At 58.8% G+C, this 56,639-nt stretch carries 51 protein-coding genes and 1 tRNA gene (1 of these 52 running past the window's edge); 22 read left to right on the top strand and 30 right to left on the bottom strand.

The window, feature by feature from the left end; all coding sequences use genetic code 11:
• Positions 1–509 precede the first annotated feature (509 nt).
• A complete protein-coding gene (gene ettA / locus ABJO75_RS22190; protein WP_348126030.1) occupies positions 510–2,159 on the bottom strand; it encodes an energy-dependent translational throttle protein EttA in 1,650 nt (549 codons plus the stop codon).
• A gap of 210 nt (positions 2,160–2,369) precedes the next feature.
• Here ettA and ABJO75_RS22195 point away from each other — a divergent pair, with 210 nt between their 5' ends.
• On the top strand, positions 2,370–2,966 hold the full coding sequence (locus ABJO75_RS22195) for a nicotinate-nucleotide adenylyltransferase (RefSeq protein ID WP_348126031.1): 597 nt from the start codon (positions 2,370–2,372) through the stop codon (positions 2,964–2,966).
• Positions 2,967–3,196: 230 nt separating this feature from the next.
• Positions 3,197–4,699 (top strand): D-alanyl-D-alanine carboxypeptidase/D-alanyl-D-alanine-endopeptidase, encoded by a 1,503-nt coding sequence (gene dacB / locus ABJO75_RS22200; RefSeq protein WP_348126358.1) that lies wholly within the window; start codon positions 3,197–3,199, stop codon positions 4,697–4,699.
• A gap of 40 nt (positions 4,700–4,739) precedes the next feature.
• Here dacB and ABJO75_RS22205 read toward each other — a convergent pair whose 3' ends face one another.
• Complete coding sequence (locus ABJO75_RS22205; protein ID WP_348126360.1) at positions 4,740–5,108, bottom strand: tellurite resistance TerB family protein; 369 nt, start codon at positions 5,106–5,108, stop codon at positions 4,740–4,742.
• Positions 5,109–5,351: 243 nt separating this feature from the next.
• Here ABJO75_RS22205 and ABJO75_RS22210 point away from each other — a divergent pair, with 243 nt between their 5' ends.
• From ABJO75_RS22210 to ABJO75_RS22220, 3 genes are all read left to right on the top strand, one after another.
• Positions 5,352–6,926, top strand: a complete 1,575-nt coding sequence (locus ABJO75_RS22210) for a lysine--tRNA ligase (RefSeq protein ID WP_348126033.1) — start codon at positions 5,352–5,354, stop codon at positions 6,924–6,926.
• Between the two features lie 238 nt (positions 6,927–7,164).
• Positions 7,165–7,566: a DUF4864 domain-containing protein gene (locus tag ABJO75_RS22215; RefSeq protein WP_348126034.1), complete on the top strand. Its 402-nt coding sequence runs from the start codon at positions 7,165–7,167 to the stop codon at positions 7,564–7,566.
• A gap of 158 nt (positions 7,567–7,724) precedes the next feature.
• A complete protein-coding gene (locus ABJO75_RS22220) occupies positions 7,725–10,010 on the top strand; it encodes a glycosyl hydrolase family 28-related protein (RefSeq protein ID WP_348126036.1) in 2,286 nt (761 codons plus the stop codon).
• A gap of 21 nt (positions 10,011–10,031) precedes the next feature.
• On the opposite strand, the gene ABJO75_RS22225 is transcribed toward ABJO75_RS22220, so the two are convergent.
• From ABJO75_RS22225 to ABJO75_RS22265, 9 genes are all read right to left on the bottom strand, one after another.
• Positions 10,032–10,520, bottom strand: a complete 489-nt coding sequence (locus ABJO75_RS22225; RefSeq protein ID WP_348126038.1) for a pyridoxamine 5'-phosphate oxidase family protein — start codon at positions 10,518–10,520, stop codon at positions 10,032–10,034.
• Between the two features lie 49 nt (positions 10,521–10,569).
• Positions 10,570–11,235, bottom strand: a complete 666-nt coding sequence (locus ABJO75_RS22230) for a hypothetical protein (RefSeq protein ID WP_348126040.1) — start codon at positions 11,233–11,235, stop codon at positions 10,570–10,572.
• Between the two features lie 182 nt (positions 11,236–11,417).
• Positions 11,418–12,491 (bottom strand): BMP family ABC transporter substrate-binding protein, encoded by a 1,074-nt coding sequence (locus ABJO75_RS22235; RefSeq protein WP_348126042.1) that lies wholly within the window; start codon positions 12,489–12,491, stop codon positions 11,418–11,420.
• Between the two features lie 31 nt (positions 12,492–12,522).
• Positions 12,523–13,443: an ABC transporter permease gene (locus ABJO75_RS22240; RefSeq protein ID WP_348126043.1), complete on the bottom strand. Its 921-nt coding sequence runs from the start codon at positions 13,441–13,443 to the stop codon at positions 12,523–12,525.
• Between the two features lies 1 nt (position 13,444).
• The gene (locus tag ABJO75_RS22245) at positions 13,445–14,524 is read right to left on the bottom strand and encodes an ABC transporter permease (protein ID WP_348126045.1); all 1,080 of its coding nucleotides are present in this window, start codon (positions 14,522–14,524) and stop codon (positions 13,445–13,447) included.
• A 33-nt stretch (positions 14,525–14,557) separates the two neighbouring features.
• Positions 14,558–16,075 (bottom strand): ABC transporter ATP-binding protein, encoded by a 1,518-nt coding sequence (locus ABJO75_RS22250; RefSeq protein ID WP_348126046.1) that lies wholly within the window; start codon positions 16,073–16,075, stop codon positions 14,558–14,560.
• A complete protein-coding gene (gene xdhC / locus ABJO75_RS22255) occupies positions 16,072–17,007 on the bottom strand; it encodes a xanthine dehydrogenase accessory protein XdhC (protein ID WP_348126048.1) in 936 nt (311 codons plus the stop codon). The genes ABJO75_RS22250 and xdhC overlap by 4 nt, the downstream gene beginning before the upstream one ends.
• A complete protein-coding gene (gene xdhB, locus ABJO75_RS22260; protein WP_348126049.1) occupies positions 16,997–19,291 on the bottom strand; it encodes a xanthine dehydrogenase molybdopterin binding subunit in 2,295 nt (764 codons plus the stop codon). The genes xdhC and xdhB overlap by 11 nt, the downstream gene beginning before the upstream one ends.
• The gene (locus tag ABJO75_RS22265) at positions 19,288–20,649 is read right to left on the bottom strand and encodes a xanthine dehydrogenase small subunit (RefSeq protein ID WP_348126050.1); all 1,362 of its coding nucleotides are present in this window, start codon (positions 20,647–20,649) and stop codon (positions 19,288–19,290) included. The genes xdhB and ABJO75_RS22265 overlap by 4 nt, the downstream gene beginning before the upstream one ends.
• Before the next feature lie 343 nt (positions 20,650–20,992).
• Here ABJO75_RS22265 and dnaE point away from each other — a divergent pair, with 343 nt between their 5' ends.
• Entirely contained in the window at positions 20,993–24,505 is a 3,513-nt protein-coding gene (gene dnaE / locus ABJO75_RS22270) for a DNA polymerase III subunit alpha (RefSeq protein ID WP_348126052.1), read from the top strand.
• Between the two features lie 157 nt (positions 24,506–24,662).
• Here the strand turns inward: dnaE and ABJO75_RS22275 are convergent, their stop codons facing one another.
• The gene (locus ABJO75_RS22275) at positions 24,663–24,857 is read right to left on the bottom strand and encodes a SlyX family protein (protein ID WP_348126053.1); all 195 of its coding nucleotides are present in this window, start codon (positions 24,855–24,857) and stop codon (positions 24,663–24,665) included.
• 136 nt (positions 24,858–24,993) lie between these two features.
• On the opposite strand from ABJO75_RS22275, the gene hisS reads away from it, so the two are divergent.
• Genes hisS through hisG form a run of 3 tightly spaced genes read left to right on the top strand, consistent with a single transcriptional unit; the run spans position 24,994 to position 28,273 of the window.
• The gene (gene hisS / locus ABJO75_RS22280) at positions 24,994–26,499 is read left to right on the top strand and encodes a histidine--tRNA ligase (RefSeq protein ID WP_348126055.1); all 1,506 of its coding nucleotides are present in this window, start codon (positions 24,994–24,996) and stop codon (positions 26,497–26,499) included.
• Positions 26,499–27,587: an ATP phosphoribosyltransferase regulatory subunit gene (locus ABJO75_RS22285; RefSeq protein WP_348126057.1), complete on the top strand. Its 1,089-nt coding sequence runs from the start codon at positions 26,499–26,501 to the stop codon at positions 27,585–27,587. The genes hisS and ABJO75_RS22285 overlap by 1 nt, the downstream gene beginning before the upstream one ends.
• Positions 27,584–28,273, top strand: a complete 690-nt coding sequence (hisG, locus tag ABJO75_RS22290) for an ATP phosphoribosyltransferase (RefSeq protein WP_348126059.1) — start codon at positions 27,584–27,586, stop codon at positions 28,271–28,273. Before ABJO75_RS22285 ends, hisG begins: the two co-directional genes overlap by 4 nt.
• Positions 28,274–28,286: 13 nt before the next feature.
• Here hisG and ABJO75_RS22295 read toward each other — a convergent pair whose 3' ends face one another.
• Positions 28,287–29,081 (bottom strand): GH25 family lysozyme, encoded by a 795-nt coding sequence (locus ABJO75_RS22295; protein WP_348126060.1) that lies wholly within the window; start codon positions 29,079–29,081, stop codon positions 28,287–28,289.
• Positions 29,082–29,190: 109 nt separating this feature from the next.
• Positions 29,191–29,622, bottom strand: a complete 432-nt coding sequence (locus ABJO75_RS22300; protein WP_348126062.1) for a DUF1489 domain-containing protein — start codon at positions 29,620–29,622, stop codon at positions 29,191–29,193.
• Positions 29,623–29,721: 99 nt separating this feature from the next.
• Here ABJO75_RS22300 and ABJO75_RS22305 point away from each other — a divergent pair.
• A tRNA-OTHER gene (locus ABJO75_RS22305) sits at positions 29,722–29,828 on the top strand.
• Between the two features lie 35 nt (positions 29,829–29,863).
• The gene (locus ABJO75_RS22310; protein ID WP_348126063.1) at positions 29,864–32,149 is read left to right on the top strand and encodes an adenosylcobalamin-dependent ribonucleoside-diphosphate reductase; all 2,286 of its coding nucleotides are present in this window, start codon (positions 29,864–29,866) and stop codon (positions 32,147–32,149) included.
• A 142-nt stretch (positions 32,150–32,291) separates the two neighbouring features.
• On the opposite strand, the gene ABJO75_RS22315 is transcribed toward ABJO75_RS22310, so the two are convergent.
• The 4 genes from ABJO75_RS22315 to ABJO75_RS22330 are packed head-to-tail and all read right to left on the bottom strand — an operon-like array spanning position 32,292 to position 34,011.
• Complete coding sequence (locus tag ABJO75_RS22315) at positions 32,292–32,756, bottom strand: FAD-dependent oxidoreductase (protein ID WP_348126065.1); 465 nt, start codon at positions 32,754–32,756, stop codon at positions 32,292–32,294.
• A 3-nt stretch (positions 32,757–32,759) separates the two neighbouring features.
• The gene (locus ABJO75_RS22320; protein WP_348126067.1) at positions 32,760–33,428 is read right to left on the bottom strand and encodes a cupin domain-containing protein; all 669 of its coding nucleotides are present in this window, start codon (positions 33,426–33,428) and stop codon (positions 32,760–32,762) included.
• A 31-nt stretch (positions 33,429–33,459) separates the two neighbouring features.
• Positions 33,460–33,708, bottom strand: coding sequence for a glutathione binding-like protein (locus ABJO75_RS22325; protein ID WP_348126069.1), 249 nt, complete (start codon positions 33,706–33,708; stop codon positions 33,460–33,462).
• Between the two features lie 3 nt (positions 33,709–33,711).
• Positions 33,712–34,011 (bottom strand): hypothetical protein, encoded by a 300-nt coding sequence (locus tag ABJO75_RS22330; protein ID WP_348126071.1) that lies wholly within the window; start codon positions 34,009–34,011, stop codon positions 33,712–33,714.
• Positions 34,012–34,244: 233 nt separating this feature from the next.
• On the opposite strand from ABJO75_RS22330, the gene ABJO75_RS22335 reads away from it, so the two are divergent.
• From ABJO75_RS22335 to ABJO75_RS22365, 7 genes are all read left to right on the top strand, one after another.
• Positions 34,245–35,147 carry a LysR family transcriptional regulator gene (locus ABJO75_RS22335; RefSeq protein WP_348126072.1) on the top strand — a complete coding sequence of 301 codons (903 nt, stop codon included), beginning with the start codon at positions 34,245–34,247 and terminating at the stop codon, positions 35,145–35,147.
• Positions 35,148–35,324: 177 nt separating this feature from the next.
• Positions 35,325–37,406: a hydantoinase/oxoprolinase family protein gene (locus ABJO75_RS22340; RefSeq protein ID WP_348126074.1), complete on the top strand. Its 2,082-nt coding sequence runs from the start codon at positions 35,325–35,327 to the stop codon at positions 37,404–37,406.
• 3 nt (positions 37,407–37,409) lie between these two features.
• On the top strand, positions 37,410–39,119 hold the full coding sequence (locus ABJO75_RS22345) for a hydantoinase B/oxoprolinase family protein (protein WP_348126076.1): 1,710 nt from the start codon (positions 37,410–37,412) through the stop codon (positions 39,117–39,119).
• Positions 39,119–40,336, top strand: coding sequence for an FAD-binding oxidoreductase (locus ABJO75_RS22350; protein WP_348126077.1), 1,218 nt, complete (start codon positions 39,119–39,121; stop codon positions 40,334–40,336). Before ABJO75_RS22345 ends, ABJO75_RS22350 begins: the two co-directional genes overlap by 1 nt.
• A complete protein-coding gene (locus ABJO75_RS22355) occupies positions 40,336–41,109 on the top strand; it encodes an aldolase/citrate lyase family protein (protein WP_348126079.1) in 774 nt (257 codons plus the stop codon). The genes ABJO75_RS22350 and ABJO75_RS22355 overlap by 1 nt, the downstream gene beginning before the upstream one ends.
• A complete protein-coding gene (locus ABJO75_RS22360) occupies positions 41,106–42,335 on the top strand; it encodes a pyridoxal phosphate-dependent aminotransferase (RefSeq protein WP_348126081.1) in 1,230 nt (409 codons plus the stop codon). Before ABJO75_RS22355 ends, ABJO75_RS22360 begins: the two co-directional genes overlap by 4 nt.
• A complete protein-coding gene (locus ABJO75_RS22365) occupies positions 42,332–43,171 on the top strand; it encodes an NAD(P)-dependent oxidoreductase (RefSeq protein ID WP_348126083.1) in 840 nt (279 codons plus the stop codon). The genes ABJO75_RS22360 and ABJO75_RS22365 overlap by 4 nt, the downstream gene beginning before the upstream one ends.
• Before the next feature lie 674 nt (positions 43,172–43,845).
• Here ABJO75_RS22365 and ABJO75_RS22370 read toward each other — a convergent pair.
• Positions 43,846–44,988 (bottom strand): alpha-D-ribose 1-methylphosphonate 5-triphosphate diphosphatase, encoded by a 1,143-nt coding sequence (locus ABJO75_RS22370; protein WP_348126362.1) that lies wholly within the window; start codon positions 44,986–44,988, stop codon positions 43,846–43,848.
• Between the two features lie 49 nt (positions 44,989–45,037).
• Between ABJO75_RS22370 and ABJO75_RS22375 the strand changes: the two genes are divergently transcribed.
• Entirely contained in the window at positions 45,038–45,709 is a 672-nt protein-coding gene (locus ABJO75_RS22375; RefSeq protein WP_348126085.1) for a DUF1045 domain-containing protein, read from the top strand.
• On the opposite strand, the gene phnN is transcribed toward ABJO75_RS22375, so the two are convergent.
• From phnN to phnG, 7 genes are read right to left on the bottom strand one after another with little or no spacing between them, the layout of a single operon-like run.
• Positions 45,691–46,236: a phosphonate metabolism protein/1,5-bisphosphokinase (PRPP-forming) PhnN gene (gene phnN, locus ABJO75_RS22380; protein ID WP_348126087.1), complete on the bottom strand. Its 546-nt coding sequence runs from the start codon at positions 46,234–46,236 to the stop codon at positions 45,691–45,693. The genes ABJO75_RS22375 and phnN overlap by 19 nt on opposite strands.
• On the bottom strand, positions 46,233–46,916 hold the full coding sequence (gene phnL, locus ABJO75_RS22385) for a phosphonate C-P lyase system protein PhnL (RefSeq protein ID WP_348126089.1): 684 nt from the start codon (positions 46,914–46,916) through the stop codon (positions 46,233–46,235). Before phnL ends, phnN begins: the two co-directional genes overlap by 4 nt.
• Before the next feature lie 10 nt (positions 46,917–46,926).
• A complete protein-coding gene (gene phnK, locus ABJO75_RS22390; protein ID WP_348126091.1) occupies positions 46,927–47,697 on the bottom strand; it encodes a phosphonate C-P lyase system protein PhnK in 771 nt (256 codons plus the stop codon).
• On the bottom strand, positions 47,694–48,545 hold the full coding sequence (locus ABJO75_RS22395; RefSeq protein ID WP_348126093.1) for an alpha-D-ribose 1-methylphosphonate 5-phosphate C-P-lyase PhnJ: 852 nt from the start codon (positions 48,543–48,545) through the stop codon (positions 47,694–47,696). The genes phnK and ABJO75_RS22395 overlap by 4 nt, the downstream gene beginning before the upstream one ends.
• Complete coding sequence (locus ABJO75_RS22400) at positions 48,542–49,630, bottom strand: carbon-phosphorus lyase complex subunit PhnI (RefSeq protein WP_348126095.1); 1,089 nt, start codon at positions 49,628–49,630, stop codon at positions 48,542–48,544. The genes ABJO75_RS22395 and ABJO75_RS22400 overlap by 4 nt, the downstream gene beginning before the upstream one ends.
• Before the next feature lies 1 nt (position 49,631).
• Positions 49,632–50,195, bottom strand: coding sequence for a phosphonate C-P lyase system protein PhnH (phnH, locus tag ABJO75_RS22405; RefSeq protein ID WP_348126097.1), 564 nt, complete (start codon positions 50,193–50,195; stop codon positions 49,632–49,634).
• On the bottom strand, positions 50,195–50,635 hold the full coding sequence (phnG, locus tag ABJO75_RS22410) for a phosphonate C-P lyase system protein PhnG (RefSeq protein ID WP_348126099.1): 441 nt from the start codon (positions 50,633–50,635) through the stop codon (positions 50,195–50,197). The genes phnH and phnG overlap by 1 nt, the downstream gene beginning before the upstream one ends.
• 81 nt (positions 50,636–50,716) lie before the next feature.
• On the opposite strand from phnG, the gene phnF reads away from it, so the two are divergent.
• On the top strand, positions 50,717–51,439 hold the full coding sequence (gene phnF, locus ABJO75_RS22415) for a phosphonate metabolism transcriptional regulator PhnF (protein WP_348126101.1): 723 nt from the start codon (positions 50,717–50,719) through the stop codon (positions 51,437–51,439).
• Between the two features lie 114 nt (positions 51,440–51,553).
• Here phnF and phnE (ABJO75_RS22420) read toward each other — a convergent pair whose 3' ends face one another.
• Genes phnE (ABJO75_RS22420) through phnC form a run of 4 tightly spaced genes read right to left on the bottom strand, consistent with a single transcriptional unit; the run spans position 51,554 to position 55,588 of the window.
• Complete coding sequence (gene phnE / locus ABJO75_RS22420; protein WP_348126103.1) at positions 51,554–52,879, bottom strand: phosphonate ABC transporter, permease protein PhnE; 1,326 nt, start codon at positions 52,877–52,879, stop codon at positions 51,554–51,556.
• Positions 52,876–53,754 carry a phosphonate ABC transporter, permease protein PhnE gene (gene phnE, locus ABJO75_RS22425; protein WP_348126105.1) on the bottom strand — a complete coding sequence of 293 codons (879 nt, stop codon included), beginning with the start codon at positions 53,752–53,754 and terminating at the stop codon, positions 52,876–52,878. Before phnE (ABJO75_RS22425) ends, phnE (ABJO75_RS22420) begins: the two co-directional genes overlap by 4 nt.
• 60 nt (positions 53,755–53,814) lie before the next feature.
• Positions 53,815–54,720 carry a phosphonate ABC transporter substrate-binding protein gene (gene phnD / locus ABJO75_RS22430; RefSeq protein ID WP_348126107.1) on the bottom strand — a complete coding sequence of 302 codons (906 nt, stop codon included), beginning with the start codon at positions 54,718–54,720 and terminating at the stop codon, positions 53,815–53,817.
• A gap of 52 nt (positions 54,721–54,772) precedes the next feature.
• A complete protein-coding gene (gene phnC / locus ABJO75_RS22435; protein WP_348126109.1) occupies positions 54,773–55,588 on the bottom strand; it encodes a phosphonate ABC transporter ATP-binding protein in 816 nt (271 codons plus the stop codon).
• Positions 55,589–55,835: 247 nt separating this feature from the next.
• Here phnC and ABJO75_RS22440 point away from each other — a divergent pair, with 247 nt between their 5' ends.
• On the top strand, positions 55,836–56,117 hold the full coding sequence (locus ABJO75_RS22440; protein WP_348126111.1) for a hypothetical protein: 282 nt from the start codon (positions 55,836–55,838) through the stop codon (positions 56,115–56,117).
• Positions 56,118–56,253: 136 nt separating this feature from the next.
• On the top strand, positions 56,254–56,639 hold the 5' portion of the coding sequence (gene mce, locus ABJO75_RS22445; RefSeq protein WP_348126113.1) for a methylmalonyl-CoA epimerase. Its footprint extends 19 nt past the window's final position; the window shows 386 of its 405 coding nt (coding positions 1–386); it begins with the start codon at positions 56,254–56,256; the stop codon falls past the right edge of the window.

Raw genomic sequence — 56,639 nt, forward strand, 5'->3', positions numbered from 1 at the left:
CCGCCCGTCTCTTGGGTGTCGTCGTCGCCTGGCTATGAAGTTGGATCAGCATTGAGCGTTCTCCCGAATGTCACCCAAAACCGATCTTGCCATGAAAAGGGCAGATCGGCGAGGATCTATGTGATCATCCGGGATGGAACAACTAAGCTTATTTGAAATCACCCCAACCATTCCAATCGGGAGTTTTGATAGTTCGTTGCATGCTCGAATTCTCTCGAAATGACTCATCTTGTTCGCGCGAATGAGGCCCTTGTAGTTTACAAGTTCATGCAATGCGCTTTCTATGGATGCTGAGTTCTCATCTCTATAAAAAGTTGCACACTTACAGAAATATTGAGAAGGACCGTTACTCGGGTCAGCACAGACATTCTCTAGCCCAGTGTCACCAGATTCATCTACTATTACAGTATACATCTACCCCACTATAACAAAATTCTCGAAAGTGTGCGCCCGCAATTATTTTGCAAACGCTTTCGCGCATGTGCCGAACCCTCGCAAAGTCACGCGCCTCAGCGCGTGAACTTCTTGAATTTCATGCGCGTCGGCTCGGTGTCTCCAAGTCGCCGCTTCTTGTCTTCTTCGTAATCCTCGAAGTTCCCCTCAAACCATTCCACATGCGCGTCGCCTTCAAAGGCCAAAATATGCGTACAGATGCGGTCGAGGAAAAAGCGGTCGTGGGAGATGACCACGGCGCAGCCGGCGAAGTCGACGAGGGCGTCTTCGAGCGCGCGGAGGGTTTCGACGTCAAGGTCGTTGGTGGGTTCGTCGAGCAGCAGGACGTTGCCGCCTTCTTTCAACAGACGCGCCATGTGGACGCGGTTGCGTTCGCCGCCGGATAGCAGGCCGACCTTTTTCTGCTGATCGCCGCCCTTGAAGTTGAACGACGAACAATAGGCGCGGGAATTGACCTGCGCGTCGCCGAGTTCGATGATTTCTGCACCACCGGTGATGGCTTCCCACACGGTGGCGTCAGGCTGCAGGTCGTCGCGGCTTTGATCGACATAGCTCAGATCGACGGTATCGCCGTATTCGATGCTGCCCGCGTCGGGTTTTTCCTGTCCGGTCAGCATCTTGAACAGCGTCGATTTACCCGCGCCGTTCGGGCCGATGACGCCGACGATGCCGCCGGGGGGGAGCGAGAAGTCAAGCCCTTCGATCAGCTGTTTGTCGCCCATGTGCTTGGCGAGACCGGCAACTTCGATCACCTTGGAGCCAAGGCGCGGGCCGTTGGGAATGACGATCTGGGCGCGCGAGAGCTTTTCGCGTTCGGATTGTTCGGCGAGGTCGTTGTAGGCGTTGATCCGGGCCTTGGATTTCGCCTGCCGGGCCTTGGCACCTTGGCGCATCCATTCCAGTTCGCGTTCCAGCGTTTTCTGCTTGGACTTGTCTTCGCGGGCTTCCTGTTCGAGGCGTTTGGCCTTTTGTTCCAGCCAGGCAGAGTAGTTGCCTTCGTAGGGGATGCCGCGGCCTCGGTCGAGTTCGAGGATCCAGCCGGTGATATCGTCAAGGAAATAGCGGTCGTGGGTGACGATCAGGATGGTGCCTTTGTAATCGATCAGGTGTTGTTGAAGCCAGGCGATGGTTTCTGCGTCGAGGTGGTTGGTCGGTTCGTCGAGCAGCAGCATGTCGGGCGCTTGCAGCAGCAGTTTGCAGAGCGCGACGCGGCGTTTTTCACCGCCGGAGAGGTTGGCGATTTCAGCATCGTCCGGTGGGCAGCGCAGGGCCTCCATCGACACGTCGATCTGGCTGTCGAGATCCCAGAGGTTTTCGGCGTCGATCTTGTCTTGCAGCTCGGCCATCTCGTCAGCGGTTTCATCGCTGTAGTTCATCGCGAGTTCGTTGTAGCGGTCGAGGATCGCCTTTTTCGGCGCGACGCCCAGCATGACATTTTCGCGCACCGATAGAGTTTCGTCGAGCTGCGGTTCCTGCGGGAGGTAGCCGACCTTGGCCCCCTCGGCGGACCATGCTTCGCCGGTAAAATCCGTGTCGAGACCGGCCATGATTTTCATCAGAGTCGATTTACCCGCACCGTTGACGCCAACAACGCCGATTTTCACGCCGGGCAGAAAATTCAGGTGGATGTTTTCAAAGCACTTCTTGCCGCCGGGATAGGTCTTGGAGACCCCTTGCATGTGATAGACGTATTGATAGGCAGCCATGTCAGAACTCCGCGTCGGAAATAGGGTTGGGCCTACTTAGACAGTCGGCGTGCCAAGCGCAATCGCCCGCTCGGCTGGCGAAATGCTCGTCGTTGATTGCTGCCGATCAGCTCCATCCCAGTGAGCAAGGTCTGATGTGCTGGCCGATGTTTGCGGGTTGGGCGGGCTTCTGTTTGACACTCCGCCGGTTTTGCGACCATCTCTGCACCAATGCGCAGTGAGTTTCCCCAGGCCCGAACGGGCCAGAGTGTCGGGCTGTTTGGCGGGTCGTTTGATCCGCCTCATGCCGGTCATGTGCATGTCACCCGCGAGGCGTTGAAGCGGTTCGGGCTCGACCGGGTCTGGTGGTTGGTGTCTCCGGGCAATTTGCTCAAGGCGCGAGGGCCTGCACCGATGGATGTGCGATTGCAGGCCGCGCGCAAGATCATGGACCATCCTCGCGTGACCGTCACCGATATCGAGGCGCGGCTGGGGACGAGGGCGACAGCGGATACAGTGGCGCGTCTGCGGTCGCTTTATCCCGGTGTTCGTTTTGTCTGGCTGATGGGGGCGGACAATCTGGCCCAGTTCCACCGATGGCAGGACTGGGAAGACATCATGCAGACCGTGCCGCTGGGAGTTCTGGCGCGTCCTGGTGACCGGATATCAGCGCGGATGTCGCCGGCCGCGCGTATCTACCGGCGGTATCGGATCAGCGGGGGGGCAAGCCAGTCGTTAGTTCATGCGCGTGCACCGGCCTGGTGCTTTGTGAATGTTCCAATGGTTGACCTGAGCTCGACCGCGATCCGCGCGCAGCGCCAAAGTTAACGTGCTGTTACGAGGTCATTTGCCTAGGTGCTTGCTGCTGGAGCGCTCGCTGTTGGATGTGATGCAGCGTATCAAAGGGCGGTAGGGGCGATATGAACCCGTCATTTGCCCTTGGGTTGGCGCTTGTCTTCCCGGTTGAACGGGGTTTACTGTCGTAGATGTCCGGTTGTCTGGCAACTGAACCGAGGTGCCGGCGCGAAACAAGACATGATCAGGCAATGCAACGCGACATGCGGATGAAAACAGACAGAACCCGACGCTTTGTTCTCGGTGGCCTTGGGGCGCTTTTGGTGCCGGGGGTTGTGCAGGCTGCGCCGCCAGAAACGTCTTTGCGCCCACGCGCGCGAAGTGCTGATTTTGCGCGCAAGGCCGGAGGTGGCATTGAGGCGCTGATTGCTCGGTTCGGGCTGAGCGGGGCAGTGGTCTGTGCGGTTGCTGATGTTCAGACCGGGCTTGAACTGGAGGCCGCCGACGGCACCACGGGCTTGCCACCGGCCAGCGTGGCCAAGGCACTTACCGCACTGTATGCGCTGGAAACGCTGGGGCCGGAGTATCGTTTCAAGACGCGGTTGCTGGCAACGGGACCTGTCAACAATGGCGTGTTGCAGGGTGATCTGATCCTCGCGGGTGGTGGCGATCCGATCCTGACAACCGATGATCTGGCTGCCTTGGCGGCAGAGCTGAAAGCTGCCGGTATTCGCGAGGTGCGCGGGGCCTTCAAGGTCTACGAAGGTGAACTGCCCTTTGTGAATACTATTGATCCCGGCCAGCCGGACCACGTTGGATACAGCCCGGCAGTGAGCGGTATCGCATTGAATTTCAACCGCGTGCATTTTGAATGGCGGGCGTCGGGGAAAACCTATCGCGTAGCGATGGATGCCCGTACCGAGCGCTACCGACCCGAGGTCGCGATGGCGCAGATGAAGGTTGTGTCGCGCAGCCTGCCGGTTTACACGTACGAGGATGCTGGCAGCGTTGACCAATGGACCGTTGCACGCGGGGCATTGGGCGGCGGCGGTGCCCGTTGGCTTCCGGTGCGGCGTCCGGGTCTTTATGCCGGAGACGTGTTCCGCACGATGGCAAGGGCGCAGGGGATAGTGCTGCCAGCCGCAAAGCTGACTGGTGGATTGCCGCAGAGCACCGAGGTGCTGGCGATCCATGAGAGCGATCAACTGGTCGCGATCGTTAAGGCAATGCTGAAATACTCTACGAACCTCACGGCCGAGATGGTCGGAATGACCGCGACAGTGGCACGGGGCGGCAAGCCTGACTCGTTGCAAGCTTCAGCGGCGGCGATGAGCCGGTGGGCGGCGGAACGGTTCGGCATGTCCGGCACACAATTGGTGGATCACTCGGGTTTGGGCGAAGCCTCGCGCATGACGCCGCAGGATCTGGTCGCTGCGTTGGTGCGCGCCCGCAAGGACGATGCGCTGCGTCCGTTGTTAAAACCCTTTGGGCTGCGTGATGCCAGCGGCCGCCCGAACAACGCGCATCCGATCACCGTGAACGCCAAGACCGGCACGCTGAACTTTGTGTCGGGGCTGGGCGGATACATGACGGCGGCGGATGGCACCGAGCTGGCCTTTGCGATCTTTGCCGCCGATACGCGGGCGCGAAGCCAGATCGCGCGCGCGGACCGCGAACGGCCTAAGGGCGCGCGCAGTTGGAACCGGCGGGCCAAGACATTGCAGCAGCAATTGATCGAACGCTGGGGCGCGATCTACGGGTCGTGAGAGCGGATTTGCGCTGATGTGCTGACACCCAACGACCGCGTCAGGTCAAGTGACGGGCGCGGGACCCACGCTCGATTGCAGCAGCATGAAGCCGGTCGATGTTGAGTTCATACCGAATTTCTTCGAGCAAACGCAGTTCCGGCTCGTGTAACGTGCCGTCTGCCGCTGCGACATCGCAGGCCAACGCATAGGCTGTTTCAAACAACCGCTCGGGGAGGTTGTCGCGAATAAGGCCAAAGAGCGCGTCAAGCCCATCTTCTTGCTCAAACAGATCAAACACCACTTGTGCGGTTTCCTTGAGGCGGTCGATATCATAGTCGGCAAACACCGGGAGCATGTTGATCGAGGACTGGATCTTGACCAGTTCCGATGTGCGCAGGTTTTCGTCGGAAGCGGAGACCGCGATCATCAGCGCGACAAGGCAATCCTGCGGGCTGAGTTGGCTGGACGGAGAATCTTGCACTGCGGGGCTTCCTTTTGGGTCAGGCGGTGATTGAGCCAGAATATTGAGCAGGGGCTAACAGCACAATAGCCAGTGTCAACCGCACACCGCAGCAGGTTCGCGCACGCCATGTTGACGGGACCCCGACAGAGCAATAGGGAGTGCAGCACTGCCGCGCGGGGTGCGCGGCCCCTGTTTTCGGAGTGTCTCATGTCTGAATTGCGCGAAGCTGCACTGGCGTCCAAAGCCTGGCCCTTTGAGGAAGCCCGCAAGCTGGTGAAACGCTATCAGAAGGCGCCGCCGGAGAAGGGCCATGTGCTGTTCGAGACCGGCTACGGACCTTCGGGGCTGCCCCATATCGGTACCTTTGGCGAGGTCGCCCGCACGACAATGATCCGCCGGGCGTTTGAGGCGATCAGCGATATTCCGACACGGTTGATCTGTTTCTCTGACGATCTGGACGGGATGCGCAAGGTGCCGGGCAACGTGCCCAATCCGGAGCGGTTGCAGCAGCATTTGCAGCGCCCCCTGACCAGCGTGCCCGATCCGTTCGAGGAATATGACAGCTTTGGTGCGCATAACAACGCGATGCTGCGTCGATTCTTGGATACGTTTGGGTTCGATTATGAGTTCATCAGCGCCACCGAGTACTATCGATCGGGGCAGTTTGACGCGATCTTGTTGCGCGCTGCTGAACGCTATGACGACATCATGGCGGTTATGCTGAAATCGCTGCGCGAGGAACGGCGTCAGACCTACTCGATTTTCCTGCCGATCCACCCGGAGAGCGGACGGGTGATGTATGTGCCGATGAAGCATGTGGATGCGGTGAACGGCACCATCACCTTTGACACCGAAGATGGTGAAGAGATGACGCTGCCGGTGACAGGCGGCAACGTAAAATTGCAGTGGAAGCCTGACTTTGGCGCACGCTGGGCGGCCTTGGATGTCGATTTTGAGATGTATGGCAAGGATCACAGCACCAACACGCCGATCTATGATCGGATTTGTCAGATTCTTGGTGGACACAAGCCCGAGCATTTCACCTACGAGTTGTTTCTGGATGAGAACGGGCAGAAGATTTCCAAATCGAGCGGCAACGGGCTGACGATCGACGAGTGGCTGACATATGCCAGCACTGAGAGCCTGTCGTATTTCATGTATCAGAAGCCCAAGACCGCCAAGCGGATGTATTTTGACGTGATCCCCAAGGCAATGGATGAGTACCACCAACAGTTGCGGGCCTATCCGGGGCAGGATGCGAAGGCGCAGGTCAACAACCCAGTCTGGCATATCCACGGCGGCAATGTGCCTGTTTCGACGCTGATCGTACCGTTTTCCATGCTGCTAAATCTGGCATCCGTGTCGGGGGCGGAGGACAAAGATCAGCTGTGGGGCTTTATCCGGCGTTATGCCCCTGAGGCGACTGCCGAGAGCCACCCGGATCTGGATGCGGCGGCGGGTTATGCGGTCAAATATTTCAATGATTTCGTCAAGCCGACACGGACGTATCGCGCGGCCACTGAGGCTGAACGCGACGCGTTGCTTGAACTGCGCGCGCAGCTCGCGGCCTATGACGGGCGCATTGATGACGAAGCGCTCCAATCCATCGTCTACGCGGTGGGACGGGATCGATTCGATCCTCTGCGCGGCTGGTTCACGGCACTCTACGAGGTGCTGTTGGGTGCAAGCCAAGGGCCGCGGTTCGGGGGCTTCATCGCACTGTATGGAGTCGATGAGACCGTGGCGCTGATCGACAAAGCGCTGGCTGGCGAACTGGCCTGATACCGGACGCATGGTTTTGGCAATCGCAAACAGGACGGCACGTTATGTGTCGTCCGTTGTGGTTGTGCAGATGATCAGTGATGTGTTTCGGTCGCGGTTGGCCAAGTTTGCTTGGTGTGCGTTGTGTGCTCGTATCGTGGCGATGCAGACGCCGGGCCGTGTGAAGATGCACATCCGCTAAGCATTGACCGAGAGAATCGGCGCGCTACCTCCCAACCGATGACAATGGGGGAGCGTCATGCGCCAAGTGATTTTAAGCATTGTGATGTGCATCGGTTTGAGCGGTCCGGTTTCAGCACAAAGTGCTGAAGTCATCGGTACGATTGACGCCCAGATCGAAGCGTTTCTGGACAATGATATTGACCGTGCATTTTCTTATGCCAGCCCCGGTATCCGTCGCGTTTTTGAAACCCCCGAGAATTTTGGCGCAATGGTGCGAGGCGGTTTTCCGATGGTCTGGCGGCCCGCTGAAGTACAATATCTCGAATTGCGCGACGTCGCCGGAAACCTGTGGCAGAAGGTTCGGATCACCGACGCGGCGGGCCAAGCGCATGTTCTTGATTACCAGATGGTGAATCTGGAAGGCCGCTGGAAAATCAATGCTGTGCAGATAGTGACGGTGCCGGAAGGCACGGTCTGACGCCGCCCATCCAAATGGGGCACCGTGACGGTGGTGTGAGCCAGTCTTTACCGTTCTTCAATAGAGCCTTTTCTGCGCGTCCGGGAATAGTCCGGACCCGATGGATTTTGCTGTCCTGCGTGATGCGTCGGGTGGCGGTCAATGGGAAAGGGATTTGGATGAACAAGGCAATTACCGATGGTGTACTGTTGATGCCGCCTGCGTTCCGCAACGGGCTGGACATGTGGTCTAGCGGCAATGGAACGCCGGGGTCGGACACGTATGAAGGGGCCACCAACGCCGCGCTGGTCGCGGCGGATCAGGATTTCGGCGGATGTCTGGAATTGCAGAAAGTCAACTCTGAACAAAAGCTGCGCTATAAGGCAGAGACCCCGCTCTTGCCCGGCTGCTACTTGCAGATCCGCGCCCGAATCAAGGCGATTGCGGGCGCGTTGCCCTCTGTCCGGATCGCCGGTTGGGCTGGTGGGGCTGGTGGCACCCATATCAACGACAAGATAGAGGTTGGCCCGACAGTGACTCTGGCGACCTATGGTGATGTCGTTGAAGTGGCGGCCATCGTCGGACCGGGTGCGCGTGGTGGTGTTGACATGCCGTGGGGCTCGCAGGCGATCTATGGGCATTTCGGGCTCGACCTGACAGGCGCCAATGGTGGCGTGGTGCGGATCGATGATATCGAGATCGAGGATGTCACCCGTTTCTTTTTGCGCGACATGATCAGCATCGTGGATGTGCGTGACTATGGGGCTATCGGAGATGGGGTCACAGACGACTCCGCAGCCTTTATTGCGGCGGATGCCGCGGCGCAGGGTCGGGAAATCCTAGTGCCGCGTGGCGTGTATCACTTGGCCGAAGACGTGACGTTGAACGCGCCGGTGGCGTTTGAAGGAACCGTCACAATGCCGTCGGACAAGATGCTCTTGCTGACCAAGAGCTATGATCTGCCGACGTATATCGATGCGTTTGACGACGAGGAACTGGCATTTGGCAAGGCATTTCAGGCGCTCTTGAACAATACCGATCATGACTCTCTGGACATGTGCGGCCGCAAAGTCACCGTGACCAAGCCGCTGGACATGCAGGCGGTGGTGCCGAACAAGACCAGCTATGCGACCCGTCGAGTAATCCGTAACGGCCAGTTCGATGCAGCCAGCGGTTCGGCCTGGGATACGGAGGTCGTCACATCCGAGGCCACCTATTCCACCGAAAATGCAAGTACGCTGACCGACGTGGTGAACATCGCCAACGTCGCGGTGGGTGCACTGGTAGAAGGCAATGGGGTCGGTCGAGAGATTTATGTGCGGTCCAAGAATGTCGAGGCCGGAGAACTGACCCTGAGCGCGTCGCTCTATGATGCGCAGGGAACGCAAAACTATACCTTTACCGAGTTTAATTACATGATGGATTTCAGCGGGTTCGCCGGGCTGAGCAAGTTCGTCCTGAGTGATATCGAGTTTCAGTGCGGCCGGTATGCGAGTGGTATCCGTCTGTCTCCGACGGGCAAGGCGTTTCACCTGCGTGACTGTTTCATCAGTCGCCCAAAGGATCGGGGCGTGACGTCGATTGGAACGGGATGTCAGGGTATTCTGGTCGACAGATGTCAGTTCCTGTCATCCGAAGATTCCGAGGATGTGCCTGATCGCACCTCTATTGCGCTGAACGTCAATGGCAACGATGCCAAGCTGCGAAATAACCGGTCGACGCGTTTCAAGCATTTTGCCTTGTTGGGAGGCTCAAACAGCGTGGTTTTGGGCAACCACTTCTTTCAGGGTGACGGGACGAGCGCAGGTGTGCGCACCGCAGGCTTGGTGATTGCGGACAATTATTGCAACGCGACCATCACGGGCAATTATGTTGACAACTGCACGATCGAATGGACGAACGAGCGTGATCCCGAGCCGGATTTCGTCAGCGGGTTTTCGTTTGCCGCGATGTGTATCACCGACAATATCATGCTGTGTGGCAACGTTGCGCCGTGGTTCAGCTTTATCGTCGTTAAACCACATGGCAGCGGGCATTTCCTGAACGGCGTCACGATCAGCGGCAATCGGTTTCACAGCATCAATGGCAATATCGACCGGGTCGAACGGGTGGACACCAGCTTCTCCGACCTGGATTTCACACTGACCAAAAAACTGACATTTGATGCCAATGCCTTTCACGGGATCGACAAACAGGCGGCCAACCCGCTTCGGATAAGTCACGCGGCGGGGAGCGTCGCCCAAGCGTGGAATGTGGGCGTTGATGACGATCTCCCGTTTGGCGGGCGTCTGCTATCGGTCGATTCGATCGTTGCACAGGGGCCCATCCTTAACGCGGCGGGCGGTGTGCTCTATGTTTCGCCCTATGTTCGCTCTGAACAGGGGGCGGATGGTGATCAGGCGACGCTTGTTTGGCCATCTGCGGTTCGGGGTGAAGTCTCTCTCATAGCGCGCATGGACAGATAGCGGGTTTCGTTTGGTGTCTGTTCATCCGGCATCGCAACCAAGGTCGGCCGGGGTCAGAGTGAACGCCTTGCCAAAGCCACCGTTGAGGTGGCCGATCTTGATGGTGAAGAGCACAAACGAAAAGTCGGCAAAGCCGATATAGAGCTTGGATTTGGGATGGTCGCGCAGGTAATGCGCGGCCAATTCTTCGTGTCGGGGTGAGGCACGGTCGAGAAAACTGGCGGTGGCCTCAAGCGTCAGGCGCGGCTGGTTCAGGGGATCACCCTTGCCGGTGACGTCACCCACCAGCAGTGAGCAGCGCGGGTCAGAGCGCAACGCAGCGGTATGGGCCGAGAGGTCGGAAACCAATGTCAGCGGCTGGTCATCAGGTGTGCGGCCGAATGCGATGCGGGTCACAAGTGGTCCGCCGTGAGAGGTCAGCACCGCCAAGGAGGCTGTGCGGGCTGTCTGCAATAGTGTTTCAGCGAGGGCACGGGCGTCGTTATCGGTTGGACGGATCGGGTTGGTCATGATGCCAGCATATGCGTTGCAGTTTGCAACGCAATTGTCATGTGCCGGATCAGAAGTTGCGCCAGATGTTGAAGGTTATGCCGATCGTTTTCTGCGTGGTTGAGCGGCCTTCGATCCCGAGGACCCAGGTGCTCTCCTTCACATCAAACATTATGCCCGGCGTCAGCGCCCAGCCAAACGGCTGACCCGCCATATAGGCGGTTTCAAGTTTGATCAGTGGACGGATGCGTGGCCCAGAGGACAGACCGGCCACGAGATCAAGTTTGATCGTAGGGTTAGGTAAGGCGGAGCGGACCTCGTAAGCGAACTCAGCTCCCATCCAGCCATTGCCCCAACGGCTTTCAAATCCGCGACCTGCTGCAAGCGCGGCCTTGTACATCGGAGCCCATTGCATCTGGTAACGATGTTTGCCCAGCCCCAGTTCCACGGCATATCGGGTGCGATTGTCGGCGTTGCCAATCGGGAAGCGGGCGAACAGCAATGCGTGGGCGGATTTGGCCCGCACGTCATTGAGATCGAACCCAAGCGTAATGCGGGGCAACAGCCCGTATTCGGCGTAGAATTTGGTTTCATAGTCGGGCAACGTCGTCTTGTTGCCCCGGATGGTTGATCCGAAGGACAGGAACGCTTTCTTGTGCTCGCGCAGCCACGCTCCGGCCTGAACCTGAGGTGCGCAAACCACGCATACCAACAAAGCAGCAATCGCGAACCGCATCGCGCACCCTCCGGGCATCAGCATCGGCAGGCTTGGTTAACAGCGCTTTAATTCTTCGAATATTCGGTTCTGTCTGAGGGTGCGGCGAACGCATTGGTGTGGTCGACAGGCTTGCGAGGGGACTCAGACAAAGAAGGCCCCGCCGAAGCGAGGCCTTTGATAGTAAGCGACGGTGGCTGTGTTTATTGAGGGATGTCCCCTTCGATGCCTTCGACATAGAAATTCATTCCGGCAAGGGTGCCATCATCGGCAACTTCCCCATCGGCGAGCCAGACGCTGCCGTCCTGTTTGTTCAGGGGGCCGGTGAAGGGGTGGTACTCACCAGATTCGATCGAATCTTTCAGTGCGAGCGCTTCAGCCTTCACTTCGGCTGGCACGCGATCAGTAATCTGGCCGATCACCACCATGCCTTTGTCGATACCGTGCCAGGTGTTGACGGTTTCCCATGTGCCATCCATGACCGCCTGAGTGCGGTCGATGTAATAAGGTGCCCAGTCGTCGATGATCGAACTGACGCGCGGACCGTCGGCGTATTCCGACATGTCAGACGCCTGACCGAACCCGATCACGTTTCCTGCGGCTTCTGCCGCCGCCAGCGGGGCCGTGGAATCTGTATGCTGCAGGATCACGTCGGCGCCTTGTTCAATCAGCACCTTGGCGGCGTCAGCTTCCTTGGCAGGGTCAAACCATGTGTAGGCCCAAATGATTTTGAACTCGACATCCGGGTTAACTTTCTTGGCTTGGATATAGGCCGAGTTGATGCCTCGGATCACTTCCGGGATAGGGAATGACCCGATGTACCCGACGATGTTGGTCTCAGTCATCTCGCCCGCGATAAGGCCCTGAATAGCGCGGCCTTCGTAGAATCGTGCCGAATAGACTGAAACGTTGGGAGCAGTTTTATATCCGGTGGCGTGTTCAAATTTCACATTGGGAAATTTCTTGGCCACGTTGTTAGTCGGGTCCATGTATCCGAATGAAGTGGTAAAGATCAGATCCGCGCCATTTAGTGCCATCTGAGTAATGGCCCGTTCCGCGTCGGCGCCTTCGGGTACGCTCTCCTGATAGACGGTTTCGACCTTGTCGCCGAATTTCTCTTCGATCGCTTTACGTCCTACATCGTGGTGGTAGGTCCAGCCGCCATCGCCGATCGGTCCGACATAGATAAAGCCGACCTTGGTCTTGTCCTGCGCGATTGCGCCGGATGCCAGCCCCAGTACCATCGCGGCGCTGGCTAGAAGTGTGGTTAGTTTCATGAGGTTCCCCCAAGTTGGTTTTGTTGGCCGCTCAGTGAGAGGCATGGAAAATTTTGCCCAGCGATGCCGGTGCGTTGCTTTTGTCTTTTGACAGGATCACCAGCACAAGGATTGTGATGATATAGGGCGACATTGCCAGATACTCGACCGGAATGGCAACGCCTGCTGCCTGAAGGTTGAGCTGAAGAACTGTGATACCGCCAAAGAGATAGGCGCCCAGCAGGACACGCCATGGTTTCCAGCTGGCAAACACCACCAGCGCCAGCGCAATCCAGCCCACACCTGCGGTCATGCCTTCGGTCCATTGGGGCACCCGCACGAGGCTGATATAGGCGCCGCCCAACCCGGCGCAGGCGCCACCGAACAGGATTGCGAGGATGCGGATGCGCACGACCTTGTAGCCAAGCGCATGAGCGGCATCGTGGCTTTCACCGACGGCGCGCAGGATCAGACCGGCACGGGTGAACTTCAACGTCGCCCAGACGGCAGCGACGAGCGCGATGCCGAGATAGAGCACAAGATCATGGTTGAACAGAATCGGGCCGATCACCGGAATATCGCTGAGCAGCGGAATGTTCAGTTGCCCGGTGGGCGGTGGTTTGATCCCGACATAGTTCTGGCCCAACAGTGCGCTGGCACCTAGCCCGAACAGGGTCAAGGCGAGGCCCGACGCAACCTGATTGGCCAGAGCAACCTGTGTCAGAAAGACGAACAACAGTGACAGCGCGGCCCCTCCGAACGCAGCGGCGACAAAGCCGAGGAAGGGCGAGCCGGTTTCCACCGCCACGGCAAAGCCGCTGATCGCGCCGATGATCATCATGCCTTCGACACCGAGGTTCAGAACGCCCGACTTTTCGGCGACCAATTCACCGATACCGGCGAGCAGGATCGGGGTGGCTGCGACCATCAGCGAGGCGATCAGCAGGACGGGGTTGATTGCAGACAGGTCCATTTCAGGCCACCTCGCTCTTGCGCACTCGGATGCGGTAATTGGTCAGAATGTCCAGCGCCAGCAGGAAGAACAGGAGCATGCCCTGAAATACCTGGATGGCGGCGGCAGGCAGGCCCAGTTGGGATTGTGCGATTTCCCCACCGATATAGGTCAGCGCCATAAGCCCCCCGGCCAGCAAAATGCCCACGGGATGCAAGCGGCCAAGAAAGGCGACGATGATCGCGGTAAAGCCGTAGCCAATGTTGAAATCGATGCTGATTTGCCCGGCGGGCCCTGCGACTTCGAACAGACCGGCCAACCCGGCCAGTGCGCCCGATGTGCCAAGGCAAAACAGGACCAGCCGTGCGGGTTTGACACCTGCGAACCGTGCTGCGCGCGGGGCTTCTCCGGTCAGGCGGATATGAAAGCCCAGCATGTGGCGATTCAGCAGAACATAGGCAAAGATCACTGCGATAAAGGCAAAGGCAACGCCCCAGTGCATGCCGACGTCCTGATTGATCCAGCTGGTGGCGCTGGCATATTCGTTCAGGTTACGGCTGCCCGGAAAGCCAAAGCCTTCGGGGTTTTTCAATAGGCCCAGCGACATCGATGCAAGCAGTTGCTCGGCCACATAGACCAACATCAGCGACACAAGGATCTCGTTGGTTCCGAACTTGACCTTGAGCAGAGCAGGGATCATCGCCCAAGCCCAGCCTCCGACCGCGCCGCCGATCACCATCAGCGGAAACACAATGAACGAGTCCAACGGATAAAAGGCCAGCCCGACACCGGCGCCGACAATGGCGCCCATGATGTATTGCCCTTCGGCACCAATGTTCCAGATGCCTGCGCGAAAACCGAGCGACAATCCGATGGCGATCAACACCAATGGTGCGCCTTTGACCAACAATTGCGGACGGTAGTAGAAGGCAAATTCACCAAAAAGCGGTTCCCAAAAGATTGTGCGGATCGCTTCGGCGGGGTTTTTGCCGAGCACTGCGAACAGCACGCCGCCAAAGAACATCGTGGCAAGTACCGCCACCAGCGGCGTCGCCATGGACCAGTTGCGGGACGGCTGTGGCCGTTTTTCCAGAACGATCATGCGCCTTTCTCCCGTTGTGTGGGGTGTGTTGGCTCAGACATGGGCCACCTCCATTCCGTGTGCGCCGCCCATCATCAGGCCGATTTCGTCGATGGTCAGACCGGTGGTGTCGCGCGGGGCGCTCAGCCGGCCTTCGTTCAGGGCTGCAAAGCGGTCGCTGATCTCCATCAATTCATCCAGATCCTGGCTGATGCAGACCACCGCCGCGCCATTTGCTGCGAGATCGAGGATCGATTGGCGGATCGCGGCGGCTGCGCTGGCGTCAACACCCCAGGTCGGCTGGTTCACCACCAGCACTTCGGGGCGTTGCAACACCTCGCGACCGATCACGAACTTCTGCAGGTTGCCTCCGGACAGCGACCGCGCCGCGTTTTCAGGACCCGGCGTGCGCACATCGAAATCTGCGATGATCTTGTTGGCAAAGCTCTCGGCCTCGCGCCATTTCAGAAAGCCGTTGTTTTCAAGATTTTCGCGTACCGATCCGGTGAGCATTGCATTTTCTGTCAGGCTCATATCCGGGGCGGCAGCGTGGCCAAGGCGTTCTTCGGGGGCGGTCAACAGGCCGAGCTTGCGGCGTGCCGTTGGTCCAAGATTACCTACCGGTTTGCCGTTAAGCTTAACTGCGTCCGATGCTGTGGTGACCTCGCCCGACAGCACGGACAGCAATTCGTCCTGCCCGTTGCCTGCGACCCCACCGATGCCCAGCACCTCGCCCTGACGGACGGTCATGTGTATATTCTTGAGTGCTGTACCAAAATCCGAGGGCGCGGGCACCGACAGACCGCTGATGTCCAGCGCCACCTCGCCCAGATCACGCCCCGAGCGTTCCGGCGTTTGCAGCGCGGTGCCGACCATCAGTTCGGCCATATCCCGCGCACTGGTCTCTGCAGGAACGCATTCACCGACGTTTTCGCCGAGGCGCAGCACCGTTGCATGGTCACAAAGGGTGCGGATTTCTTCCAGTTTGTGACTGATATATAGGATCGCGGTGCCTTCGGACTTCAGCTTGCGCAGGGTTTCAAACAGGATGTCGACCTCTTGCGGGGTAAGCACGCTGGTGGGTTCGTCCATGATCAGCAATTTGGGGTCCTGCAACAGACAGCGGATGATCTCGACTCGTTGGCGTTCACCGGCAGACAGGTCCCCCACTGTGCGAAAGGGATCAAGCGGCAGGCCGTAGGTTTCCGAAACCTCGCGGATGCGGGTCGCGAGGTCGCGCATCGGCGGCGGGTTTTCCATGCCGAGTGCGATGTTTTCGGCCACGTTCAACGCGTCAAACAGCGAGAAGTGCTGGAACACCATGGCAATCCCATCGGCCCGCGCGGCACGCGGTTCCGGCGGCGCATAGGCCTGACCGTTCAGCAGCATGGTGCCGCTGTCCGGTTTGACCAGCCCATAGATCATCTTAACCAGTGTCGATTTCCCGGCACCGTTTTCACCGAGCAAGGCATGCACCTGGCCGACGCCGATATCAAAGGACACGTTGTTGTTGGCGATCACGCCGGGATAGGCCTTGGTCAGGCCCTGAAGACTCAGAAGGGGAACTGTCACGCGCTCACATCCTTTTTGGTGTGGGTTGCTTTGGCGGGCCGCATCAAGGATGCAGCGACGCCGACGGCGATCATTTGCGGATGCTTGCCCAATGACGGATCGCCGATGGGGCAAGTGATGTCGGCAATGCGGTCCGGTGGGTGGCCGAGTGCGGCGAGCCGAGACCGGAACCGTGCCCATTTGGTTTTCGACCCGATCAATCCTGCAAATGCAAAATCATGGCACAACAGCCGGCGGCAGAGGTCGAGATCGAGCGTGTGGCTATAGGTCAGGATCAGATGCTCTGCATGGTCCGGTGCATGGCGAACCAGTTCTGCGGGTTTAGCCGCGGGAACAACAGTTACGCCGTTCGGGACATCGTCAGGAAAGCGATTAGGGGCGGTATCCACCCAGGTGATCGCAAGATCGGGCATCGGAGATAAAACCTGCACCAGTGCCCGACCAACATGACCCGCGCCCCATATCCACAGAGGTCGCGCGGGTACATGAACCGGTTCAATCATCCAGCCATCGACCAGCTGCGCGGCGGGGGCAATGCCCTGTGATCGCGCGTGTGCCAATATCCGGCGCACCGCCATGGGCATGTCGGCATTTTCTGCAACAGGGCGCGCGATCACCTCTGGATCAAGTGCGGCCAATGTTTCGGCGTCGAAGGTTTCGGTCAACAAGCTGACCGTACCGCCACAGCACTGGCCCAGATCGGGACCAAGGGCATGATGGCTTAGACCCCGTCGCGTGGGGTTTCGCGCGGCCTCAGCCGCTTCGTACTCTAGCGTGCCGCCTCCGATGGTGCCCGACTGGCCGATCTCCCAGACCAGCATCGCAGCCCCCACTTCGCGCGGGGATGATCCGCGTATGGCGGCAATCACCACTCGTACCACGCGGCCATGTTCGGCGACGGTGGCGTGCAGGTCTTGCAGATCAAACCCCATGACGCACCCGTTGAATTGCGGACCAGACCTGTTCTGCCGTCGCCGGAGCATCAAGTGCCGGATAGGCATCGCCACAGGACGCAACCGCGTCGCTGAGGGCGAGAAAGGCCGAGATGCCCAGCATGAAGGGCGGCTCTCCCACGGCCTTGGAGCGATAGATCGTATCTTCGCGGTTCTCACCGTCCCAAAGTGCGACGTTGAACACATCCGGGCGGTCGGAACAGGCGGGGATCTTGTAGGTGCTGGGCGCATGGGTGCGCAGGCGTCCCTTGTCGTCCCAGACCAGTTCTTCGGTGGTCAACCAGCCCGCGCCCTGCACATAGCCGCCTTCGACCTGCCCGATATCGAGCGCCGGGTTCAGCGATGCGCCCGCGTCATGCAGGATGTCGGCCCGCAGGATGCGGTTTTCGCCAGTCAGCGTATCAACTGCGACCTCGGTAATCGCCGCACCATGGGCAAAGTAGAAGAACGGTCGCCCATGCCCCTTGATCCGGTCCCATTCGACCTTTGGCGTCTTGTAGAACCCTGTGGCGCTGAGGCTGACGCGTCCGGCATAGGCCATCCCGACCACCTCGGCAAAGGAATAGACGGCGTCCGCCACCTGCACCTGCCCATCGACAAAGCGAACAGCGCCTGCATCGGCCTGATGCCGCTCGGCCAGGAATTCGGCGATGCGGTCGCGGATGGTGTCGCATGCGGCCTTGACCGCCATACCGTTCAGATCGCTGCCCGATGACGCTGCTGTGGCCGAGGTGTTGGGAACCTTGGCGGTATCGGTCGCGGTGATCTTCACCATCTCCAGCGGAATACCGAACCGGCTCGCCGCCACTTGTGCGACTTTTTGGAACAAGCCTTGGCCCATTTCGGTGCCGCCGTGGTTCAGGTGGACAGAGCCATCTTGATAAACATGCACCAGCGCACCCGCCTGGTTGAGATGCGTCAGGGTAAAGGAAATCCCGAATTTCACCGGCGAAAACCCGATGCCCTTCTTGATGATGTCATGGGTGGCGTTCCATTCTGCCACAGCCGCCCGACGCGCCGCATAGTCGCTGGATTTCAGCAACGCTTCGGTCATACCGTGCAGTTCGAAATCTTCGACCAATTGCCCGTAGGGCGTGGTGTTTTCAGCATGCACATTCGGGGCTTCGGCATAGTAATTGCGCTTGCGCACCTCGACCGGATCCAGCCCGAGTTCGTGGGCGATGTGGTCGATGACCCGCTCGATCCCGACCACACCCTGCGGGCCGCCGAACCCGCGATAGGCGGTGGCGCTTTGCATGTTGGTTTTCAGTCGATGACTCTCGATCCGCGCTGCTGGCAACAGATAGGCATTGTCCGCATGCAGCATCGCCCGGTCGGCAACCGGCAGCGTCAGATCCTGCGCCCAGCCACCGCGCGTGTACTGCATGAACTCGACACCGCTGATGCGGCCGGTATCGTCAAACCCCGCACGATAGGTGATGCGGAAATCGTGGCGCTTGCCGGTGATCACCATGTCATCGTCGCGGTCATAGCGCATCTTGCAGGCTTTACCGGTCAGCCGGGCGGCAACCGCACAAATGCAGGCGAGCGCGTTGCCCTGGCTTTCCTTGCCGCCAAAACCACCGCCCATGCGGCGGGTTTCAACGCGGACGCCGTGCATCGGAATGCCGATGGCCTCGGCCACCTTGTGCTGAATCTCGGTCGGATGCTGGGTCGAGGAATGCACCAGCATGTCGCCGCCTTCCTGCGGCAACGCGAGTGCGGCCTGACCTTCGAGATAGAAATGCTCTTGCCCGCCGATTTCCATGCTGCCTTCGATGACATGCGGCGCAGAGTCGATTGCTGTGGCGGCGTTGCCTTTTTCATAGATGCGTGGACCGTCCTCGAACCGGCTGTCAGCGGTCATGGCCTGCTCGATGCTGAGCATCGGTTCTTCTTCTTCGTAGCTGACTTTGCCCAGCCGCGCGGCCTTGCGGGCGGCCAGATGGCTTTGTGCCACAACCGCAAAGATGGCTTGGCCTACGTGATGCACGGTGCCATCTGACAGCAGCGGTTCGTCATGGGCCGAAGGGGAGACGTCATTGGCAAACGGCAGGTCATCTGCTGTCAGCACCGCGATAACACCGGGGGCGGCGCGCACGGCGGTCAGGTCCATTGCGGTGATCCGCCCGCGGGCGATCTCGCTCTGGCCGAACGCCAGATGCAGAGTGCCAGTCGGTGTCGGGATGTCGTCGATATAGCGCGCGCTGCCGGTCACATGCAGAGGCGCGGCGTCATGGGGAAGGGAGGAGGTAACAGTCATGCGCTGACCTCCAGAACCGATACCGGTCCTCCCTGATCCTCGGCGAAATAGCGCGCCAGCATGGCCCGTGCGCTTTCGAGCCGATAGCGAGCAGAGGCGCGCATGTCGCTCATCGGGGTGAAAACGGTGTCAAACCCGGCCTGGGCGGCGTTTATGGTTTCTTTGGTCCAGGATTTGCCGATCAGAGCGTCCTCAACCGCATCGGCGCGCTTGGGTGTGGCAGCCATGCCGCCAAACGCGATCTTCGCCTGTGTCACGACGCCGTCCGCAACCGTGACGTTGAAACAGCCGCAGACTGCCGAGATATCCTGATCGAACCGTTTGGACAGCTTGTAGCATTTCAGCCGATCGGGTTGGCGCGGAAAGCTGACCGCCTCGACGAATTCTCCTGGCTGTCGATCTTGTTTGCCATAGGCAACAAAAAAATCCTGAAGCGGCAGGGACCGTCGCGCATCGCCCTTGCGCAGATGTAGCGTCGCGCCTAGTGCAATCAGCGCTGGGGGGTTGTCGCCGATCGGAGAGCCGTTGGCGATGTTGCCACCAACCGTGGCGGCGTTGCGCACCTGTACGCTGGCATAGCGACGGATCATTTCGCCGTAAGACGGGTGCAGATCGGCGATCGCCGCGCCCATGTCATTCATGTCGACCATCGCGCCGAGGCGGACTTCGTTCTCGTCGATCTCAATGGTCTTCAGATCCTCGCAGCGGTTGAGAAAGATCACTGGGTCAAGATCGCGGAGTTGTTTCGTGACCCACAACCCGACGTCTGTCGCGCCAGCGACAAGTGTAGCATCAGGATGCTCTGCATAAATCGTCGCAAGATCATCAGCACTTTCGGGGATAAGCGGTGTTGAGGGGGCCGGGGCGCTCGCGTCGTCCTTGACCCATTGCGGCACTGGCTGTTCCGCTGCGGCCTCTGCGGCGCGGATGATTGGCGCATATCCGGTACAGCGGCACAGGTTGCCCGCCAGTTGATCGTCGTAATTGGTGGCGCCGTTCAAATGTGCGGTGGTCATCGACATGACAAAGCCCGGCGTGCAGAAGCCGCACTGGCTGCCGTGATGGGCGACCATTGCCTCCTGCACTGGGTGCAGGGCGCCATCCGGGCCGCTGACGCCTTCGACTGTGCGCACTGATTTGCCCTGCAACTGCGGCAGGAACAGGATGCAGGCGTTCAGCGCCTTTGCACCGCTGCCATCTGTCACCATCACCGTGCAGGCGCCGCAATCGCCTTCGTTGCAGCCCTCCTTGGTCCCCGTCAAAAGCCGATCTTCGCGCAACCAGTCCAGCAGCGTTGTCGTCGGCGAAACACCTGACAATGCCACGGTCTCTCCGTTCAGAAGAAACGAGATGTCCATGTTTGAAACCCGTCGCGGTACCCTGTTGTGGCCAGTGATGCAGGTATTCGATGCGACGTAGAACATCTGCGGGCCGTTTATTGTCCTCAGGTTAGAAAGGCAAAACGCGATCTGGCAAGGAAAACATACGCTGCAATGCAACATGTTACGTTGGTTTTGCCGGATTTTTGGCAAGGTGCCTGCAGTTTAATCATGTTGAATCATGGTTTTGCCTTGTTGCCCGGATCGCAGGTTGTGAAAGCACCTTCAAAAATACCAGAACAATCACGCAACGGTTTGTTGTTTCGCCGTAGGCATAAAAATGCGCCTTTCCCGTCTCTACCAGAACAGGGTAGCGTGCAGCATGAGCATAAATCCCCGATTCATTCACCTGCGCGTGCACACCGAATATTCGCTCCTCGAAGGGGCGGTCCGGCTCAAGAAACTGCCCGGAATGTGCAAGGCAAACGACATGCCGGCCGTGGCCGTCACCGATACCAACAACATGTTTTCTGCGCTCGAATTCTCGATAGCGGCAAGCAGCGCGGGCATCCAGCCGATCATCGGCTGCCAGGTTGATCTGGTTTACGTTGCGGCCCAACCGGGTGAGAAACTGCGGGCCCCTGCGCCGCTCGTCTTGTTGGCGCAGTCAGAGGCCGGATATGAAAACCTGATGAAGCTGAACTCCTGTCTTTATCTGGACAAGGGGGGGCAGCTTCCGCAGGTGACACCCGAGGAGCTGGAGCGCCACGCCGAGGGGCTGATTTGCCTGACGGGTGGTCCCAATGGCCCGGTGGGGATGCTGTTACAAGCGGGGCAGCGCCCGGCCGCCGAGGCGCTGCTGGGACGCATGGCGCGGGCCTTTCCCGACCGCCTTTACGTCGAGCTTCAGCGTCACCCCGGTGAAGCAGGCCAACCCGAACCAGAGCGTCTGACCGAGCAGGGCCATGTGGAAATGGCCTATGCGATGAAGCTGCCGTTGGTGGCCACCAATGACGTCTATTTTCCCGAAACCAAGATGTACGAGGCACACGACGCCCTGATCTGCATCAGCGATGGGGCGTATGTCGATCAGCAAGAACCCCGGCGCCGATTAACGGCGCAACACTATTTCAAAAGTCAGCAAGAGATGGTGACCCTGTTCGCCGATCTGCCAGAGGCGATTGAAAACACCGTAGAGATCGCCCGCCGTTGTGCCTTTATGGCCTATCGCCGTGATCCGATCCTGCCAAAGTTCGCCGATGACGAAGTGGCCGAATTGCGACGGATGGCAAATGACGGCCTACAGAACCGGTTGGCGGTGATTCCACATGCCGTGACGGTCGAGAAATATCAGGAGCGACTGGATTTCGAGCTTGGGATCATCGAAGGCATGGGGTTCCCCGGTTACTTCCTGATCGTTGCTGACTTTATCCAGTGGGCCAAGGACAATGACATTCCGGTGGGGCCGGGGCGGGGATCGGGTGCGGGTAGCCTTGTGGCTTATGCGTTGACCATCACCGACCTTGATCCGCTGCGATACTCCCTGCTGTTCGAACGGTTCCTGAACCCCGAACGGGTATCGATGCCTGACTTTGATATCGACTTTTGCATGGACCGCCGCGAAGAGGTGATCCGCTATGTTCAGGAGAAATATGGCCGCGACAAGGTAGGGCAGATCATCACATTCGGTGCGCTGTTGTCCAAGGCGGCGGTGCGCGACATCGGGCGCGTCTTACAGATGCCCTATGGGCAGGTGGATCGTTTGTCCAAGATGATACCTGTCGAAGGGGTCAAACCGGTCAGTATCGAAAAGGCGTTGGCGGACGAGCCGCGCCTGCGCGAAGAGGCCAAGGCCGAAGAAGTGGTGGACCGCCTGCTGACCTACGGCCAGCAGGTCGAAGGGTTGCTTAGAAACGCCTCGACCCATGCCGCCGGTGTTGTGATCGGCGACCGTCCGCTGGATGCGCTTGTGCCGCTCTATCAGGATCCGCGGTCAGACATGCCTGCAACCCAGTTCAATATGAAATGGGTCGAACAGGCGGGTCTGGTAAAATTCGACTTTCTCGGCCTTAAAACCCTGACCGTGATCCAGAACGCGGTCGATCAGATCAAGGCCAGCGGCCGGCACCTGCATGTTGCGGCAGACGGCACGGAATTGTTCGAGCCGCCCGAGGGTTTGATCGATGACATCGGCACCATCCCACTGGATGACGAGGCGTCTTACAAACTCTATGCTGCGGCCAAGACCGTCGCGGTGTTTCAGGTGGAATCCAGCGGCATGATGGATGCGCTCAAGCGCATGAAACCAACCTGCATCGAGGATATCGTGGCGTTGGTGGCGCTCTACCGCCCCGGCCCGATGGAGAATATCCCGACCTACTGCGAGGTCAAAAATGGGGTCAAAGAGCGCGAATCCGTTCATCCGCTGATCGATCACATCCTCGAAGAAACCCAGGGCATCATTGTTTATCAGGAACAGGTGATGCAGATCGCTCAGGTCATGGCGGGTTACTCGCTGGGCGGTGCGGACCTGCTGCGCCGCGCGATGGGCAAAAAGATTGCCGAGGAAATGGCCAAGGAACGCCCCAAATTCGAAAAAGGGGCGATGGAAAATGGGGTCAAAAAGAAAAAGGCCTCCGAAGTTTTCGACCTTCTCGAGAAATTCGCCAACTATGGGTTCAACAAATCGCACGCGGCGGCCTATGCCGTGGTCAGCTATCAAACCGCATGGCTCAAGGCGAACCATCCGGTGGAATTCATGGCCGGGGTCATGAATTGCGATATCCACCTGACCGACAAACTGGCGACCTATTTTGAAGAGGTGAAGAAGGCGCTGGAGCTGCCGTGGGTCCCGCCTTGTGTCAACCGGTCCGATGCGACGTTCAAGGTGGTGGACGGAGCCTTGGTATATGCGCTGGGCGCGCTGAAAAATGTCGGAACCGAGGCGATGCGCCTCGTGACCGACGGGCGCAAAATTGACGGTGTCGATAAACCTTTCGCGACGTTGTTTGACATGGCCCGACGGGTCGATCTCAAACGGGTGGGCAAACGCCCGATGGAAATGCTCGCCCGTGCTGGGGCGTTTGATCAGCTTGATGCGAATCGCCGCCGCGTGTTTGACAGCCTTGATGCACTGGTTGCCTACTCGGCGGCAGTGCATGAGCAGAAGAATTCGAACCAGGTGTCGCTCTTTGGGGAAGCGGGTGATGACCTGCCCGAGCCGCGCCTGTCGCCTGCGGCAGACTGGCTCCCCGCTGAACGGCTCGCCGAAGAATTCCGCGCGGTAGGCTTCTATCTTTCCGGGCATCCACTTGATGACTATGCAGCGTTCCTGAAACGCAAAGGGGTGATGACTCTCGAAGAGGTCCAGAAGAAAGCTGCCAATTCGCCTTTGGTTGCCAAGCTGGCCGGGGTGGTTGCGGGCCGCCAGGAACGCAAATCGGCGCGCGGCAATCGGTTTGCCTTTGCGCAACTATCCGACGCGACCGGAGCCTACGAGGTTACTCTGTTTTCGGATACGCTTGAAAAGGCACGCGCCTTTCTTGACGCCGGTTCCAAGGTGGTGATCACGGTTGAAGCCAATGTGGAAAGCGATCAGTTGAAATTGCTGGGTCGATCCGTCGTCCAGATTGACGCCGCCGTTGGCGATCTCGAGGCTGCGGGTTTGCGAGTGTTCATCGACGCCTCCGAAGCGGTCGGGACGGTTGCCAGTGTTCTTGAAGATGCACAAAGCGCCGCTCGCAATGCAGCGAGGGGGCCCGTCCAAGTGTGCTTGGTGGACCCTGAGTTGCCCGGCGAAGTCGACATGGAACTGGGGTATGACTTTGCGATCAACCCTCAGATCAAGGGAGCGATCAAGAGTCTTCAGGGCGTGCTCGCCGTGGAAGATCTTTGATCTGAGGACCTGACAACAGGGGGCTCTGCCCCCGTCGCCCTCTGGGCGCCTCCCCCGGAGTATTTGAGCAAAGATGAAATTCTAGGGTCACTTGTCTTTCAGCTTTGTCAAAGTACTCCGGGGAGTTTGAGGGGCAGCGCCCCTCATCTGCACTCAATCAATAGTGTGGTGGACGCTCGTCGCCCAGAACGATCCCGCCACCACGTTCTGCGTCCCGCTCGCCCTCACGTTGCATGAGCATGTGAACCCGACGAGTCAGCGTGTCGATTTCGTGTTGTTGCTGGGCCACGACATCGCTCAGTTCATCCACGCTGCGGAGCAGGTGAGCGATCTTTTCTTCGAGATGTTGCATGGCGTGCCCTTTGTTGAGTTTCTCGGCTCATACCGTGATTGGGCGGCAATTCCAACGGCAGAGCGTTGCCTGCCTTGCCCCTGTCATGCCCTTGGGCTAGACCCCGCGGCAACCGGACTGCCCAAGGACGCCCGATATGGCCAAGACCCGCAAACAACCTCGCCCCAAGGCGGAAACGCCCAAGGGGTTCCGCGATTATTTCGGCGCAGAGGTGACACAGCGCAATGATATGTTGCAGGCGATCGCGGGCGTCTATCATCGCTATGGCTTTGATGCATTGGAGTCTTCGGCGGTTGAAACCGTAGAAGCATTGGGTAAGTTCCTGCCAGATGTGGACCGTCCGAACGAAGGCGTCTTTGCCTGGCAGGAGGACGAGGCCGACTGGCTGGCGCTGCGTTATGATCTGACGGCTCCGTTGGCGCGGGTGTTTGCCCAACATCGCAATGACCTGCCGACACCTTACCGGCGTTATGCGATGGGGCCGGTCTGGCGCAATGAAAAGCCGGGGCCGGGGAGGTTTCGCCAGTTTTATCAGTGTGATGCGGACACAGTTGGGTCGGCGAGCATGGCCGCGGATGCCGAGATCTGTGCGATGTTGAGCGACACGTTGGAAGCCGTTGGAATCGCGCGCGGTGATTATGTGGTGCGGATCAACAACCGCAAGGTTTTGAACGGAGTGATGGAGGTTGCGGGAGTCTTGGATCCTGCAAACCCGGACGTCCGGGCGCACGAGCGCGGGATTGTATTGCGGGCAATCGACAAACTTGACCGGTTGGGTTCCGAAGGCGTCCGGGCTCTTCTCGGCGCGGGGCGCAAGGATGCGAGCGGCGATTTCACCGATGGCGCGGGGCTTGGCGATGAACAGGCCGCCGTCATTATGGGCTTTATGGACGCCCGAAGAGATACCGGCGCGGACACCGTTGCCCGTCTGCGCGATTTGGTGGCAGGTTCGACGATTGGGGAGCAAGGTGTCAACGAGCTTGAGCAGATCGCGGATTTGCTCGCGGCGCAAGGCTATGGCCCGGATCGTATCATCATTGATCCATCGGTCGTGCGCGGGCTCGGCTATTACACGGGCCCGGTCTATGAGGCCGAACTGACCTTTGAAATCTTTGACGAAAAGGGTCGCAAGCGGCAATTCGGCTCGGTTGCCGGCGGTGGACGTTATGACGATCTGGTAAAGCGGTTCACCGGACAGGAAGTGCCGGCGACCGGCATTTCTATCGGGGTGGATCGGTTGCTTGCCGCGCTTCGGGAGAAGGGGCGGATCAAGGCGGTCGAGCAGGGGCCGGTCGTCGTAACGGTCATGGATCGGGATCGGATGGCGGATTATCAGGCAATGGTCGCAGAGTTGCGAAATGCGTGTATCCGGGCGGAAGTGTATCTGGGCAACCCAAAGAATTTTGGCAATCAGCTGAAGTATGCGGACCGTCGCAACAGCCCAGTGGCGATTATCGAGGGCGGCGACGAAAAGGAACGCGGCGTGGTTCAGATCAAGGACCTGATCCTTGGCGCACAGATTGCAGAAAACGCGACGCTGGAAGAATGGAAAGAACGCCCCAGCCAGTTCGAAGTGCCGCGCGATCAGATGCTCGACAAGGTGCGCGAAATTCTTGCGATTCACGAGATCGGACAGGACTGATGCCGACCCGTGCCGAGACATTGACCGAGGCGGCGCGCCTGCGTGCGCTGTTTCAGGCGGCGGGCGGGCTGCCGATTGAAACGCCGATCCTGCAACCGTCGGAAACCTTGCTGGACCTTTATGGCGAAGATATCCGCGCGCGGGCCTATGTGACCAGCGACGCGCTGCATGGCGAGCAAATGTTACGCCCGGATTTTACGGTTCCAGTGGTGCAGATGCACATGGAATTCGGAGCCGAGCCTGCCCGCTATACCTATTCCGGTGAAGTGTTTCGCCATCAGGACGAGCATCCGGATCGCGCGAGCGAATATGTACAGGTCGGATACGAATTGTTTGACCGCTCCAACGCAGCGGCGGCGGATGCCGAGGTGTTTGCCCGGATCGCCGAAGCGGTATCCGGGCTGAACCTGCGCGCGGCGACAGGCGATATTGGCATTCTGATGGCGGCGGTGCGGGGCCTTGATACCACCGAACGGCGCAAAGCGGCGCTGATGCGGCATATCTGGCGGCCTCGGCGGTTCCGAGCCTTGCTTGATCGATATTCCCGGCGTGTGCCGGTGCCAGCAACCCGTGCGGCATTGCTTGCGGCAGAGGACCCGTTGGCGGTCAATGCGCCCTGGAACGGGAAACGGGGGCAGGCCGAAGTTGCGGAACGGATCGATGCCTTGCGCGCGGATGCCGAAACACCGCCCATATCCGCAACCGAAATATCGGCTTTGGACAACCTGCTTTCGGTACGCGAAACAGCGCCGTTTGCGCTGGCGCATTTGCGCGATATTGCCGTTGATTTGCCGTCGATCACCCAGTCGCTCTATCTGCTTGAGGCGCGGCTTGGCGCTCTGGATGCTTGCGGGATTGATGTGGAGAACCTTGATTTTGAGGCAAGTTACGGCCGCACATCGATGGAATATTACGATGGGTTTGTCTTTGGCTTTTATGCCGAACGCCGCCCGGACTTGCCGCCGATTGCTACGGGTGGCCGGTATGACGCCTTGACCCGCCACCTCGGCGGAGGCAGCGAAATTCCGGCGGTTGGCGGCGTTTTGCGGCCGGGCCTCATGCTGGAACTCGGAGAGGGCGCGGTATGAGTGTCAAGCTGGGCGTGCCGTCCAAAGGGCGGCTGATGGAAAAGACCTTTGGCTGGTTTGCCAAGCGGGGCATCACTCTGAGCCGCACCGGATCAGAGCGGGAGTATGCTGGCGTAGTGACAGGGGTCGACGGCGTTGACTTGGTGTTGCTGTCGGCAGGCGAAATTCCACGGGAACTGGCCGCGGGGCGTATCCATCTGGGCGTGACAGGCACCGATCTGGTGCAGGAAAAGCTGCCGCTGTGGGAGCAGCAGACCGAAGAGGTCAATCCGTTGGGGTTTGGCCATGCCGATCTGGTTCTGGCGGTGCCTAAATGCTGGGTTGATGTGGATACGCTGGATGATCTGGACGCGGTCGCGGCGGCGTTTCGCGCCCATCATGGCCATCGCCTGCGGATCGCGACCAAGTATCACCGTCTGGTGCATAGATTTCTGCGCGATGCCGGGGTGGCGGATTATCAACTGGTTGATAGTCAGGGCGCGACCGAAGGCACGGTGATGAATGAAACCGCCGAGGCGATTGCCGATATCACCTCGACCGGTGACACGCTGCGGGCCAATCACCTGAAGCTGTTGACCGATGGGTTGATCCTGCGCAGTCAGGCGACGCTTTGGCGCAGCCGATCCGCGCCTGTTACTGACGCAGATCGCAAGGCGCTTAAGGCGTTGATCAGACAGGTTGGCTGAGCCGCGCCGCGCGTCAGCGCGACCAGCGCAGCCATGCTTCTGGTGAGGACCTGAACACGTTCAGATCGACCGGACCGGAGATGCCGGGAACGATACCGGTGCCGGTATATTGCCAGAACGTCCAGAACGCGCCGGGATAGACCGTGCGTGGATGCCCTGCGACCGAACGCAGCCAGAATTCTGTGTTGCGCAGCTTGTCGATGCCGGTCTCTCGGAAGAAATCCACAGTGGTGTAGACCACGGGACGGCGGCCGTAATGCGCTTCGAGCATGTCCAGAAAGATCTTGGCCTCGGCTTGGATGGTTGCCCCGTCTGGACGCAGGCGGCAAGTGCGGGACTGATGGTTCCATTCCATGTCAAGAACATGCGGCAGGTCCGAGCTGCTGCGCGGGACGTTCTGAATGAACCACGTTGCCTGTTCATGGGCTGGACGGCAGAAATAGTAAAAGTGATAGGCACCGTGGCGCACACCAGCGCGACGCGCTCCGTTCCAGTGTTCCTGGAACATCGGATCGAGATAGTCGCCGCCTTCGGTTGCCTTGATGAAAGCAAAGTTGATCCCGGCGGATTTCACCCGAGGCCAATCAATATCGCTCTGGTAGCGGGCGACATCGATGCCGTGGATCGGATAGGAATAGGGATCGCGACCGTCCCAGGCGTGCGGCTTGGAATCGCCGAAGCGCGGATAAACCAGAAGGTTGGTTTCCGGGTCCAGCTTGGCAGGAACGACGGGGGCAACCCGCTCGACGCCGCGCCCACAACTGACAAGGATGGCCGCTGCCAGCAGGGCCACCAGAATTCTGTACATTTTTGTTCTCCTGCTCGATGCCGGTTCTGTGTTCGGCTTTGCTGTTGGAGTTTTTTGGTCTTCTAACCGATATCACCGAGTTGCAACAGTGACATGTTGGTGATTTTCTTCAGATCACACCGATCTCTGCCAAGGCTCGGTTGAGTTCCACCGGCAATGCATCATCGTTTTCGCGCCCTTCGGGCAGGTCGGGCGGAGCATCCTGCGGCGACAGATATCGCCAACCCTGAAACGGGCGTTTTAGCACGGACTGGGTGCGATGTAACTGCGTGTCCAAAACGATGGCACAGCGCCGGATACCATCGTCGCCGAACACTTCGTCCAGTCGCAGAATGCGTTGACGGCATTGGACCAGCCCTTTGATGACCCAGAAGATCGAGCCGCCATTCAGAATTTCGCCTTCGCGCTTTGGCCACATTCGGGTGACGTGCCGGGGTAGGCCGTCCTCGCGTTCTGCGCGGCGAGTTTTCTGCCAACGGGCCAGATCCTCAACACTTTCGGTCCCGACAGACAGCTTGATGAGATTGACGGTTTTATCCACAGAGTCGTCCCCAAGTAAGGCTCTATATGGTAGTGGAATTTGTCTGGGCTTCAAGCTATTGTGGATTCTCCTAACGCGGCCTACGCGTTAGGAGAAAGTTGCGACGTAGCTCAATTGGATAGAGCATCTCGTTTTCGAGTAGTATCGGTCCTAGCGACACGAGTACTACGGCGGGATAGATGTGGGTTCAAGTCCCGCCGTTGCAATCAATAATCTCAATGAAAACCAGCTAGGACAATCTATGAGCCGATTTGCCGCCCCCATTGCTGAACAAATCTGGGACATGAAGTACCGGTTCAAAGAGGCCGATGGGACACCCATTGACCTGAGTGTCGAAGACACCTGGCGGCGTATTGCCCGCGACCTTGCAAGCGGTGAAGAGAACCCTGCAGATTGGGAAGACCGCTTTTATGACGCGCTTTCCGATTTCCGCTATTTGCCCGCCGGACGCATCACGGCAGGGGCCGGAACCGCGCGGCAGGTGACCCTGTTCAACTGTTTTGTCATGGGCACCATCCCTGACAGTATGGGCGGTATTTTCGAGATGTTGCGAGAGGCCGCGCTGACGATGCAGCAGGGCGGCGGCATCGGCTATGATTTCAGCACCATCCGACCCAAGGGCGCGGATGTAAAAGGTGTGGCGGCGGACGCCAGCGGACCGTTGTCGTTCATGGATGTCTGGGACGCCATGTGCCGGACTATCATGTCGGCCGGGTCACGCCGCGGGGCGATGATGGCGACCATGCGTTGCGACCATCCGGATATCGAAGACTTCATCAGCGCCAAATCCGATTCTGCCCGACTGAGGATGTTCAACCTGTCGGTGCTGGTCACCGATGCGTTCATGGAGGCCGTCAAGGCCGACGGACCATGGGAGCTGAAATTCGACGACAAAATCTATCACACGGTTCAGGCCCGCGATCTGTGGAATAGGATGATGCGTGCGACTTACGATTATGCCGAACCGGGTGTGATCTTTATTGACCGGATCAATTCCGCCAACAATCTTGCCTATTGCGAGACCATCGCCGCCACCAACCCTTGCGGGGAACAGCCGCTGCCACCCTATGGCGCCTGTCTGCTGGGGTCGATCAACCTGGCGCGGCTGGTGACGGATCCGTTCGAAGATGCTGCGCATCTGGATGAGGAAGGCTTGACCGAACTTGTCACCATGGCCGTCCGGATGATGGACAATGTGGTCGACGTGTCAAAATTCCCGCTGCCCGAACAGGCTGCCGAGGCACAGGCCAAACGGCGGATCGGTTTGGGCGTGACCGGCCTTGCGGACGCCTTGCTGATGATGGGTTTGCGTTATGGGTCGGACGAGGCAGCGCGTCAGACGTCGCACTGGCTGCGCGCGATCGCCCGCGCCGCATATCTGGCGTCGGTGCAATTGGCGAAGGAGAAGGGCGCGTTTCCATTGTTTGACGCCGAGAAATACCTGGCCAGCGGCACGATGCAGCAGATGGATGACGATGTACGTGAGGCCATTCGAGAGCACGGCATCCGAAACGCGCTTTTGACCAGTATCGCGCCGACGGGCACCATCAGCCTCTATGCGGGCAATGTGTCGTCGGGGATCGAACCTGTCTTTGCCTATGCCTATACGCGCAAGGTCTTGCAAAAGGACGGAAGTCGGACCGAGGAAGAGGTCGAGGACTATGCCGTGCAGATGTGGCGTGACAAGTTTGGCGACAAGGAGTTGCCCGATTATTTTGTCAACGCACAGACCCTGACGCCGAGCGAGCATGTGCGCATGCAGGCGGCGGCGCAGGAATGGGTTGATTCCTCGATTTCCAAGACCATCAACTGTCCTGAAGACATTTCCTTTGATGCGTTCAAGGATGTGTATTTGCAGGCGTGGGAAACCGGTTGCAAGGGGTGCACCACCTACCGGCCGAACGATGTGACAGGCAGCGTTCTGAGCGTGAGTGAGGACAAGGGCGCAGAAGTTGTCGCCGAAACCGAAGCTGAACCGATGGTTCCGCACGGCGACGTGATTTATATGTCCGAACCGCTGGATCGGCCCAGCGAATTGGAGGGCAATACTTATAAGGTCAAATGGCCCGACAGCGAACATGCGCTCTATATAACTGTGAACGATATCATTATCAGCGGTCGGCGGCGTCCGTTCGAAGTGTTTATCAATTCCAAGAATATGGAACATTTTGCCTGGACAGTGGCTTTGACCCGGATGATCAGCGCGGTATTCCGGCGTGGCGGCGACGTGAGCTTTGTTGTCGAAGAACTCAAGGCCGTCTTCGACCCGCGCGGCGGTGCCTGGGTGCAGGGCAAATATATCCCCTCAATCCTCGCAGCAATTGGTGGGGTGATTGAGCGTCATATGGTTGCCATCGGTTTCCTCGAAGGCGAGGGCATGGGGCTCAAATCCGATCCGCAGGCTCAGGTGGTCAACCTAGACGCGCCGCGCGGCAAAGCCTGCCCCAGCTGCGGCCAATACGAATTGCGCATGATCGAGGGATGTATGACTTGCGGGAGCTGTGGCCATTCAAAGTGTTCTGGGTGAAGTATTCTGACTTGTGTTGATCCAACTACCAATTAATGGCCACCGGCGGGCTTGGAATGTCCATTTTTCAAGAAAATAAAGTCAATCGGGCGTTCGCGCCCGATTTTCCGTCTATCCCGGCGTTTGTTGCCTGAGCACGGGTTCAACTCAGTCCATTTGGGAGGTTTGCAGTGATCCCGTCGCCCGTTTGGCTCAGGGTGGTAATCGGGGTGGACAGGTGCACATGGCCTGCGTCGATTTTTGCAGCCAGACCGTCGATCAGTTGAGTTAAGCCACCCTCAAGACGATACGAACCTTCCATCGAGGCAAATCCCTGACCGCGTTGGGGCTTCCCGTGTTCATTCTCATACATCAGATCGCCGTGGGCATATTGATCAAAGCGGGTCAGCCTTTGATCCTTCACCAGTTTTGCGATCCGCGGCTGGCCGGGCCAAAACTGCGTGGGGCCAATGTCATAGGTGCCGCCTTCCTGTCGGACGGTCGCGATACGTCCCCCAAGGCGGGGGCGAGCCTCGGCCAGTAGGAAATCCTGTCCAAGGGCCGCCAGGCGGCTTGCAAGATAAGCTCCTGCAAGCCCGCCCCCGATAATCAATGGATCGGTCTGCATATCTTAGACTGTTGGCGCTTTAGCATAGGGGAGGTGGCCGGACTTGATCCAGACCTTTGCACCAGCCGTCCCGCCGATTGCCGAAAGGGCCTTCCCGTCTGGTAGGCGCAGCCAATCGTTCTTGGCGAGGCTCTCAGCACCAATACTAACGCTGCCGTCGATGACCAACATCTCGATGCCGCCCTGTGCCTGCGACGTCAGCGTCGCTCCCGCGTCAAGATGGCTGTAGCTGACGGTTTCCCGGTCGTCTTTGTGTAAGATCGCGGTTGCAACACCGTCAATCGGCGCGACCAATTCATCCGCCATATCTTTGCGCAACTGGTTGCGGTCATCCATGTCAAACTGCCAAAGTTTCACGAAGATCGTGCAGCCCTCGGCAGAGCCGGGCGTATGCGATGTGGTCGGTGGGTTGCGCACATAGGTGCCTGCGGGAAAATCGCCATGCTCGTCCTGAAATACGCCATCCAGCACGATGAATTCTTCGCCGCCCGTATGGGTGTGCGCCGAAAATGCACTGCCCGGTGCATAGCGGACGATGGTGGTCGCGCGAGCCACTTCGCCGCCGATCCGGTCGAGCATGCGCCGATCCACCCCTTTCATCGGCGAGGCTTGCCATTCCAACTGATCCGAGCGGACGATGACGGGGATGTCGAAATCTGCATTCAGGTTCATTGTTCAATTCCTTGCGAAAAATGTGCGGCGTTTAGCCTGAGATTGGCGGGCGATTGGCGAGCCTTGAATGCCAGGCCTGAAGATTTTCATGAGACTGTGGAATTTCCACTTTCGCGAGATCGGCAAAGGCCAGCCCCGCGAATGTCGTAATGTCAGCCGCCGAAAAGCGGCCTCCCGCAACATAGTCGTTATCTGCCAGTACACCAACAAGATAGGCCATAGTCGCTGCTGCAGCCTCTTTTTGCTTACTTTCCCATTCGGCGCATTGATAGGTTTCCAATGCTTAGCCAAGCTCGGGTATTGCGTGGTGGAAATAGGCTCCAACTGCATATAGCAAGCCCGCTTCGGCGCGTGCGTTCATCATCGATATATGCGGGCGCTCCTTCGGTGTTGTCCCGGTCAGCGTGGGGCCGTCAAATGTGGCGTTGATGTATTCGATAACCGCGTTGCACACTGCGATATGCGTTCCGTTATCCAGTTCAAGACAGGGTACAGTCGCATCGGGGTTCTTTTTTCCATAGGCTTCAGTGCGGTGCTCGCCGCCCATCACGTCAATGGCAACGAACTTGGCTTGATCCGTCACGCCCCTTTTCGGCCAAGGCGATGCGAACGCGGGTGGGGGTGGGAAAACCTTCGGCATCGTAAATCTTCAGTTTGCTATTTGCTCCTACTTGATCCGGTTTATCTACCCATCGATAGGTAGATAAACCATCAACTCACTAAAATGCGAGCGATCGCTCGAAGGTCTGAGCGCAGGACGGTGAAGAAAGCGTCATCAATTGACGAGCATTCAAAAAAGTTATCCTGTAGCGCATCATGATAAGTAGTCATCTGACTCTCAAACAACTTGAAGCTTTGGTTTGCGTTGTCGATATGGGCAGCTTTCGCAAGGCTGCGGCGGTTCTGGGTACAACCCAGCCGAACATCTCGAACAGAATAACGAAACTTGAGACCGACCTGAGCATTGTTCTGATGCACCGAGATGCGGGATCCGTTCGGCTCACGGCGCGTGGGGAAAAATTGGTTTCGGCAGCGCGGCAGGTCTTGCGCAGCGCAGAGGTATTCTGGGAGGCGGCAGCGCGACAGGACCTGATTGTAGACCGGCTCCGTTTGGGCGTGACAGAACTGATAGCCTGTACGTGGCTGCATCCGTTCTTGCGACGATTCCGGGCCGCTTACCCATCCGTTTCTGTTGAGCTGGAGGTTGGGCTGTCTGCGGAAATATCCAAAAAATTTTCTGCTGGGGACATCGATCTCGCGCTGCAGCCCGAACCTTTCCCATCCAAGGGCGGCGGTTCGCTGGCGTTGGGTGTGTACGATTACATATGGGTGGCGTCACCTGATCATCTAGATGAAATTGGTGTCCCTGGTGATTTGGATGATATTCTGAGGTCTCCCGTACTCACGCATGGAAAACACACTCTTGCGTCTGGTGGGCTTCTGAAACAGGCCGAGCGCCGAAACCTGCCCGTCAACCAAATCGTCTACTCAAACAGCCTTGCATCTTGCGTTCCGATGGCCGTTGACGGGATGGGAACGGCTTTGCTGCCGAGGGCTCTGGTAAAAGAACAGCTCAATTCGGCTGCTCTTGTGCTGATCAAGTGCGATTGGCACCCGGAACCTCTCAGGTTTTTCGCCAGATTTCATAAAGACAGGGCGGCTCGATTTGTCGAGGTTGCCGCAAGCTTTGCCGCTGAAGAAGCGGAGAAACACGAATAGATCATTAAAAGTTATTGCCCTTAGAATTTATTCGAATTTGCCGTGATGATGCTCCCCTGTCACTCTGGAATGAAGGAAACAGATTCTCTCCTTCTTTACGTTTCGCACCCTTCTTGGGATGGGTCGCAGGCATCTGCGCACAGAAGGAGGTGAGGATTACGATCGGAGTGAAATTGAATGAAAGCTGCAGCAATCCGTCTTGGGGTCGACATCGGGGGCACGTTTACGGACGTCGTTCTTGAAAAAGAGGGCGCGCAGTTTTCCATCAAGGTGTTGACGACCTACACCGCGCCCGAAAATGCGATCATCGACGGGATGCAACAAGTTTGCGCCAAGGCGGTGGTGACGCCTGACGAGATCGGTCAAATCATTCATGGCACGACCCTTGCCACCAACGCGTTGATCGAGCGGCGCGGCGCCAAGACGGCGCTGATCACCACCGAAGGGTTTCGCGATGTCATCGAGATGCGCACCGAAAGCCGTTTTGAGCAATATGACCTGAACCTGAACCTGCCAGAGCCACTGCTCGCGCGGCAAATGCGGTTCACGGTGTCCGAGCGCGTTAACGCACGCGGCGAGGTGATGATTGAGCTGGATCAAGCTGAGGTCGAGGCCGTGGTGGATCGTATCGCCAAAGCAGGTTTTGAAAGTGTCGCCGTCGGGTTGATCCATTCCTATCTGAACCCAACGCACGAACAGATGATCCGCGATGTGTTGACTGAAAAGCTGCCGGACGTTTCGGTCTCCATTTCCTCCGAAGTCAGCCCGCAGATGCGCGAATACGAGCGTTTCAATACGGTCGTGGCCAACGCGTATATCAAGCCGTTGATGGCCTCCTACCTGGGTCGTTTGGAAGAGCGCTTGCGCGGCGAGGGTGTCGACTGCCGGATCTTTCTGATGCACTCGGGCGGCGGGATTATCTCTATCGCCAATGCGGCGGATTTCCCGGTGCGCCTTGTCGAAAGCGGGCCGGCGGGTGGTGCGGTTTTTGCAGCGCATATCGCGGCGCGCTATGGTCTGGACAAGGTGTTGTCCTTTGATATGGGCGGCACCACCGCCAAGATTTGCCTGATCAAGAACCAGACCCCGAAAACATCGCGCGTGTTTGAAGTTGCGCGGACCTATCGGTTCAAAAAGGGATCGGGGATGCCCATTTCGATCCCGGTGATCGACATGGTCGAGATCGGCGCAGGCGGTGGGAGTCTTGCCCATGTAGATGCCATGCGCCAAATCCGCGTTGGCCCCGAAAGCGCGGGTTCCGAACCGGGGCCGGCCTGTTACGGGCGCGGAGGGGAGCGGCCCGCTGTGACCGACGCTGATCTAGTGCTGGGCAAGTTGGACCCCAACAATTTCGCGGGCGGTACGATCCCATTGCATTCAGACAGCTCAAGGGCGGCCTTGGAGACCCATGTTGGGCGCATACTGGAAATGGATGCGGTCGAGGCTGCCTTTGGCGTCGCAGAGGTGGTGGACGAAAACATGGCGAACGCGGCCCGCGTTCATGCGGTTGAAAATGGCGAAGACCTGTCTGAATACACCATGATCGCCTTTGGCGGGGCGGCGCCGCTGCACGCGGGGCGTCTGTGCGAGAAACTGGGGGTCGAACGGCTGATCGTGCCGCCGGGGGCGGGCGTAGGCTCGGCCATCGGATTCTTGCGCGCGCCCTTCAGCTTTGAGGCCAACCGCTCGGTATATATGCAGCTCAGCGATTTTGACGGGCCACGGATCAGCGCCTTGTTGTCGGAATTGAAAGAAGAGGCCACTGGATTTGTACGCACCTGCGATGCGGACAGCCCGATCCTGGCAGAGTTCAAGGTCTATATGCGCTATTCGGGGCAGGGCTGGGAGATACCGATTGCTCTGACCGAAGCGCAGGCCATGGCACCTGATGCGGCGACCTTCCTTGCGCGGTTTGAAGAGGATTATGCCAAACTGTTTGGCCGCACGGTCGAAGGCATGGATGTCGAAATCACGGTTTGGTCAGTGAACGCCACCACCCCGCCCGAGCAGGTCGCCCGCATCGCAACTGCGGATGAGACGACACTGGCGAAGGTCAGCGAGACCCGGCAACTGTTTGATCCTGCTTCGGGTGAGTTCCTGGACGCTGGTGTTGTTGAACGCGACAGCCTTGAAACTGGCCACCGCGTGTCAGGCCCCGCCGCCATGACCGAAAACGAAACCACCATCATCATTCCAGCGAGCCGCGATGCAATCCGTCAACCCGATGGCTGCATCGAAATTCTGACGAAAGGGGCCTGAGTCATGGTCACGCGACATTCAAAAGTCTCTTATCAGGTGATGTGGAACCGGTTGATTTCGGTTGTCGAAGAACAGGCGCAGGCTCTGGTTCGCACAGCGTTTTCGACTTCGGTGCGCGAGGCGGGCGATTTGTCGGCGGGTGTCTATGACACGCAAGGTCGGATGCTGGCGCAGGCGGTTACCGGAACGCCGGGGCATGTGAATGCCATGGCCGATGCCGTGGCGCATTTCATCCGCCGCATTGGTCGTCAGAACATGTTTGATGGTGACATCTACATCACCAATGACCCCTGGGAGGGCACAGGCCACCTGCATGACATCACCATGGTCACACCGTCCTTTCACAATGGCGTATTGGTGGGCTTTTTCGCCTGTACCGCGCATATCGTGGACATCGGCGGACGCGGCTTTGGCGCGGATGCGGCCAGCGTCTATGAGGAAGGCCTTTACCTGCCAATCATGAAATTCGCCGAGCGCGGCGCGGTTGACGAAACCCTCGTGCGGATCGTGCGCGGCAACGTGCGCGAACCCGATCAATTGGTCGGCGACATGTATGCGCTGGCGACCTGCAACGAGATCGGCCACCGCCGTCTGATCGAGATGATGACGGAGTTTGAGTTGGACGGTTTGGAGGGGATCGCTGAATTCATCCTCGACAATTCACGTCGCGCGACACTGGAACGTATCGCCGCCTTGCCGCAAAAATCGGCCAGCGGCGAGATGACGGTGGATGGCTTTGATGTGCCAATCACACTCAAGGTCAAGATCAGTGTTGAAGGCGATAGAATTGTGTCTGATTTCACCGGCTCTTCCGGGTTGGACAAAAAGGGCATCAACTGCCCGCTGGTCTATGCCAAGGCCTATGCGTGCTATGCGCTCAAGGTTGCGATTGCGCCTGAAATTCCCAACAACCACGCATCGTTGCTACCGTTTGAAATTGAGGCACCAAAGGATACAATCGTAAATGCGCTGCATCCCGCGCCTGTCGCGCTGCGTCATATCGTTGGGCATTTTGTGCCGGATGCGGTCTACAACGCCTTTGACAAGATCGTGCCGGGGCTTGTGCCTGCTGAAGGAGCGGGATGCCTGTGCAACTTTCAGGTATCATTGCGCCCGCGCAGCGATGCGCCCGCGCCTGCGGATGCCCGTCGTTCCGAGGTGTTGACGTTTAACTCGGGCGGGTCCGGTGCGCGGCCTGATTTCGACGGGCTGAACGCCACGGCGTTTCCGTCGGGCGTGATGACCATGCCAATCGAGGCAACGGAACATGCAGGTCCTGTCATCATCTGGCGCAAGGAACTGCGACCTGATTCAGGCGGTGCCGGCAAAACCCGTGGCGGGTTGGGGCAGTTCATGGAAGTGGGCGCAATGGAAGGTCACGAATTTGACATTCAGGCGATGTTTGATCGTGGCGATCATCCTGCGCGCGGCAGCCGCGGCGGCAAGGATGGTGCCGCGACAACCATCGCGCAGGACGACGGAACACCCATGCGGGTCAAAGGCAAGCAATTCGTGCCGCACGGGCGCAAAGTGGTCATGGCCTTCCCCGGTGGTGCTGGCTATGGCGACCCCGCCCAGCGGGACAAAGCCGCCGTGCGTCGCGATCTGGCGCGTGGATACATCTCTGCGGAAACTGCAGCACGCGACTATGGACTGAACCAAGACGACATCATCGCCGTCGAGGCGGCAGTCAAAAATGGGGAGGACCTGTAATGACCCTGAAGACAAACGCGCCAGAGCAGACATCCTATGATGTGATCATCGTCGGCGGTGCGATCATGGGCGCATCAGCTGCCTGGTTTCTAAGTGATAACAAGGATTTTGACGGGCGTGTTTTAGTGGTCGAACGTGATCCTTCTTATGAAAAATGTTCGACAGCGCACACCAACAGTTGCATGCGGCAGCAGTTCTCGACTGAACTGAACGTAAGGATCAGCCAGTTTGCGGCGGATTTCGTCAAGAACATTCGCCATTATATGGGGGGTGACGAACGTATACCCGAACTGTCGATCCGCACGTTCGGATACATGTATCTTGCTGACAATGAAGGTTTTGCCGATGTTCTTCGGGCAAACCAAAAGGTTCAGCTGGCAGCCGGTGCGGCGACACAGCTGATGACGGCGTCTGAAATCGCGGCGGCTTATCCTTTCTACAACGTCGACGATGTCGTGCTGGGTTCTATCAATCTTGTGGACGAAGGGTACTGGGACGGCGGTGCAGTGTTTGACTGGTGGCGACGCCAATCGCGCGAACGCGGCATCGAATATGTCCAAAACGAAGTTGTCGCTATCAACCGCAACACAGCGGGCGATCGCGTGGAAAGCGTCACGTTGAAATCGGGCGAAGTGATCGCCTGCGGGCAGCTCATCAACGCCTCGGGTCCGCGTGCCGCAGCTACGGCGCGTATGGCTGGCATCGATGTGCCGGTCGAGCCGCGCAAACGTTATTCATGGGTTTTCAAGGCCGACAAACCGCTGGACCGTGATCTGCCGCTGACCATTGATCCCTCTGGCGTGCACGTGCGCGAAAACGGTGGTGGCACTTATCAATGCGGAGGCCATTCCGATGTTGATCCTGCGGTCGATTACGATGACTACACCATGGATTTTTCGATCTGGGAAAACCATGTCTGGCCGGTACTGGCGACGCGCATCCCGCAGTTTGAGGCGATCAAGGTGCAATCCGAGTGGGCGGGGCACTACGCCTATAACACCTTTGATCACAATGCGATTTTGGGGCCGCACATGGAATTGCCCAATTTCATGTTCCTCAACGGGTTCTCGGGTCACGGGTTGCAACAATCCCCCGCCATGGGGCGCGGTATTTCCGAATTGGTGACCTATGGCGAATTCCGAACGCTGGACCTGTCGTCATTTGCGTATGATCGCATTCCGGCCAATCGCCCGATCATTGAAAAAGCGGTGATCTGATGTTGTTGGCGCAGAACGCATTTACCAAGGCCCTCAGGGCTGGTGAAAAGCAGATTGGCCTGTGGATCAGCCTTGCCAACAACTTTGCCGCCGAAGTCGTCGCCCCAGCGGGATATGACTGGGCTTTGATCGATATGGAGCACAGCCCGAACGACTATTTTAGCGTTCTCGGGCAATTGCAGGCGTTCTCCAGCTATTCCACCGTGCCGATTGTACGCGTCGAATGGAATGACGCGGTGGCGGTCAAGCGGTTGCTGGATCTGGGTGCGCCGGGCCTGCTATTTCCGATGATCCAGACGGTTGAAGAGGCACAACGCGCAGTGGCAGCGACACGGTATTCACCACATGGTTTGCGTGGTGTCTCAGGGTCAACGCGCGCGACAAAGTTTGGCCGCGTGCAAGATTATACCGCGCGTATCCAAGAGGAAACGGCCGTCTTGCTGCAGGTCGAAACCCGTGCGGCGGTTGAGCAGGCAGAAGCCATCGCTCAGGTTGACGGCGTGTCAGGTATCTTCTTTGGGCCGGGCGATATTGCGGCCGATATCGGCAAACTGGGCAAGCCGATAGACCCGGAGGTTTGGGACCTGATCAAACCTGTCGCGGAACGCCTGATCGAACAGGGGGTCCCTGTGGGCACCTTGGTTCTTGATCCAACATTCGCAGCCGAATTGCTGGCCGAGGGATTTGCATTCGTGGCCTGCGGCACTGATACGGGGCTCTTGGCCAAAGGCTCCGATCAGTTGCTGTCGCAGGTACAAGGCGCGTTGCAATGAGTTTTGCAGCAACACGGTTGGCGGCGGTCAAGCCCTCGGCCTCGGCTTGGGTCAGTCAGGCTGCCAAAGCCGCCCGCGCACGCGGGGAAGACGTGATTGAACTGGGCCTTGGAGAAGCGGATTTCGACACCCCCAGCGACATTATCGACGCGGCCCATGCCGCAGCCAAAGCAGGGGAAACACGCTATCCCCCAACCGATGGAACGGCGCGCCTGAAGGCGGCAGTGGTAGCGAAATTTGCCTCGGAAAACGGGCTAACCTACGGCCTCAGTCAGGTCATTGTGTCCAACGGTGCCAAGCAAGTCATCTTTAACGCGATGATGGCCACCTTGGAGGCGGGCGACGAGGTGATCCTGCCGGCACCCTATTTCGGGCCGTACAAAGATATTGTGCTGATCCTTGGCGGCGTACCCGTGGCCGTGCCTTGTCCTGCAGAGGATGGGTTTCGTCTGACGACTGAACGGTTGCGCGGTGCGATCAGCAAAAACACGCGTTGGGTATTCCTGAACCTGCCGTCCAACCCCGCGGGCGCGGTCTATGCCGATGACGATCTGGTCAATCTTGGCGCAGTGTTGGCGGATCATCCGCGGGTCTTGACCCTGTCAGACGAAATCTATGAGCACATCCTGTTTGATGGCCGCAAATTCAAATCCTTTGCGGCGGCCTGTCCTGATCTGAACGATCGCATCCTCACAGTGAATGGCGTCAGCAAAGCCTATGCGATGACCGGGTGGCGGATCGGCTATGGCGCGGGGCATCCTGATCTCATCTCTGCAATGACCAAGGTGCAAAGTCAGATCAGTTCGGGTGCTTGTGCGATTGCACAGGCGGCTGCGGCGGCAGCGATGGAGGGGCCTCAGGACGATGTTCGCAGGTTCTGCAATGCGTTTGAGGCGCGGCGCGATCTGGTTGTGGCCAAGGTTGCGCAGATCGACGGCCTGACCCTGAATGCCCCGGGTGGTGCGTTTTACGCCTTTATCGGGTGCGATGCATTGATCGGTGCAAAGACACCCGATGGTACAATTATCGAGAACGATGCGGATGTGACCGCATGGCTGCTCAAGGCAGGTGGCATCGCCGCCGTGCCGGGAAGCGCCTATGACTTATCCCCGTTTTTTCGCATTTCAACGGCCGCATCCGAGGCGGTTCTGGCAAAGGCCATGGACCGGATTGCGGCGGCGGTTGGAATGCTCGATCGGGGACCAGAGACAGGAGTAACGACATGAAAAAACTGGTACTGACGGGGGCCGCTGGCCGTCTTGGATCTTACTTGCGCGAACCGCTGAGCAAGATGTGCGAAGAACTGGTCTCGACCGATCTGGTCGCTGATATTGGCACGACATATCCGGGCGAGACATACGTCAAGGCAGACCTGCAAGATCTGGATGCGATGGTCGATATCTTGGCTGGTGCAGACATGGTTGTGCATTTCGGTGCGATCGGCGACGAGGCCCCGTTTGAAACGCTTTTGGGGCCAAACTTTATTGGGGCATACAACATCTGGGAGGCGGCGTATCGCAACGGCCTGCGGCGCGTGGTCTATGCCTCGTCGATCCATGCGGTTGGCATGCACAAGAAAACCGATTTCATCGGCATCGATGCCCCACACAAACCCGACACGTTCTATGGTCTGGCCAAGTGCTTTGCCGAGGATTTGGCAAGCATGTACTGGGACCGTCGTGGACTTGAATCTGTGTGCATGCGGATATTGTCCTGTGCGCAGGTATCCAACCCGCGCGCGGTTGGCACATGGCTCAGCTATGATGACCTGGTCCAGCTTGTACAGCGCTCGATCGACACGCCCGTCACGGGATTTTCCATAGTCTACGGCGTCAGCAACAACGACCGCACACCTGTCGACAACGCCAAGGCCCGCCATCTGGGCTATCGCCCCAAAGACAACGCCGAGCAATTTGCCGATGAAATTTTCGCCGAAGCAGGGCCGCTCGATTTGGCAGATCCGGGTAATTTGCACCACGGCGGACCGTTTGCTGCGGTCGAGTTGGGCAATAGCGGATTGGCGCAACTCAAGCTGAAGCCTGAAGACACAGGAAAGGCTTAGGTCAGTAGCAGGTATCAAAGCAGGTGGCACCTGTTCAGGCTGGCGTCACGGAGGTCTCCCCGAGTGCGGACGTCTTGCCGGAAAACTTGCTGTGCTTTTGTGCGCATTTTGCACACCCCATGAAACCCCAGGTCGCCTATGTTGCATCAAGCTGCTGGATCCCGACGGGAATGCTGACGACCGGTATTTGGGCGGTTCAAGCGGGAACTCTGGAACGCCGACTGCACGCGTCTGGCGCCGCTGATGGAGCGGGGGGGGCAAGCGTGAAGTTGCAACAAACCTGCGGCTGGGCCTAGCGCGGACCGAAGGTCGCGCGTTTGAGCCCCGGGTTGAGGATGGATGCCCCTCCGGTCTTGGCCGGATTTTCCAACCACTTCACTGCCTCGGTCACGGAGCGAGAATGGCATTTCCTACTTGATGCGCCATGGCACGGGAAAGTGTGCATCTGGCCGTGTCCGCCACATTCGAAGACGTGGTCGGCAACAACTTCAAGGACCTGCTGGATCACACCGTCGATACTGAGACCATTGACGTCTCTGAAATCACCGTTCCAATCACTTTGAAAGCCGCTGTAAGCCAGACAACAAACCTTGCAACAATCTGCAATACTTGCTCCACCCGTCTGGCAAATTCACCGGAAGGCTCGCAGGTCCGGCATAAGCGCTTTGAGTTTCTCAACTTACACGCTGGCCACAGCACCAGACTCCACGCACCAGCGGTGTATTTCCGGCCAGTCCGATGCGCAGGATGTCGCCTCGCAGGCCGGGTTCCAGCCGTCCTCGATCAGTCAGGCCCGCAGCCTTGGCGGGGTTCTGAGTTACGCAGGCCACCGCCCTCGGCAAGCTCTGCCAGATGTCTGCCAGTCGGAAGGCCGACAGCAGCAGCGCTGATGGCACATAGTCGGATGAGACGATGTCCAGCAGGTCCGCCTCGGCCAACTCTGCTGCGGCGACATTGCCGGAATGCGAGCCGTTCCGAATGATGTTCGGAGCACCCATCATCACTGCCACGCCGTGTGCGCGACAGGCTGCGGCGGCCTCGCGCGTTGTCGGAAACTCGGCAAAGCCGACGCCGTGGCTGCCCGAGACCGCGACCTGTTCGGCAGTCGTGTCGTCATGGCTGGCCAGCACCGCACCCAAGCGACGCGCCTCGGCCACCGCGCCGGTTTGGTGTTTTTCACCATAGGCCTTCTGCATTGTCTTCAGATGCGCGACATGCTCGGCAAAGGCGGCATCACTAAAGCCACGCTTTTTTGACAAGTATGTTTGTAGCGCAGTGAGGTCGCGAAACTGTCGCTGCCCCGGCGTGTGATCCATCAGGCTGAGGATGCCGACACGATCCTCGGCGGTGAATTCGGCGAGTTCTTCCAATAGAGTTTCCGAACAGATTTCGGCCCGCAAGTGCAGGAAATGGCTGATCTTGAGATGGCCTGCAGCACGGGCGTTGAGCAGATCGTTGGCGAGGTTTCGGGCATATGGCGCATAGCGCATCTTGCCACTGTGAATCGACCCGACACGCAGTGCGTCAAACACCGTCGTGATCCCGGTCGATGCCAATTCGCCGTCATGGGCGAGGATCGCGGAGAGGTGCGGCCAATCGACTTCTGGTCGCGGTTCGATATGGCGCTCCAGATTGTCGGTGTGCAGTTCGACCAGCCCCGGTATGATGAAATCGCCACGACAGTTGACCGCGCCGTCTGGCACTGCGTCGCCTTCGGCAATGTCTGCGATGTTCCCGTTTTTGACTGTGATGCTGCCTGTCACGACTTTGTCAGTCAAAACGATACGGGCATTGGCAAGGCAAAGATCCTCTGACATGGAACCGTCACCAGCATCTGCCAAGAAAGTCGGGTCGATAGGAGAGTTCATGTCATATACTCGTTTTGCGATTTATTTCGTTCCGCCCGATGGGGCGTTGGCCGATTTCGGGGCGCGCTGGCTGGGGTGGGATCCGGCGGCGGGACGCGAAGTAGACCAGCCAGACTTGTCCGGACTTGATGACGTTTCCGCGACACCTCGAAAGTACGGGTTTCACGGTACGTTGAAAGCGCCCTTTCGTTTGGCGCAAGGTGCTGACCCGGCCAGGCTTGCAGAAGCGGTCGAGACGATGGCGGCAACTTGTGCGCCAGCTACATGCGACGGGCTGCAAATGTCGCGGATCGGTCGGTTCCTTGCGTTGACGATCAAGGGCGACGCAGCGGGCGTTTCGCGTGTTGCCGCCGCCTGCGTGCAGAACCTCGACGGTCTGCGCGCACCTCTTTCTTCGGAAGAGCTTGCGCGGCGTCGCAGGTCGAGATTGTCTGGGCGTCAGGACGAATTGCTGACCCGATGGGGCTATCCCTATGTGATGGAAGAGTTCCGCTTTCACATGACCCTGACCGGCCGGATTGCACCGGATCAGGTCGATCATTGGCAGAAAGTTCTTGCCGACCGCATGCCAGATTTGCCCGCGCCCTTTGTGATGGATGCCATTGCGCTGGTGGGCGAGCGGGCGGATGGACGGTTTAAGATGATCCAACGTTATGCCCTCACTGGCTGAAGCGCCGCAAGCGCCGCTTGCACTGTTTCATCCAGCGGGCCGTCATTGTGGATATGGGTTATGTCAATGTCATCCGGCAGCGGCTTTGCGGCCTGCGCAAGACGGCGCTTGATCTCGTTTTCGTTTTCGCGGCCACGATCGACCAATCGTTTGACCAGCTCCGATGGGCTGGCGGTAATGTTGAGTACGCGTAATTCGGGGAATATCTCGGCAGCCTGCGTCAACGCAGAACGTGAGAAATTGACGATGCAAGTCGCGCCGTTGCGGACGTCGGACAGTACATCAGCAGGAATGCCGTAACACAGCCCGTGTGCTTGCCAGCTCACGCAAAATGCGCCGTCCTCCTGCAGGTCAAAAAACTGCTGGGCGGTGACTGCTTCGTAATCTTCGCCCCCCATATCCGGCGCGCGGGTTATGATCCGGCGCACAAGCTGGATGGTTGGGTTTGCGTTGATGATCCCGGACATGACGCTGTCTTTGCCAACGCCAGATGGACCGACAATTGCGATGAGACGTCCATTGCTCATGCGGCTTGCTCCAGTGTGAACTGGCCAACATCGACGTCGCGGTCACAGACGCGCTCGCGGGCAGTGGCGTCGTGAAATATGCCGACAATGGCTGTTCCGCGCGCCTTGGCGTCTTCGATCAGGCCTAGCACGACGTCGCGATTGACCGCGTCGAGGCTGGCCGTCGGCTCATCCAGCAATATCGCGGGGTAGCGGTGGGCAAAGCCGCGTGCAATGTTGACCCGCTGCTGCTCTCCCCCCGAGAAAGTTGTTGGCGACAGTGACCACAGGCGTTGCGGGATGTTGAGCCAGGTCAGCAGAACACGGGCGCGCGTCTGCGCTTCTTCTGCAGGAATACCAACTGCACGCAAGGGTTCGGAGACCACATCCAATGTCGGGACACGCGGCACCACCCGCAGGAACTGGCTGACATAGCCCAGCATCTCGCGCCGGATGCGGATGATCTCGCGCGGCTCGGCCTGAACCAGATCGGTACCGCCCACACAGATCGACCCACCCTGCGCCATGTAGTTGCCATAGATCATCCGCATCAGCGTCGATTTACCTGCGCCAGACGCGCCGGTCAGTGCCACGCATTCGCCGGGCTGCACCACAAGGTCGACCCCTGCGAGCACCTTGATAACTGCGCTGCCCTGATTGTGCAGGGTAAAGGTCTTGGAGACATTGTTGAGTTCGATCATTCTGGCGTCCTCATACCTGCAAAACCGAGCTGACGAGCAACTGCGTATAGGCGTGTTGCGGATCGTCCAGCACCCGGTCGGTCAGGCCGTGTTCCACCACATGACCCGATTTCATCACCATCAGCCGGTCCGCCAGCAAGCGCACAACGGCGAGATCGTGGGTCACGATGATTGCGGACAGCCCCATGTCGCGCACCAGTCCGCGCAGTAGATCAAGCAACCGCGCCTGGACGCTGACATCCAGCCCACCCGTCGGTTCGTCCATGAACACCAGTCGCGGGCCGGTCACCAGATTGCGCGCGATTTGAAGCCGTTGCTGCATGCCCCCCGAAAACGTCGTAGGGCGGTCGTCGATGCGGCCGGTTTCGATCTCTACGCGGTCCAGCCAGTCAATCGCCTTACCGCGAATATCGCCATAGTTGCGCGCACCAACTGCCATCAATCGCTCGCCGACGTTGCCGCCTGCAGAAACCCCCATGCGCAGCCCGTCGCGGGCGCGTTGGTGGACAAAGGCCCAGTCGGTACGCCCCAACATCCGGCGCTCTGGCTCTGACATGGTGACCGTATCGCGCGGGCCGTGGCCACGTGTGTCGTAAACGACGGACCCCGCATCGGGTTGCAGATGACCGGCCATGCAGTTCAGAAGGGTGGATTTTCCGGACCCGCTCTCGCCGACAATGCCCATCACCTCGCCGGGATAGAGATCAAAGGACACATCAGAACAGCCGATATGGAGGCCGTAGGTCTTGGTGATGCCTTGCACCGAAAGAAGCGGGGTCATGCGGCGTCCTTTCCACGATGGCCCTGCGCCTGCCGGACCTCGCAATAATCCGTGTCTGAGCAGACGAACATTCGGCCTCCCGCATCGTCGATGATTACCTCGTCAAGATAGCTGTCCACAGACCCGCACAGCCCGCACGGATGGTCGGCCTTGGAAGGGTCAAAGGGGTGATCTTCGAAATCGAGGCTGACCACCTTGGTGTAAGGCGGCAGCGCATATATGCGTTGTTCGCGACCCGCTCCGAAGAGTTGGATTGCGGGGCAATCCGAGAGTTTCGGGTTGTCGAATTTGGGGATCGGCGACGGGTCCATCACATAGCGCGCCTCGACCTTGACCGGATAGGCATAGGCGGTTGCGATATGGCCGTGGCGGCTGATATCTTCGTAAAGCTTGACGTGCATCAGTCCGTATTCCTCAAGGCTATGCATCTTGCGCGTCTCGCTTTCGCGGGGTTCGAGAAACCGGAGTGGTTCAGGAATCGGGACCTGATAGACCAGAACCTGCCCCTCGATCAGTTGCTCTTCGGGAATGCGGTGGCGGGTCTGAATCACTGTCGCGTCGGTGGTCACGGTGGTGGTGGCCACGCCTGCCGTGCGTTCAAAGAAGCTGCGGATGGACACGGCATTGGTCGTGTCATCGGCTCCTTGATCGATCACCTTGAACCGGTCTTCGGGTGTCAGCACGGCTGCCGAGACCTGCACGCCGCCGGTGCCCCAACCATAGGGCATCGGCATTTCACGGCTGGCGAACGGAACCTGATAGCCGGGGATCGCAAGCCCTTTCAGGATCGCGCGGCGGATCATGCGTTTGGTCTGCTCATCGAGGTAGGCAAAGTTGTACTCGGTCATTCGGCAGCCTCCTGCGCGCTGGTGGCGTCAGCCTCGCGGCGCAATTTGCGCACCAGTTCCAGTTCGGACTGGAAATCGACATAATGGGGCAGTTTGATATGCTCCAGAAAGCCGGACGCCTGAATGTTGTCGGCGTGATAGAGGACAAATTCAGTATCCTGCGCGGGTGCGCCGACATCGTCTTCGCCCAGTTCTTCCCAACGTAGCGCGCGGTCAACTAGGGCCATCGAGATCGCCTTGCGTTCGGATTGACCAAAGACCAGGCCATAGCCACGGGTGAACTGGGGCGGTTCAGTCTTGGAGCCTTTGAACTGATTGACCGTCTCGCATTCTGTCAGGGTGATTTCACCGATATCCACGGCAAAGCCCAATTCCGGGATTTCCATTTCGATGGGGACGGTGCCGATGCGCAATTCGCCGACAAAGGCGTGGTTGCGCGCATATCCACGCTGGGTGGAATAGGCCATCGCCAGCGTAAAGCCTTCGTCCGCACGGCTGAGCGCCTGAAGCCGTAGCGGCCGGTCGGCGGGCATTTCCAGCGGCTCGCGGGTCAGGTCGCGTGGTGGCGTATTGTCTTGCGGGGCCTCTTCGATCAGGCCTTCACGGTTCAGAAACTCGGTGACATGAGGGACCGGCACGGGCTCGGCCTCGCGCTGTTGTGCGACCGGAGCTTCGCCCTCTGCCTCCAGTTTGAAATCCAGCAACCGGTGCGTATAATCAAATGTCGGCCCGAGGATTTGCCCGCCCGGAACATCCTTGAACGTTGCGCTGATGCGCCGGTCACAGGCCATCGCGCCGGTATCCAGCGGTTCAGATATTCCGAACCGGGGCAGGGTGGTGCGATAGGCGCGGATCAGAAAGATCGCTTCAATCAGATCACCACGCGACTGTTTGATCGCGAGCGCCGCGAGGTCCGGATCATGCAACGAGCCTTCGGCCATGACTCGGTTGACGGCCAGTGTCAGTTGTTCGCGGATCTGATCGACGGAAAGCTCGGCTACAGACGGATCGCCGCGTCGTTCTTCGGCAAGCCAGGCGTGCGCGTTTTCGATGGCGCGCTCACCTCCTTTGACGGCGACATACATGCTACAACACCTCCGTTGAACGCGGCATGGCCGCGACGCGGTCTGCGCAGGTCAGGATAAAGTCGAGCCCCAAAGGAAAGAACGCGTGATTATCGCGAAATGCCTGTGCGTCAGGCAGAGACAGCGTGGCTTGGTTGCGGATGCCCGGCCCCGAGATGCTGCTGCCCTCGTTGCACAGGGTGTCGACTTCGACGATCAATGTCGCCGAGCGGTCGGGATATTCAGGGGTCCCGATCGGAAAGGCGGAGAGCGGTGCAAGGTCTGCCCAATGCCCCAACGCGAAGCTGCAATGCGAAGGGCCAGAAAACGGTGCGCCGGTGTGAAACGCGATCCATGCGCGCAGGGCATCGGTGTCGAACCGGCCCGCAAGCCAGATCGGCGTATCCGCGCCGCACAATGTCAGCACTGTCGTTGCCGCAGCGACTGACAAGGGGGCAGGGGCCGTGCCGCCGACAAGTGTGTGGATGGTTCCCGGACGGGCCATGGCCTCCATCAAGTTGCGAAATGCATGTGAGGCATTGATCGCCGGTTCCGAAAATCCGCCTTCGAGGCTTTGTGTCTGCATCAATCTTCTCCCCGGACCATGGTAAAGAAATCGACCTTAGTGGCAGCGGCCTTGGCGGCGCGGGTCTGTCGCATATCGGTCGCTTCCCGTGTCAGCAGGTCCAGCACATTGGTTCGGAGATCATCTGCCGCCTCGGTCTGCATAAGCGCATCAATCAACGCGGCTGCCTCGGCATCGCCTTTGCGTCGCCCCTGCATATAGGCGTGACCGACCTCGCCGCTGGCCAACTGCAGGGCGCAGCGTGTCACCGTCACCTCACCGATATTGAACGGTGCACCGGTTCCGCCAGCTCGGCCTTGCACCATGACGCTGCCAATCTCCGGGGCGCGGAGCCAGGTGAATTCAGGCCGGGGTCCGACCTGATCAAACAGATCCGGAACGCGCCCCTTGGCCGCTTTGGCCATCAGACCCATCCAGATTTTGCGTTCGGTGTCTTTCATCTCGACAACTTTGCCCATTACTATACAACTAGACATATCATAGCAGATTCGACGATCTGTGACAGCGGAGTTTTGTGAAGATTGAGTGAACATGACCGTCCGCGCACGCCGGTTTGGCGGGCGATTGCCAATGCCTTGCGTGGCGATATCACCGAGGGTCGCTATCGGCCCGGAGACAAATTGCCGACCGAAGCCACTCTGGCGGCGCGGTTCGGGGTGAACCGCCACACGGTGCGGCACGCTTTGTCTGAACTTGTCGAGGCGGGCCTTGTGCGTACCCGGCGCGGCTCTGGCGCATTTGTGGCGGCGGTGCCGACCAACTATCCGATCGGGCAGCGGGTTCGGTTTCACGAGAACCTTCTGGCAGCCGGGCGCATTCCGCAAAAACGCGTGCTTCAGATTGAAACGCGTGCGGCAACAGTGGGCGAGGCGGATGCGCTCGAAATTGCTGCAGATAATGACGTTTGCGCATATCACGGTCTGTCGCTCGCCGATGGGATGCCAGTCGCGGTGTTTGAAAGTGTGTTTCCGCTGGAACGCCTGACGGGGATCGACACGGCACTGGACGAGACAAGCAGCGTGACCGAAGCGCTGCAGCGCGTTGGCATTCCTGACTATACACGCGCCTCCACTCGGCTGACTGCGGTGCTGGCTGACGCCACGCAAGCGTTGCACCTTGAGGTCAGAGAGGGGGATCCGTTGTTGCGTACAACCAGCGTGAATATTGACGGTGAAGGTGTTCCGTTAGAATACGGCCGGACGTGGTTTTCCGGTGACCGGGTGACGCTGGCCATCGAGGCATAGGGATGCCCGCTCACCCGCTGTAGTGATTCAGAAATTCTTGGACGGGCAACCTGCTGAGGTCCCGCAGGGCTTGGTACCGGGCGTCGTGTGACCAATCCCACCACGCAAGTACGATCAATCTTTGCGTCCGATCAATCGGCCGCGCAGCCAGCCTGAAAACCAGTCCATCACCATGACCATAAGGATGACGAGAACGATGTAATAGGCGACTTCTTCCCAGTCCTTCTGGGTCTGGATGGCCTGCGTCAGCAACAGGCCAATGCCGCCGCCGGTGATCGCGCCGATGATCGTGGCCGAGCGGGTATTGGATTCGAGAAAGTACAGGATCTGCGCCAGCAGCACTGGCACGACCTGCGGGATCACACCAAAGCGATAGCGCTGGAGCGGTTTCGCGCCGGTCGAGCTGACCCCCTCGATCTGTTTTTCGTCGACATTCTCAAGGGACTCGGAAAAGATTTTGCCGAAGGTGCCGCTGTCAGTAACGAGGATCGCCAGTGCACCGGTCAGCGGGCCGGGGCCGAACGCACGGGCCAGAACCACCGTCCAGATCAGCGCATCAACACCCCGCAGAAAATCGAATATGCGTCGGGTAAAGCCGCGAACCAACGCGAGGGGCGCAAAGTTTCGCGCCGCCAGAAACGCCAGCGGAAGCGCGATGATGGCGGCCCCGAACGTGCCGAGAAACGCCATCAGAATGGTTTCGCCCATAGCCCAGGCCACGTCCTTGTGCCGCCACATGCCGTTGTTCCAGATATCGGATACGGCACCGGACAGGTTACCGCGTGTCGGATCAATGCGGTCACCCACCGCGATTTCGGTGAAGCTACGTCCATGATACGGGCTGTCGAGGGTGAACCAGAACATCTCCCATCCGGCGAAATAGCGGAGCACTTCGGTGCGGGTTCTGGTCATCGACATGCGACCGGCCTCGGTGGTGATGGTGATGCGTTTGTCAGAGAGGTTGATCCAGTCGGGGATCGGCTCTGTCAGGTTGGTTCGAATGCTGCCATCAACCAACTGCGTTTCGATCCGGCCAAAACCGGGCACATCGTAAACCGCTGCATTATCGGGGAGGAACTGGACCACATGCCCCTCGCCGAGATCGATGATCAACGCGTCGTCACTTTCGTCATTGATCCAGGCCGGGCGTGTGCCTTCCTCATAGGTTCCTTTGCGTTCTCCTTCGATCGCATAGGTGGTGCCTCCGCGCCGGTTGTCGCGGGTGACGTGGACCTTGTAGGACCATGTGTCCGACGCCAGGATGGCAGCATTGTTCAGACTTGCCCGCCGCGTCAGCCCGGCGACGTCAAACGAAATGGCGATATAGACGAGATAGGCCAGCGCCAGTGCGGGTACCGCAAGAGCGATCAGTCGCTTGCGGCGAAACAGGTCATCTGCCGCGAGCTTTGCGGAGTTAAGGGTGACGGATGCGTCGGTCATGCCTGATGCCCTTTGGTCAGTTTGTTGCGGTAGCGGCTGGAGAGCTGGTCAAAGAAAACGATCGCGCCAAACAGCAAAAGGAATATGGCGGCGGCCTCGTCAAAGCGACCGGGCCCCCAGGACATGGCATGGCGCAGTTCCGAACCGATGCCGCCCGCGCCGACAAAGCCCAGAATGGCCGAGGCGCGAATGTTGATTTCAAATCGTAGGAGGGTGTAGCTCAGGAAGTTCGGCGCAACCTGAGGCAAGACGCCCAGCCACATGCGTTGTGTCCATGTCGCCCCGGTGGAACTCAGACCTTCGACGGATTTCAGATCGGCGTTCTCGGCGACTTCGGAAAACATCTTGCCCAATGCGCCCGCTGTATGCAGCGCAATCGCGATCATGGCGGGCACCGGCCCTCCACCGAGGATGAAGATGAGAACCAGCGCGACCACGATTTCAGGGACAGCGCGCAGAACGTCCATGAAACGTCGGAACACAGAGATCAGACGCGGCCATTTGGCAAGCCCGCGGGTCGACAGCAACGACAGGACCAGCCCCAGCAGCGCCCCCAGCAGGGTCGAGGCCGCCGCGATATTGATCGTCTCGATCAGGGCGGGAAAGTATTTGGCCAGCAGACCCGGCAGATCGGCCCGTTTTTCCCATGCCTCGGAAACGACATCGGTGGGAAAATCCAGAATCTGCGGCCAGCCATCCCAGAACCCACCGGCATTCCGGTCGTCCGCGATCATGAAACCGGACGCCATGAGCAATACAAACAGCGCCAGCGTCAGCCCACCATACATGCGGCGACGGCGCACTTGGGCCATATAGCTGTCCTGAATGCGGTCGATCAGGAGCGGGGTCGATCCTGTTAGTGCGGCGTCTGTCATGTGGCACTCCAAGTCAAACGGGGCAGCGGTGTGCGCTGCCCCGATCCGGTGTTGTTTGGCTTAGTTACCCTGAACGGCCTGACGCACGGCAATGATGTTCTTGTAGGCATCATGTGTGATCGGGAAGAAGCCCGAGGTTTCGCCCGCGGCCATGTTATAGGCACATTCTTCGTCTTGGGCATGCAGACCTTCGAGGAATGCAGTCACGTTGGCCTTGACCTGTTCGGGCAGATCGCGACGCAGAACGATCGGACCTTCGGGGATGATTTCCGATTTCCAGATTTCGACCAGATCGTTCATGTCCACAAGGCCCGAGTCTGATGCCTTGCGCAGCGCGCCGGAGTTGTATCCGTCGAGCCAGTCTCCCTGACCGTCGGCCCAGGTCACACCCGCATCGACATCACCATTGGCCACAGCAACGATGGTCTGTTCGTGACCGCCGACAAAGCGGACTTCCTCGAAATAGTCGCCAGATTCCATAGTGGCATTGATCGCCTTGGGAATTTCAACGGATGGGATTAGAAAGCCTGAGGTTGAGTTTGGATCGCCAAAGGCAAACACCTTGCCCTTCATGTCATCCAGCGAGGTGACACCGCTGTCAGCGCGGGTAAACCCGACCGAATGATAGCCATAGGAACCATCAAGGTTGGTTTTGACCAGAACGACATCGACCGCTTCGGGGTCGGTCAGATATGTTTTGGCATAGGCCGATGCCCCCAGCCATGCCATGTCGATGCTGCCACCCAGCAGCCCCTGGATCACGCCGTCATAGTCGGCGGGGGTGAAGATCTTGGTTTCGACGCCGAGCAGGTCTTCGACATAGGCGCGGACGCATTCGTTCGAGGCCATGCGGTCCTGAGCGTTTTCACCACCTAGTACGCCAATGCGGAATTCGCTGATGTCCTGAGCCTGTGCGGCGCCGACAAGCGCGGTGGTGGCCAGAGCGAAGGCAAGTGTCTTTTTCATCTGTTTCTCCGTGGATGAATGGGCCCGCAGAGGTGCGGGATGGGCGACTGGGTCAGACGTACGCTTCGGCTTCGCGCACGGAAGGTCTGTCCAGTGTTTCGATTTCGGTCGAGGTTGCGGTTTCGGAAAAATCCGCGCCGGCGCCATAGATGTCGCGGGCAACGCCGGTGGTCAGCTGTTCAGGCGTGCCGTCAAACACCATGCGGCCATCGCGCATCCCGATGACCCGGTCGCAATAACGTCGCGCGGTATCAAGCGTATGCAGGTTGGCAATGACCATACGCCCGTCTTCTTCGTGGATGCGGCGCAGGGCCTCCAGCACGATTTGGGCATTCATCGGGTCCAGCGAGGCGATGGGTTCATCCGCCAGAATGATCTGCGGGTCCTGCATCAGTGCACGGGCGATGGCGACCCGTTGTTGCTGACCGCCCGACAGCGCCTCGGCGCGTTTCGCGGCCTGTTCGGCAATTCCAAGGCGGTCAAGGATTTCGATCGCCTTATGGATGTCGCTCTGGGGATAGAGGTTGAACATCGTTGCAAGGGTGGATCGGCGGTTCAACGTGCCGTGCAACACGTTTGAAACCACATCCATGCGCGGCACGAGGTTGAACTGCTGAAAGATCATCGCACAGCGCGATTGCCATTCCCGACGCTGTGCTCCCCTGAGCAATGTGATCTCTTGCCCATCAAAACGGATCGATCCGCTTGTGACGTCGCTCAGGCAGTTGAGCATGCGCAGCAATGTCGATTTACCTGCGCCGGATCGGCCGATAACGCCGATCATCATCGGGCGTTCGACGACAAAACCGATGTTGTCTACGGCCTTTTTGTCGCCAAACGATTTTGTCAGTGCTTCAAGTGCAAGCATCAGTTCCCCCAAGGTGTTGGGGGGCGATTACGGTTGGCATGCAACCGTTGTGCGACGGAATTGACACGGAATTGTAAAGTCCCGCAGGTTAGCGGATGACGTCTGGGAAGCCGATGGCGTGATGCCTGGCGGAACCGGTCAGCGTCGGTGTCGATCTTATGAAAATTCGACCAATTCGTTATGCTGCTGTTACATAACGCGTTTCGCGTGCTAGAATCGCGCCATGATGTTCAGATCGATATGTGTCGTGACCTGCTTGCTCGTTTGCCCACAGATTGTGGCAGCAGAGCTGTCGGATTTTGCCTGTGACGACCGCGCGCGTCTGCAATATCAATTGTCCGACGTTCTGGGCGCCAAAAAGCAGGGGCAGGGGCTGCGCGGCCCCGATGCTGTTATCGAAGTATGGACAGAGCCACATTCAGGCGACTGGACGATGATTCAGAACTATGCGAACGGAACATCCTGCATCGTAGCGATGGGCGAACATTGGGAAATGATTGCGCCACGGCCTTCTGCCAGCAAGGGCTGAGGCCGAGCAGATCGCGGGTGCCTGACGTCATTTACGACATTGAATGCCGCCCGGCGCAGACGGGCGAAATGGTCCCATTGCTCTTGGGGATCGTCCATCGCATAAGGCCTGCAACACAGCAGATGAGGAAAGACCCATGATCGGACGCCTGAACCATGTCGCCATTGCCGTACCGGATCTGGAGGCCGCGTCAGCGCAATATGCCAACGCCCTTGGTGCGACGGTCGGTGCGCCACAGGACGAACCCGATCACGGCGTGACTGTGGTGTTCATCGAACTGCCAAACACCAAGATCGAACTGCTGTATCCCTTGGGCGAAAACAGCCCGATCCAGGGGTTTCTCGACAAGAATCCATCAGGCGGCATTCACCATGTCTGCTATGAGGTCGATGACATTCTGGTCGCGCGCGATCATCTGAAATCAACAGGCGCACGGGTGCTGGGCGATGGGACCCCCAAGATCGGCGCACATGGCAAGCCAGTGCTGTTCCTGCATCCCAAGGACTTCAACGGGTGCTTGGT

Source organism: Sedimentitalea sp., from assembly GCF_039973035.1.
GTDB lineage: Bacteria > Pseudomonadota > Alphaproteobacteria > Rhodobacterales > Rhodobacteraceae > Sedimentitalea.

What these genes read in the sequence shown, in the direction of transcription:
- ettA (WP_348126030.1), bottom strand. Translation starts at nt 2,159, where the DNA reads ATGGCTGCCTATCAATACGTCTATCACATGCAAGGGGTCTCCAAGACC.
- ABJO75_RS22195 (WP_348126031.1), top strand. Translation starts at nt 2,370, where the DNA reads ATGCGCAGTGAGTTTCCCCAGGCCCGAACGGGCCAGAGTGTCGGGCTG.
- dacB (WP_348126358.1), top strand. Translation starts at nt 3,197, where the DNA reads ATGCGGATGAAAACAGACAGAACCCGACGCTTTGTTCTCGGTGGCCTT.
- ABJO75_RS22205 (WP_348126360.1), bottom strand. Translation starts at nt 5,108, where the DNA reads ATGATCGCGGTCTCCGCTTCCGACGAAAACCTGCGCACATCGGAACTG.
- ABJO75_RS22210 (WP_348126033.1), top strand. Translation starts at nt 5,352, where the DNA reads ATGTCTGAATTGCGCGAAGCTGCACTGGCGTCCAAAGCCTGGCCCTTT.
- ABJO75_RS22215 (WP_348126034.1), top strand. Translation starts at nt 7,165, where the DNA reads ATGCGCCAAGTGATTTTAAGCATTGTGATGTGCATCGGTTTGAGCGGT.
- ABJO75_RS22220 (WP_348126036.1), top strand. Translation starts at nt 7,725, where the DNA reads ATGAACAAGGCAATTACCGATGGTGTACTGTTGATGCCGCCTGCGTTC.
- ABJO75_RS22225 (WP_348126038.1), bottom strand. Translation starts at nt 10,520, where the DNA reads ATGACCAACCCGATCCGTCCAACCGATAACGACGCCCGTGCCCTCGCT.
- ABJO75_RS22230 (WP_348126040.1), bottom strand. Translation starts at nt 11,235, where the DNA reads ATGCGGTTCGCGATTGCTGCTTTGTTGGTATGCGTGGTTTGCGCACCT.
- ABJO75_RS22235 (WP_348126042.1), bottom strand. Translation starts at nt 12,491, where the DNA reads ATGAAACTAACCACACTTCTAGCCAGCGCCGCGATGGTACTGGGGCTG.
- ABJO75_RS22240 (WP_348126043.1), bottom strand. Translation starts at nt 13,443, where the DNA reads ATGGACCTGTCTGCAATCAACCCCGTCCTGCTGATCGCCTCGCTGATG.
- ABJO75_RS22245 (WP_348126045.1), bottom strand. Translation starts at nt 14,524, where the DNA reads ATGATCGTTCTGGAAAAACGGCCACAGCCGTCCCGCAACTGGTCCATG.
- xdhC (WP_348126048.1), bottom strand. Translation starts at nt 17,007, where the DNA reads ATGGGGTTTGATCTGCAAGACCTGCACGCCACCGTCGCCGAACATGGC.
- xdhB (WP_348126049.1), bottom strand. Translation starts at nt 19,291, where the DNA reads ATGACTGTTACCTCCTCCCTTCCCCATGACGCCGCGCCTCTGCATGTG.
- ABJO75_RS22265 (WP_348126050.1), bottom strand. Translation starts at nt 20,649, where the DNA reads ATGGACATCTCGTTTCTTCTGAACGGAGAGACCGTGGCATTGTCAGGT.
- dnaE (WP_348126052.1), top strand. Translation starts at nt 20,993, where the DNA reads ATGAGCATAAATCCCCGATTCATTCACCTGCGCGTGCACACCGAATAT.
- ABJO75_RS22275 (WP_348126053.1), bottom strand. Translation starts at nt 24,857, where the DNA reads ATGCAACATCTCGAAGAAAAGATCGCTCACCTGCTCCGCAGCGTGGAT.
- hisS (WP_348126055.1), top strand. Translation starts at nt 24,994, where the DNA reads ATGGCCAAGACCCGCAAACAACCTCGCCCCAAGGCGGAAACGCCCAAG.
- ABJO75_RS22285 (WP_348126057.1), top strand. Translation starts at nt 26,499, where the DNA reads ATGCCGACCCGTGCCGAGACATTGACCGAGGCGGCGCGCCTGCGTGCG.
- hisG (WP_348126059.1), top strand. Translation starts at nt 27,584, where the DNA reads ATGAGTGTCAAGCTGGGCGTGCCGTCCAAAGGGCGGCTGATGGAAAAG.
- ABJO75_RS22295 (WP_348126060.1), bottom strand. Translation starts at nt 29,081, where the DNA reads ATGTACAGAATTCTGGTGGCCCTGCTGGCAGCGGCCATCCTTGTCAGT.
- ABJO75_RS22310 (WP_348126063.1), top strand. Translation starts at nt 29,864, where the DNA reads ATGAGCCGATTTGCCGCCCCCATTGCTGAACAAATCTGGGACATGAAG.
- ABJO75_RS22315 (WP_348126065.1), bottom strand. Translation starts at nt 32,756, where the DNA reads ATGCAGACCGATCCATTGATTATCGGGGGCGGGCTTGCAGGAGCTTAT.
- ABJO75_RS22320 (WP_348126067.1), bottom strand. Translation starts at nt 33,428, where the DNA reads ATGAACCTGAATGCAGATTTCGACATCCCCGTCATCGTCCGCTCGGAT.
- ABJO75_RS22335 (WP_348126072.1), top strand. Translation starts at nt 34,245, where the DNA reads ATGATAAGTAGTCATCTGACTCTCAAACAACTTGAAGCTTTGGTTTGC.
- ABJO75_RS22340 (WP_348126074.1), top strand. Translation starts at nt 35,325, where the DNA reads ATGAAAGCTGCAGCAATCCGTCTTGGGGTCGACATCGGGGGCACGTTT.
- ABJO75_RS22345 (WP_348126076.1), top strand. Translation starts at nt 37,410, where the DNA reads ATGGTCACGCGACATTCAAAAGTCTCTTATCAGGTGATGTGGAACCGG.
- ABJO75_RS22350 (WP_348126077.1), top strand. Translation starts at nt 39,119, where the DNA reads ATGACCCTGAAGACAAACGCGCCAGAGCAGACATCCTATGATGTGATC.
- ABJO75_RS22355 (WP_348126079.1), top strand. Translation starts at nt 40,336, where the DNA reads ATGTTGTTGGCGCAGAACGCATTTACCAAGGCCCTCAGGGCTGGTGAA.
- ABJO75_RS22360 (WP_348126081.1), top strand. Translation starts at nt 41,106, where the DNA reads ATGAGTTTTGCAGCAACACGGTTGGCGGCGGTCAAGCCCTCGGCCTCG.
- ABJO75_RS22365 (WP_348126083.1), top strand. Translation starts at nt 42,332, where the DNA reads ATGAAAAAACTGGTACTGACGGGGGCCGCTGGCCGTCTTGGATCTTAC.
- ABJO75_RS22370 (WP_348126362.1), bottom strand. Translation starts at nt 44,988, where the DNA reads ATGTCAGAGGATCTTTGCCTTGCCAATGCCCGTATCGTTTTGACTGAC.
- ABJO75_RS22375 (WP_348126085.1), top strand. Translation starts at nt 45,038, where the DNA reads ATGTCATATACTCGTTTTGCGATTTATTTCGTTCCGCCCGATGGGGCG.
- phnN (WP_348126087.1), bottom strand. Translation starts at nt 46,236, where the DNA reads ATGAGCAATGGACGTCTCATCGCAATTGTCGGTCCATCTGGCGTTGGC.
- phnL (WP_348126089.1), bottom strand. Translation starts at nt 46,916, where the DNA reads ATGATCGAACTCAACAATGTCTCCAAGACCTTTACCCTGCACAATCAG.
- phnK (WP_348126091.1), bottom strand. Translation starts at nt 47,697, where the DNA reads ATGACCCCGCTTCTTTCGGTGCAAGGCATCACCAAGACCTACGGCCTC.
- ABJO75_RS22395 (WP_348126093.1), bottom strand. Translation starts at nt 48,545, where the DNA reads ATGACCGAGTACAACTTTGCCTACCTCGATGAGCAGACCAAACGCATG.
- ABJO75_RS22400 (WP_348126095.1), bottom strand. Translation starts at nt 49,630, where the DNA reads ATGTATGTCGCCGTCAAAGGAGGTGAGCGCGCCATCGAAAACGCGCAC.
- phnH (WP_348126097.1), bottom strand. Translation starts at nt 50,195, where the DNA reads ATGCAGACACAAAGCCTCGAAGGCGGATTTTCGGAACCGGCGATCAAT.
- phnG (WP_348126099.1), bottom strand. Translation starts at nt 50,635, where the DNA reads ATGAAAGACACCGAACGCAAAATCTGGATGGGTCTGATGGCCAAAGCG.
- phnE (WP_348126103.1), bottom strand. Translation starts at nt 52,879, where the DNA reads ATGACCGACGCATCCGTCACCCTTAACTCCGCAAAGCTCGCGGCAGAT.
- phnE (WP_348126105.1), bottom strand. Translation starts at nt 53,754, where the DNA reads ATGACAGACGCCGCACTAACAGGATCGACCCCGCTCCTGATCGACCGC.
- phnD (WP_348126107.1), bottom strand. Translation starts at nt 54,720, where the DNA reads ATGAAAAAGACACTTGCCTTCGCTCTGGCCACCACCGCGCTTGTCGGC.
- phnC (WP_348126109.1), bottom strand. Translation starts at nt 55,588, where the DNA reads ATGCTTGCACTTGAAGCACTGACAAAATCGTTTGGCGACAAAAAGGCC.